This window comes from Hymenobacter sp. BT730 (genome assembly GCF_030542105.1).
GTDB lineage: Bacteria > Bacteroidota > Bacteroidia > Cytophagales > Hymenobacteraceae > Hymenobacter.
In genome coordinates this window covers 1-50,492 of sequence record NZ_JAUOFB010000011.1, presented here as the reverse complement: position 1 = coordinate 50,492, position 50,492 = coordinate 1, and the positions used below count along the sequence as shown (strand labels likewise).

Genomic DNA, 50,492 nt, shown 5'->3' with positions numbered 1-50,492 from the left:
ATACCTAATCTTATGTAAAGGGAAATTTCTGAGAAGGGAAGCTATTAATCTTTTGCCTACTCTTGCCAGAAAGTACAAACCATGTGGTACCAACTAGCCGAAGATTATAAAGCCATAGAAGCCGTGTATGGGCCAGAGATGCCGGCGTTGCAAGGTGGACTACTTCATGAAGTCAACTTTGAATTTAATGGCTATACGCAGGTGGTTATTCGCTTCAGTCCACTGAATTCCCCGTCTAAACCACCATTGAAGTGGACTGCCAACGGCTTCAATACGGTCTCCATCTCTTTACGCCGAATCAACATCAAAGCAGCAAGCTTACAAGGGGCAACATTTTGCAGGCACTGCGACATTACGCTTGTTCGAAGGGCAGAACATTTAGTGTTGAAAGTAGAGGCGCCAGAGCTGCAGCTAACGATAGAATTTGAATGGCTATTCGTGGACAAAATATCAGCTTATTAGTCCGATAAGTAAACGTTACGTTCAGCTTGGCTGTGTTAGGAGACTAGACGAGCACCTCTATGCCCGCTTCCCGATACTGGGCCAGTAAGGCCGGGGACGCGCGGGCATCGGTAATCAAGGTGTCGACCAGGGTGAGGGGCGCGAACTGGAAGTATTTTTCTTGCTCTAATTTACTCGCATCACACAGCAGGTATACGTGGCTGGCTGCTCCGGCCACTGCCAGGCTAATGGCGGCTTCCGCTTCGCTGTTCGCGCTCAACCCACGCTGCAGCGAGAGCCCGTCCACTCCTAGAAAGGCTTTGTCCACGCGGTAGCGCTTCAGCTGCTCCACCGCCACGGTGCCGTGCATCGCCTGGCGCTCGGCATCCACCTCCCCACCGGCGAGCACGACCTGCACGGCCGACCCCACCAACTCGAAGAGTACGGGCAGCGAATTTGTGACCACGCGAATCGCCAGGTGGCGGATGAGTGGGCAGAGGGGGAAAGTGGTGCTGCCGCAGTCGATGAAAATCGTATCCCCCGCCGCAATCTGCGCGGCGGCCCGCTGACAGATAGCCGCTTTCTCGGCGGCATACACCGTCGATTTGCGGGTGAAGGCCACCGGATTCCGCACCACACTCGGGAGCACAGCCCCGCCGTGGGTGCGCACGACCAACCCCTCGGCTGCCAGCTGCGCTAAATCCCGGCGAATCGTAAGGGGAGTAGTCTGTAACTGCTGGGCGGCGGGCGCCACTTCCAGGCTGCCGTGCTGGGCCAAGGCGGCCAACAAATACTGCTTGCGCAATGGAGAATTCATGGGTTTGCTGTTACTTGCTCCTATACAATCACAAAGAAACATACTCGAACACAAACGAACAATCGAATTAATATGAACGAACGCATTCGCCTGCAAAAACCTGAAGTATTGTCCGATAACTGGTACACGCTGCGCAAATTCACCTTTGCGTACCAGCGCAAAAATGGCACTTGGGAAACCCAGTCACGCGAAGCCTACGACCGGGGCAACGGGGCCACCATTTTGCTGCACCACCCGGCGGCCGACACGGTTATTCTGACCCGGCAGTTTCGGCTGCCCACCTTCGTCAATGGCCATCCGACGGGGCTGCTGATTGAAACCTGCGCCGGGCTGCTGGACGACGAGCACCCCGACGTGGCCATCCTGCGCGAGACAGAAGAGGAAACCGGTTACCGGCTGACGGCAGTGCAAAAAGTCATGGAAGCCTACATGAGTCCCGGTTCGGTGACCGAGCGCTTGTACTTCTACCTGGCCGAATACTCCCCACTCACCGAGCAACGGGGTGGGGGCGGCATCGAGGAAGAAGAAATTGAGATCCTGGAGCTGCCGCTGTCCCAGGCCCTGGCGATGGTGGCCACCGGCGAAATTCAAGATGGCAAGACTATTATGCTCTTGCAGTATTTACGCCTGCAGCAGCTGACCGCGGCCCTGGCCTGAGGAGAAAGCGATTGCGCCAAGCGTACGGGTCGCAGAACCGAGCCACTCGCCGCTATCCAAGTCCGATAAGTCGAATTATGCTAAGTGCCTTCTTGTGAACTTCTCCATTTTCGTCCGATCAGGCACCATGCGGGCCCGTTACCGTCTACAAGCCCGCTGCCATGCTGATAGGGCGCCTGCTGCAGGCCGATCCGAGCTACCCAAGCATACAAAAAGGACCGGCGTCAGACGCCGGTCCTTTTTGTATGCTTGCATTAAGAGCTTATGCCACTGCTAGGCGCATGGCCTGACCAACTGCTGAGCCGCCTATTTAACAACGTTGGCCAAGCGAGCATAGTTTAGCTCCTGAATAAGTACGCCGGCACTTGACTTCACTTTGAGTTTGGTGAGCGGCTCATGGGGGAAGTAGAGTTCGGTTAACACGGTCAGACCATTATCAGCGAACAGCTCAACGGAGGAAGCATCAAACAGCAGCGTCAGATCAGCCCCCGGTGTTACCGCCCGACGGGGCCCGGCGTGACGGCCCGGAAACTTGTCGCTGAAAGCGACCATTCCGGACTTGCTCCGGTCTATGTAGTAGGCATTGGCTTTCTGATCATAGCCGATAACCAGCTCATCGCCCCGGCTATTGGACAGGATAAGGGAAAAGTCCTTCAGCAGCTTGGTGCTGAGCTTGAGCTGGAACTTGTCGCCTAGGTTAGGCAGCTTGCTGCTCAGGTCAAGCTCCTTCAGCACGGCCAGCTTTTGCAGCTTCACACTGCCGGTCTGCAGTGCCTGGCTTACTTCCTTCACGGGCTGCGAGGTAAGCCACAGATCCGCGCCCACTTGGCGCAGAGCCAGCTCCCGGGGTACCGTCATGGCATTGCGCCAGGGAGAGGTAGGGACCTGGTTGGCGTATTCCCAATTGCTCATCCAACCTTGGAAAATGCGCCGCGCGCCGGTGTTATTATAGGTGACACCCGCATAATCATCCTTGCCATAATCCACCCACTTAGTTTGGGTGTCAGCGGGCGTAAAAGTCTTGCCATCAAACTGCCCGATAAAGTACTGGGTGGCCGAGCCGCTGTTGGGGCCGCCGGGATTTATGCTCACCAGCAGCACCCAGTGGGTTTTACCTTCCAGGGTGAGGGGAAACAGATCGGGGCATTCCCATACCCCGCCGTGGGCACCCAGCTTTTCGCCAAACTCACTTTCCTTAGTCCACTCTTTCAGGTTGGGAGAGGAGAAAAAGGTGATGCGGTCCTTGGTGGCCAGGGTCATCACCCACTTTTTGCTGGGGGCATGCCAGCTTACTTTTGGGTCGCGGAAGTCCGGAATGCCGGGGTTGTTTAGCACCGGGTTGCCCTCGTACTTGGTCCAGGTCTTGCCCTCATCCAGGCTGTAAGCCAGGCTCTGGTACTGGTGCTTGTTGGTTTTCTTCTTTTCCTCCTCGGCGTTGTGGTGCGTGAAGATGGCCACCAGGGGCACCTGCCCGTTTTTGCCGAAGCCGGAGGTGTTGTTTTCATCCACCACCGCGCTGCCGGAGAAAATCCAGCCCAACTTATCCGGGAACAGGGCAATGGGCTGCTCCTGCCAGTGCACCAGGTCGGGGCTGGTGGCGTGGCCCCAGTGCATGGGGCCCCACTCCATACCGTCGGGGTAGTGCTGGAAGAACAGGTGATAGGTGCCCTTGTAGTACACCATCCCATTGGGGTCGTTCATCCACATTCTGGCCGGGCTGAAGTGGTAGGCCGGGCGGAACTGGGGCGTGGCCGGGGGTATGGCCGGCTTGGCAGCCGGCGTCTGGGCCTGGCTTATCTGAACCGTTAAAGCCAGGGACAGGGCTAACAGGAGGCAGTTTTTCATGGGATACTGGAAAGGAAGTACAAAGAGGATAAGGAGCAGGCCAGGGAGCTTTAAAGTGCGGCGCGCTCCTGCAGCAAATTGCGCACATCAGCCGCACTAATGACCGGCGTGGCCCCCAGGTGGGTAGCCACCAGCGCGCCGGTAGCGCAGGCAAACCGCAGGTTCTCGCCCGGCTCCTGCCCGGCCAGCCAGCCTTTCAGCAGGGCCGCCAGAAAGGCGTCGCCGCTGCCAATGGTGTCTTTTACCTCGACGGCAACGCCCGGGGCGCGATATAACTGTTCGTTGGTCCAGAGCAGGGCCCCGTCGGCGCCGCAGGTAACGCACACGCCTTGCAGGTCGAAGCGGGCGGCCAGCCACTGCATGGCGGCGGCGGGGTCGGTTTCCTCCCCAAACCAGCTCATGATTTCCGCCAGCTCGTGGTGGTTCATCTTCACCAGGTCGGCTTTGCCCAGCAGGTATTTCACTACTTCCCTGGTATAGTGAGGCGGGCGCATGTTCACGTCAAAGACCCGGAACCTTGCGTGCTCCAGCAGGCGGTAGAGGGTTTCGCGGGTGGCCAGGCTGCGGGCCGCCAGGCTGCCGTACACAAACATATCGGCCTGTGCTACCAGCTCGTCCAGGGCCGGGTCGTGCTGAATGTAGTCCCAGGCCACGGGGTGCACAATTTTATACGTTACCTCGTTGGCATCATCCACATTCGCCTTTACCACCCCGGTAAGGTGCGTTTTGCCCAGCTGCACATAATCGGGCCGAATGCCTTTGGAGGTCACAAATTCCACCAGCTCGGTGCCCAGCTCGTCGTCGCCCACCCGGGTGATGAGCTGCGCGGGCACGCCCAGCTGATTCAGGTGCACGGCCACGTTGAAGGGCGCGCCGCCGGGCTGCTTTCCCGTGGGCAGCACGTCCCAGAGGATTTCGCCGAAACAAACTATTTTCTTCTCATTAGGCATAACCTGTGGCTGTCAGTTGATGAAAAAAGGGCGTCATCCCGAGCGGGGGTTTAGCACCTTAGGGGCTGATGCAGTAATCTGTTTTCCGTCCCGGTAAGGTTTATCAACTACTCTCGCTACGACGCTTAGTGGGAAGTTTAGTGGATGACCAGCGTTTTTTCCAGCTGCTCCAGGGAGGTGCCTTTCGTTTCCGGCATGAAGCGCCATACAAAAATGAGCTGAAGCACCATCATCAGGCAGAAAAACAGGAAGGTATGCCCGCCGCCCAGCTTCTCGGCAAAATAGGGAAAGGTGAAGGCAATGATAGAGGCCATAACCCAGTGGGTGGAAGAGCCCAGGGCCTGACCTTTGGCCCGCACGGTATTGGGGAAGATTTCGGAGATGAATACCCAGATAACTGCTCCCTGCGAGAAGGCGAAGAAGGCTATGTACACAAAGAGCAGTACCGGCACCATCATGCCCCCAAACTGCTGCAGGTAGAAGGCGCGGGACACCAGCCCCAGCGTGGCAATCAGCCCAAACGAGCCAATGAGCATGAGCTTGCGGCGCCCGAACCGGTCAATGAAGTTCATAGCCAGCAGCGTAAACAGGAAGTTGATCAGGCCGATACCGGCCGAGGAAAGCAGCGCAGAGCCTTTACCTAGACCCGTCATCTCAAAAATGCGCGGGGCGTAGTAGATAATGGCGTTGATACCGGATACTTGGTTGAAGACAGCGAACAGCACCGCCAGCATCACTGGGGTGCGGTATTGGCGGGCAAAGAGCGACTCGCCCCCGCCGGCTTCATCCAGGGCGTTGGCCGTCAGAATACTGTTTACATCCTGGTCGGCCGTGGTCGGATCTATACGGTTCAGAATGGCCCGCGCTTCTTCCACACGCCCGCGGCCCAGCAGCCAGCGGGGGCTTTCCGGTACCCGAAACAGCAGCAGGAAGAACGCCAGCGCCGGCAGGGCCTGCACGCCCAGCATCCAGCGCCAGTCATTTTCGCCGACGCCAGTCAGCAGGTAGTTGGAGAGGTAGGCTATCAGAATGCCAAAGACAATGTTGAACTGGAACATGGCCACCATGCGGCCCCGGCGGGCGGCCGGCGACACCTCCGAGATGTACAGGGGAGCCGTAACGGAGGATGCACCTACGCCCAGGCCACCCAGGAAACGGAACACCAAGAAGGCCACCCAGCTGGAGGTAAGGGCGGCGCCTAAAGCCGATACTAGATAAAGGACGGCAATGATGATGAGGGTTTTGCGGCGCCCCAGCTTATCGGAAGGCAGGCCGCCGAACACCGCCCCGAATACGGTGCCCACCAGGGCAATGGCAATGGTAAAGCCGTGCTCCACCGTGCTCAGGCCCCAGAGCTGCTGAATGGCCTTCTCCGCCCCGGAAATCACGGCTGTATCAAAGCCGAACAAAAAGCCCCCCAGGGCAACCACCAGGGACCAGAAAAAGACGTTGCTGTTTTTCACCGCGGTATTTCGATGCGGAAGGTGGGCTGCTGGCTTCAGCAACCTACTTCCCTGTTGATATTAAAATTGCTTATCCAGCGCAACTCGTTGCACCATAGGTTTTTGTTGAGCCGGCACAGGCGGCTGCGGCGGCTTCGCCCCCGGTCATTTGGTCGGGCCAGTTACCCACCATAACCGGCCGATTTTTGCTCGGGGCGAAAAGTGCCCTTACCCACTTATCGCCGCCGCGCCCACCTGCCCCAGCTCGTTAACAAAAGGACGTTTTACCAGCCCGGATTCTGCTTGTACAGGCCCTTGCTGAAGTTGATCTGATTCAGGGGAATGGGCAGGTACTCGTCGCGGCCCTTCGTGAACTTGGCGTCCTGCAGGTACTGGCGGCGGGTTTTCTCCACCGTGAAGTAGTTGTTCAGGTACTCGGCGGCAATGCCCCAGCGCACCAGGTCAAAAAAGCGGTAGCCTTCCATGGCAAATTCCAGGCGGCGCTCAAAGCGCAGGGCTTCGCGGGCGTATTCCTGCGTCCATTTATCGGCCTGATACAGGCCAATCTTGTAGTTGGATGTGGCCTGTCCGTCTTTCTGCTTGAGCATGGCCGTGCTGTTCTGCGCCCGCTCCCGGATCTGGTTGATCAAAGGCAGCGCCTCGGCGGGGCGGTTGAGCTCAATCAGGGCTTCGGCCTTCCAGAGCAGCACATCGGCGTAGCGGATCAGCGCCCAGTTCTTGGAAGTGCTCATGAAGGGCGGATTCTTCTGAAAGCTGGGGTCGGAGGGAAGCACTGTTTCCTTCATCGACATGAAGTAGCCGTACACCTGCGGCACGCGCACCCAGGAGTTGCGGAACACAAAGTTGGGGTCGTACTTGTAGGGGTGGCTGTTGATGGCCACGGTGTGGTCCAGGCGGGGATCCACGGTGTTCTTTTTGAAGTCAGCGGAGTCCGTCAGGTTACCGCTGGTGTTGAACGTGGCGAACATGGGCAGGCCCTGCGCATCGGTCTTAAAGGCGTTTACCAGGTTCTGGCTGGGCTGGTGGAAGCTGCAGCAGCCGTAGTCCGGGTTCATGGGGTAGTTCAGCTCGTTGCCGCGCTGGGTGCGCCCTTTGGGCGTGCCATCGTTGCGGGAGAACTGAATGGCAAACACCGATTCGGACCCATTATCGCCGGAAGACAGGAAGTTGGTGGCAAAATCCGGGTGCAGCGAGTACTTGCCCGAGCTGATTACCTCATCCGTCAGCCGAACCACTTCCTGCAGCTTGGCCTGGTCAGTGCCCGTTACGGTATGGCTCTCGTTCTGGGTGTAAGCGGCATACAGCAGGGTTTTCGCCAGATAGGCCTGCGCGGCCGATTTGGTTACGCGGCCGATTTCGGGCTGGGAGGCCGGCACGTTGGCTTCGGCAAAGCGGAAGTCTTCGGCAATCTTGTCCCAGAGCTGTTCCTTGGTCAGGTCTACGTTTGAGACTTTGCCATAATCCGAAGTGGGTATGGTTTCGTCGATGTAGGGCACTCGCCCGAAAAGCTCTTTCAGCAGAAAATAGAAGTGTCCCCGCAAAAAGCGCATTTCGCCCTGGCGCACGGCCTTGTTGGGCATCTCCGCTTCGCTTACCGCATTCAGGCGGCGCAGGGCGTCGTTGGTGCGCGAAATGCCGATGTAGAGCAGGAACCACACCTCATCGGTGTTGCCGATGTCGGGGCGGTTGAAGGTGAAGGTTTCGTAGAAATGGAAGGCATCCACGTCGCCGGTGCCGCCCCCGCCTTTGTAGGCGTCGCCGCCCCGGATGTTGCCGTAGGGCCACATAGAGGTGTAGGGTGCCCGGTATACGTCGTTGCCGAGCTGGGAATAGGCTGCAATAACCTGTTTCTCAATGTTGGCGGGCGTATTCAGGTCCTCGTCGGCCAGGGTCCCTTTGGGCGACACGTCCAGGAAGTTCTTATCAGAGCAGCTGAAGGAAACGGCCAGCAGGGAAACCACCAGCGCACAGGTTTTTATCGATTTCATGATGAAAAGGCAGTAGCGGTTAGAGGGAAATGTTCAGGCCCGTGGTGAAAATGACCGGAATGGGGTACTGGTAGTTGGTCACTTCCGGGTCGGGCGTGGAGAGTTCCTTGCTCTTGATGGTGAAGAAGTTCTGGCCCTGCACATACACGCGGGCACCCTGCAGCTTTACTCTGCTTACCAGGCTCTCCGGCAGGCTGTAGCCCAGCTGAATGTTGCGCAGCTTTAGGTAAGAAGCGTTTTCTATGAAGTAGGTAGAAGCACGTCCCTCGTTGTTGGTGTTAATCAACGAGGAAGCCGGAATAGAGGAGCCCGTGTTGGTCGGCGACCAGGCATCCAGGGTGCGCTGCCCCCAGTTTTCCCCGGACACAAAGGAGAAGTCGGTGCGGAATTTCACGTTGTTGTAAGCCTCCAGCCCCTGCACGCCCTGCAGAAACAGCTGCAGATCAAAGCCCTTGTAGCTGCTGCCCAGGTTCAGGCCGTAGATAAAGTCCGGGGTGGCTTCCGTAATCCAGGTCTGGTCGAAGTTGTCAATCTTACCATCGTTGTTCAGGTCCTCGTAGCGGATGCGGCCCGGGGCGGCACCCGTCTGGGTAGCGTGGTTGTTTACTTCCTCTTCACTCTGGAACAGGCCGTTGGCCACGTAGCCGTACACCGCATTAACCGAGTGGCCCAGGCGGGTGACGTCCTGCCCGTTGCCGCCGTAAGCGTTGATTACCTCCGCTGGCAGGAAAGTGAGTTTGTTGCGGTAGGAGGACAGGTTGCCGGTTACGCTGTAAGTCAGGCCGCTGCTAAGCTGGTTCTGGTAGCCCAGCAGGAACTCCCAGCCCTTGTTCTCAATGGAGGCGCCGTTCACGAACTTGTCGCCACCTTCACCTACCGAGCCTAGGTAGGGCAGGTTCACCAGAATGTCCTTGCTGTTCTTGACAAAGTAGTCCACTGAGCCCGTCAGCTTGTTATCCAGCAAGCCGAAGTCGATGCCGTAGTTGGTCTGGGTGGTGGTTTCCCACTTCAGCTGGTCGTTGGGCTGCTGCACGCGGCGGTAGCCGGAGGGCAGGTTGCTGTTGGTGCCGTAGATATCATAGGCCGTGCCCCGGTCGTACTCAAAGTTGGGGTCCTGAATGCCAAGGATGGACTGATACAGGCCGCGGGAAGCAAAGTCGGCAATGTCCTGGTTACCCGTCTGGCCCCAGCCCACGCGCAGCTTCAGATCCGACACCATGGGGGCCGTGTTTTTCACGAAGGCTTCCTCGCTCAGGCGCCAGCCCGCCGATACGGCCGGGAATACCCCAAAGCGGTTGTCCTTACCAAAGCGGGAAGACCCATCCCGGCGCAGCGTACCCGACAGCAGGTAGCGGTCCAGAAAGGAGTAGTTCACCTTCCCAAACAGGGAGGCCAGGCGGTAGGCCGTGCCGGAGCCGCCGTTGTTCTGGTTGGCCGCGCCGGCGTCCAGGAAAACGTAGTCCGGGTCCTCGCTGGCAAAGTTGGTGCGGGAGGCAAAGAAGCTTTCAGAGTTATAGCTGATCCGTTCATGGCCGGCCAACAGGTCCAGCTGGTGCTTGTCGCCCAGGTTTAGGTTGTAATTCAGGGTATTCTGCAGCACCCAGTTGCCGTAAAACCGCTCGTTCTGCGTTACCCGGTTATTGGCCTCGGAAAGATAACCAGCGCGGTAGGTTTTGTAGATGTCCCGAAACTTGTACAGGGTATAGTCGATGCCGAAGCTGCTGCGCAGGTGCAGGCCTTTCAGCACCTCCAGGTCGGCAAACATATTGCCAAAGGCCCGGCCAGTGTTGGAGCGATTCTGCTTGCTGTCCGTCAGCACGCGCACGGGGTTGTCACGGTCGGCAATGCCCGATACGGGGCCGCCCCAGCCTACACCGTCCACGGTGCGCACCGGCACAATGGCCAGCAGCTGACTGCTCCGGTCGCGCACGTAATCAATGCCCACCTCCGACTGCCGGGTTTTGGCCAGCGTCAGGTTTTCCCCGATTTTAAGCTTGTTGTTCAGGAAGCTATAGTCGGAGTTTAGGCGGGCCGTCATGCGGTCCAGGCCGGTGTATTTCAGCGTGCCTTTGTTGTCGTAGTAGTTTAGGGAAAGCAGCATGCCGCCCCGCTCGCCACCGTTGGTTACGTTCAGGTTATAGCTCTGAATGATGGCGTTTTGCTGCGTCTCATCAAACCAGTTGGTATCGGCAGTGCGCATGGTTTTGTCGGCGTCCAGGAACTCCGGCACCGTCACCCCGTCCAGCACCGGGCGCCCGTTGGCATCCGTGCTGGACTGGAAGGTGTAGAAGGGGCTGTTGGGGGTGATACCGTCATTCACCGATGCCTGCCAGTATACCCGGCCGTAGTCCTGGGTGTTCAGCATATCAATATGCTTGCCCGGCTTCTGCATAGTGAGGAAGGTGGAGAAATCTACCCGGCTGACGCCCTTCTTCGCTTTCTTGGTGGTGATGATAATGACCCCGTTGCCGGCGCGTGAGCCGTAGATGCTGGCCGCCGAAGCATCCTTCAGCACCTGTATCGACTCGATATCATTCTGGTTGATCTGTCCGATGCCTTCCTTGGTCGGAATACCATCAATCACATACAGCGGATCATTATTGCCGAGCGTGCCGAAGCCGCGGATGCGTACCTGGGCATTGCCGTTAGGTGAGCCGTCGGTGGTGATGTTCACGCCGGGCACCCGGCCCTGCAGGTTGCGCACGGGGTTGGAAGACGGCAGGTCTCTTACCTCATCAATCTTAACCACGGCCACCGCCCCAGTCAGGTCCGCCTTTTTCTGCACCTGGTAGCCGGTTACCACCACCTCGTTCAGGGCCGTGACGTTGGGCGTCAGAGAGAGGGTGACGGAAGTTTTACCCGCCACGGCTACTTCCTGGGTTTTGTAGCCTATAAATGAGAAGACGAGAGTGCCATTTTCCGGCGCGTTAATAGTGAACTCGCCATCGGGGCCGGTAGAAGTACCAACGGTGGTTCCTTTCACTACTACCGTTACCCCGGGGAGGCCGGCTCCTTTTTCATCCGTGACGCGGCCGCTCACTGGGGTGTCTGCCTGCCGGGCATCGGCCGTGCTCAGCCGTTTGGTTTCTGCTTGCACAGCCCCCGGGAAAGCCAGCGGCGCTGTAGTCAGTAGCGACAGGAACAATGCCTGCCGTACTAAGGGTCGAGTTTCTTTCATGGGAAGTTGGGGAGGGGAGTTGGGAAAAAATGGGTAGCCGGAAAAAGCAGCTTAAGCGTGGGGAAGGATTAGCCGAAAACAACATTGCCGTGCCCACCCATAGACACCAGAAGTACTGGTGGCATTAGGGCCGGCACGGCAATGGACAAGGAGGAGGGGGAAGTTTTCACGACTGATCTTTTGCTCAAAGCTCAGTCAAAAGCTTACCTATGGCTTGCTCTATTCACTCAAACTCTTCCAAATTTTAGACTTCTCTTCATATATAGTTAGTGTATTGATAATCAACTGATTAACTAATTGTTGCAACTTTCATTCAGTGCCGGACTTCTATTTTTGATACCCGATTTTCACTTTTTGAATCACAAGCTGGGGGTTGTGTGCAGTGCCCGGAACTCGGATGGGGATACATGGTAGCGGGCCTTGAAGCTGGTGGAGAAATAGGAGGGGGATGAGAAGCCCAGCTGATAGGCCACTTCGGCAATAGTCAGCTCATCGGTCAGCAGGAGCTGGCGGGCTTTGGTCAGCCGTACCCCCTGGATAAACTCAGTGACGCCGGTGCCCAGCACGGCCTTTACTTTACGGTAGAGCTGCACCCGGGAGATACCCATACTGCGGGCCACATCCTCCACGCTCAGGTCGGAGCGGGTGAGGTTGGCCTCCACAATGGCGGTGAGGTCGGCCAGGAATTTCTGGTCGACGCGCTGCGGGGCTACGGTGGCCGTATCCACAGAAAGCTCCCGCCGGAAATGCTCGCGGAGCTTGTCGCGGTTGCTAAGCAGCGTGCGCACACTCTCCAGCAGGAAAGCCGGGTTGAAGGGTTTGGTCAGATAGAGGTCGGCGCCGGCCTGCACACCTTCTACCTGCTGCTCGGGGGCATTGCGGGCCGTAAGCAGAATAACCGGAATGTGGGAGGTTCGCCAGTCGCCCTTCAGCTGGGCCACTACTTCCAGTCCGCTGATTTCCGGGAGCATCACATCACAGATAATCAGGTCGGGAATAGCTTCGGCCGCCAGCCGCAGCCCGGTGGCCCCATCGGAGGCCGAGCTTACCTGGAAGTGAGGCTGCAGCTTATGGACCAGGAAAGTATTGACATCAGGATTGTCCTCAATTACCAGGATGAGGGCCTCCCGGTTGGCACCGGCAGCTAGGATATCGGTTGGGCTTTCCTCGGGGCCGGGCACGCCGCTTTCTTCAATGGTCAGGGCCGGCATAGGCAGGGCCGCCGTTTCCGTTGACTTCAGCTCTGCCGGCAGATCCAGGGGCAGCGTTACCACAAAGGAGCTGCCCTGCCCTGGCTGGCTGGTAAAGGAAAGCTGCCCCAGGTGCAAACGGGTAAGGCCCAGGGCCAGGGCCAGGCCCATGCCGGACCCTTTGGCGGCCGACTGCTGCCCCTGGTAAAACCACTCGAAAATGTGGGCTTTGTCCTGCTCGGAGATGCCCCGGCCGGTGTCCTCCACGCTGACCCGCACGGTGCGCTCGGCCGGCAGCGGCTGAATGCTGACGGTAATCTGCCCCCGCTCGGGAGTGAATTTCAGGGCGTTGGAAAGGAGGTTAAAGAAAACCTTATCCAGAATATTCACGTCGAACCAGAGCTGCACCACGGGCTCCGCGGGCAGAAAGCGCAGGGTGATGCCGCGCTGCCGGGCCGGGCGCTCAAATACATCCATGATTTCCCGGACAAAGGCCACCAGGTTGCCTTCGGTAGCCCGCACGGGCATCTTGCCGACGTCAATGCGGCGGAAATCCATGAGCTGGTTGACCAGTTGCAGCAGGCGCTGGGCATTGCGGCGCACCAAGCCCAGGTCGTGGCGGTGCGTGGGGGGCAGGTCGGGGCTGCTGGTGAGCATTTCCTCCACCGGACCCAAAATGAGGGTAAGGGGCGTACGCAGCTCATGGGAGAAGTTGGTGAAGAAGCGAAGCTTGGCTTCCGTCTCCACGCGGGCCCGCTCGGCAAAGTCCTGAATCTGGTTGCGCTGGGAAAGAATCTCCTGGTTCTGCAGCTCCAGCTGCTGGTTGATGCGGCGGTTGGCCCGGTACGCGCGGAAGGCAATCAGCCCCAGCACCGCGGCGCCCAGCAAGGCGGCCGCCAGCGTGTAGAGCACGGTTTGCTGGCTAGAATACGTGGCCCGCTGCCGGCGCAGCAGCTCCTGCTGCTGCTGAATGTCGAGCTGCTGGCTGGCCAGCTTCTCGGTCTGCATTTTCATGGTGTGCACGTTGGTCGAGTCGATGACCATCGTGCCCAGAATGTTTTCCTTTTCGTAGGGCAGCCCGTGCAGAATGCGCATAGCCGTGCGGATGGCCTCCTCCCCGCCGGGCGGATACAGTAGGGTGGCGGTCAGCACCCCATCCTGCACAAACTGAATACCGCCTTGGTTGCCCGGGAGCCCATCTACCCCTATTACCCGGATCCGGCGGTCCAGCCCCAGGCTTTTACACACCTGGTAGGCGCCCAGGGCCATTCGGTCGTTGTGAGCAAAGATCAGGTCGATATCGGGATGCTGGCGCAGTACCTGGGGCAGGCGCTGCATAACGGAGGGGCGCTTCCAGTCGCCGTGCACCTGGGCCTGAAGCTGTACGCCGGGGAAATGGGCCAGGGCCTGCACAAACCCGGCGTGCCGGTCTACGGCCGGGGAGGCGCCCGGGGCTCCTAATACTTCCAGCACTTGGCCCCGGCCCCGAAGCAGGCTGCCCACATAGCTGCCGGCAGCCCGCCCCACTTCCAGGTTATTGCCCCCCACGTAAGCGGTATAAAGCTTGGAAGTAGTGCGCCGATCCAGAATTACCACCGGAATCCCCCGATTGAACACCTCCTCCACAATTGGGGTAATGGGCTCGGCTTCGTTAGCCGACACAATGAGCAGGTCAATGCCCTCCCGCAGAAATTCCTGAATCTGCTGCTGCTGAAGGCGGCTGTTATCGTGGGCGTCCTTCATGCGGAAGCTCACCCCCGGATGAAAGGTGAGCTCCTTTTTCATGCCCGCCAGCATGGCCTGTCGCCAGGCGTCGCCGGTCGTGCACTGGGAAAACCCTATCCGATACTGGGCCTTCGGATTCTGCGTAGTACAATCAGTTAGAAAACCGGCCAGCCCTAACAAAAGCAGCCAAAGGCCCTTGGCAGGAAGCTGCTTCAGCAGTGAACGATTTATTGGTAGTACCAAGGCACTGAGCATGGAAATGAAGTCTGATTCGAGGGGAAGTTACCAAAACTACTGCTCCTTAATTCAGTCTGTCCAACTGGCCTAAAATCGTTGTTGTTGCTCAGCCTTTACTAGATGAACAGACTGAAGCCTGGGTCCTTCCTTGGATAGTTTGTTAGCTAAACTTTTATGACTAGCACACCCTGGGGCATGGCAGATTGGTATGTTCGCAAGCATTCTTGCCTACCCAGTCTCAAGATAGTGGCTTATAACGTTTATTAAACGGACGTTCAACGGGTGTTATGCCTAGGCCTAACGACTTCTAGCGTCTCATAGCCGCTCGGTCAACAAGGATAACAGCCTTGTGCCTTCCATGCATTGGTAGAAGAGGAACACATCTCCGCCGTTGGTTCAGCGAAACGTCTTGTTGTATTCGCCCTGCCTTTTCCCACCACCATGCAATTTTTCCGGCACTCACCCGAAACCATAGAGCCGACCGTGGTTTTGCATCTCACTTTTGGGGCCTTCTTCCACTTTACCCCAGCACCCATGACTTCGATGGCAAAACTTACCCGCGACGTAAAATTCCTGAAAGCTTACGCCTTGGCCGCCACCCTGCTGCCAGCTGCCCTGTTGCTGGCCTCGGCCGCCCGCCCGGACAAGCCCGTGCGCTTCGGTGAAATTACGATAGAGCGCCTGAACCTAGTGGAGCGCGACGGCACGGTGAAGATGGTTATGAGCAATCAGGAGCGGTTTCCGCAGGGCGTGACCATCGACGGCAAGCATATCGACTATAAGCGTCCTCATCCCGGGATGCTGTTCTACAACACCAAGGGCGAGGAATGCGGCGGCCTGATTTTCGGCGGGCAGAAGGGCCCGGATGGAAAGGTGTCCGCTGGCGGCCACTTCTCGCTTGACCGCTTTGGCCAGGATCAGGTCATTGCCCTTAATTACCAGGAGCAGGGCGGCTTCTACAAGGCGGGCCTCACCTTCAACGATGCGCCCGAGGAGTCGACGACGGCCCTGGCGGAAAAATACAAAGCCGCCACGCCCGAGGAAAAGCAACAGGCCCAGAAAGCCGGTAAGCTGGGCTTGCAGACCCGCCTGTTTGTGGGCACCACCGCCGGCCGCTCCTCGGCCCTAATCATGGCTGACCAGCAAGGCGCCACGCGCATGATGCTGGTGGCCAACACGGAACAATCGACCCTGGACTTCCAGGACAGCCAGGGCCGCACCCGCCTGACCATCGGGGTGGACAAAAACAACCAGCCAGTGCTGCGCTTCCTGGATGAAAACGGGCAGGAGGTGGCCGCCAAGCAACCGGGACGGGTAACGAAGTAGGCGTGTGGCTGGCGACACGGCATTCCGTATCTTTCGCTCCGATGCGTAGAAACCTCTGGTTTTACCTGCTCGCGCTGGGCCTAGCGCTCCTCCTCACGCTCTCAGGTAGCCTGCGCGGGGCGTCCACCGCCGACCACTTCATCTGGCATCCCGATGCGCCCGTGTGGCTCTTGCTGCAGATCATGGCCATCACAGCCCTGCTGGACTGGCTGCGGCGGCGGCGTCCGCCCCTGGAAGCGGTGGGAATTGGTTACTTTCTGCAGCTACTCTTGCTGGGAAGCGTTCTGTGGCTGGCGAGTACCGAGCTGCTGGAATTTGTCATTCGCCTACTACCGGGCACCCGACCCCACGACTGGGGCTGGTACGCCTTGCTGCGCAGCGTGCTGCTGGGTTTGATGGATTTTCTGCTCATTGGGGGCCTCTACCTGGGGTTTGTGTACCAACACCACTTGGCCGCCGCGCGCACGGCGGTGGCCCAGGCTGAGCAGGCCGCTAGCCGCGCCCGGCTCCTGGCTCTGCAGCAGCACGTCGACCCGCACTTTCTGTTTAATAACCTCAACATTCTGGCCGCCCTGATTGAGCCGGGCAACCATCCCGCCCAAAACTACCTCACCCACTTAGCCAGTCTTTACCGATACTTGGTGCGCACCCGGAAGCACGAGGCCGTGCCCGTGGGCGAGGAGTTAGCTTTTGCGCGTGACTACCAGTTTCTGCTGACCTGCCGTTTCGGCAAGGCGTATGAGTTTACGGAGGAGATGCAGGTCGGTGCCGAGGAACTAGCCACGCGCCTGGTACCGCCCGGGGTGCTACAGGAGCTCCTCACCAATGCCGTCAAGCACAACCTGGCCAGCCGGGCCCATCCACTGCGCGTGCGGGTGCTCGTAACCCCCACCGCCCTGACCGTGCACAATGATCGCCGTCCCCGCCCTACGCCTGCTGCCGGGGAAGGTAGCGGCCTGACAGCTTTACGGAGCCGGCTGGCACTGCTGGCCGATGTGCCCGTGCACATTGACGATACCCCCGCGTATTTTGCCGTCACCTTGCCCCTTACTCCCGTCCTTGCCCCACCCACCGATGCGTCTGCTCCTGCTGGAAGATGAAGAACCGGCGCTCGATCTGCTGCGCCGCTTCGCCCTGACGTATTACCCGGCCGCGACCATCGTAGGGGAATTCCAACAGGTCGCCGAAGCGGCCCACTTTCTGAGCACCCATCCTGCCCCGGATCTGATCCTGACGGACATCGAGCTGCTCGACGGCAACGTGTTTCGCCTGTTTCAACAGGTCGCTGTAAGCAGCCCCATCATTTTTGTGACGGCCTACGATCAGTACCTGGTGCAGGCGTTTGAGCAAAACGGCATCGGCTACGTGCTCAAACCGGTGCAGTACGCGCCCTTTGCAGCTGCCTTGCAGAAGTACGACCGGCTCCGGCAGGCGCTGCAGGGGGCTGCCTGGCAGCAGTTGGCGGCCGCCCTGCCCAGCACGCCGCGCTACAAGCAACGGCTGCTGAGCAAGTCGCGCCAGGGTTTGTATCTGGTCGATGTAGCGGAAGTTGCCTCCATTCAGCTGCGCCACGGGGTAGCGCATGCCCTTGACCGCACGGGCCGGGCCTACCCGCTGTCCGAAACCCTCGCCCAGTTAGAAGCCTGTTTGGATCCTCACGCCTTTTTCCGCCTCAACCGGGGGGAGATCATTGCGCTAACCGCTATTGAACGGCTGGAACCGTACTTTAATGACGCGCTAGCCGTCTACCTGCGTGGGCTGCCCGATGCGCCCTTAGTTAGCAGCAGCCACCGTACCCCCGCGTTACGCAAGTGGCTGACCGGGTAACCGAACGACGATTATAGCGTCTGGCTTGTTTTTCTGTAGCCGTCTGAAGGCAGGTTGCGCGACGGTAAAAGACAGCCGCAACAAGAGGGAGAAAGGGACACCAGCGGGGCGCCGTGTCCCATGTGCCGAAAGACGTTCAACAGGTGTTCTTAAGCCGCTTGGCTAGCGTGTCACATTTCTTAAACGCTCCTTCTAGAGCGGTGACAACCGAGTAGATAGATTCCGAGACCCTTTCCTGGTCAGCCCGTACGGGAGTAGCAAGCCGGTTGGTAAGCCGTACCGCTACTGGGAGGCACCACGGCGATCAGACGACGGAAACAGTCTGACGCTGCCCACCTGAGCAAGTCGTTATTTCTGGTACTTCTCCATCGCCTGATCGATGGCTTGGGCGAGCCGAGCGGGATCCCTCCACTCGGCCAGCTCCTGGGCCAGGGTCTGCACCTGCTGCTGGTAGGTGGCTGCTTCCAGCGTTTTCACCCAGAGCTGTTCCTGCACCTGTTGGAGCTTCGCGCGTAAGGCGGCTTCGCGCTCCTCATATTCTTCTATGAGGTGTTCGGCTTGGATGGCCAAGGGCTGCTCGCCGCGTGCCAGCAGTAAGTGCTTCGCATACTGTGCCACGCTCACGGTGGCTAAATAGGCTTCGGCGTCCAGCAGTTCATATTCGGCCTCCGTTAATTTAAGATTAAGCTGTTTAGGGCGGTTGGCGTAGGGCATAGACCAGACGAATAGGGGAGCAAAAGGGGGGGGTATTCCTGGGCCGTAGTGGGAGTACCCCCGGTATGCGGAGCGCACTGGAGGGGGTACCCCCGAGGCGAACCGGAGCGGAAAAACGAAAAATAGGCATTTTTTCGGCCACATGGACGGGGTACCCCCAGGGGGTACCCCCTGGGGGTACCCCCGCTGCAAAGACGTTTACAAGCGTGGTTTAGGGGAATAAAAACCCTAACGAGACCTCTAGTAGGTGCTTTTTAACCGTTTTCAGGGTTTGTTTGCTTGTCGTCTTCCCGCACGGTAGCTTTCTATGGGTACTTATACCTATTCAATGGTCAGCCGCCCCGTGGCCGTGGTGGTCGCCGTTTTCAGACGCAGCAGATAGATGCCCGTAGCCAGGTGCTGTACCGGTAAACGGGTTTCGGTTTGTCCGGCCGGGAGCGTTCCGGCCCATAAGCAACGCCCCAGGGCATCCTGCAACTGGAGTTGGGCCGGCAACTGCCCTCCCCCCGCCCAGCGTAGATTGACCGCGGTGCCGCCGGCGGGATTGGGGTAAATCTGCAGCGGTTGGGCCAGGTGGGGCGCATGGGATGCGGTCACGCTGCTGACAGTCGCTTTGGCCACAAAGTGTTCCTCTGAAATGCTATTCTGCGGCGAGGAGACCGACCCCAGCGCGGTATTGCCCTGCAAGGCGCCCGTGAAATAGAAATGGTCGGTTCGGTCCAGTGCCAATCCCAGCGCGGCCTCGGTACCGGTCGCCATGCCGGCCTGCAGGGCCCAGCGTTTCTCCCCCGCTCCCGTAAACGAGAACAGGGCGATATCCGCATCCGTGTTGCTGGAAGAAGTCAGCGTGAGGCCGCCTATGCTCAGGCTGCCGGCGACGATACCCGCCACGTAGACATGGCCGGCCACATCGGTCGCGAGAGTAGTCAGAGCACTATTGGGCGTGCCCGTCGTTCCATAGTTCCAGCCGATAACCCCGGCCGGGGTATACTGCGCCACAAACCATTGCCGAGCGGCGCCGGCCGGTGGGTAGGAGACGCCCACCAGGTAGGCGCCGCCCGCCTCATGGGCGGTCAGGCCCCAGACGGTTTCATCGCCTGCGGGGCCTGCTACGGGCTGGCGCAGCGCCCACTCGGGCACACCAGCCGCGGTGTAGCGAGCCACAAAAACGTCTTCATCACTGGTACTCCCCGTAAGGGTGATGGCGCCAAACGTGGCCTTATCTTGAAATTGACTCGCCACATAAATATGGCCCGCGCCATCCAGGGCCACGGCCCCCTCGTCGTTGGCAAGCCCTTCCAGTTGCTGGGCCCAGCGCGGGGTTCCTTCCGGGTCGTATTGGACCAGAAAGCTGCTGCTCGTCGGGCTGTTCAACGTCGTGCTTCCGAAAACTGCGGCCCCTCGAAAGTCGCCCAGGGCGACGAGCTCTCCGGCTGGGGTGCAGTCGAGCCCTCTGATGAAGTAGCCCGCGGTGCGTACCCAAACGACGGCACCCTGCGGATCATACTTGATGAGAAACCCATCCCCACCCGTGAGGACGGTGGAGCCGATGATTAGCGTGCCCTGGACGTAGTAGCCACCTACGTAGCAATTGCCACCGGCATCCACGGCCAGGCCCGTGAGGATGGTTTCCTGCAACGAACTGTTCAGGTGTTGCACCCAGGCCACGGAGCCCGTGGGTGTGTATTTCACCAAGAAGCTGTCATAGGCTTTCGGCGAGTCGAGGGTGGTATTACCGAGGGCCACCGACCCATAAAAGTGACCAGAGCTAAAGACGTTGCCTTGTTGATCGACGGCCAGGAAGCGTCCGCGGCTATGGTCCTCCGGGTCGGTGGCGCTGCTGGTCGCCCGCGTCGCCCACTGCCAGGCGGCCGTAGCAGATTGGGCCGTGGCTGGCAGTGGCAGCTGCCCCCATAAGCCCAGCAGGAGTAGTAACCCCAGCCGGATCGGCCATACGCCCTTCCTATCAGTTTTCATGGGATACAGGTATATAAGAGCGCGCGGCGCCTCCAAGGTGGGGGCCCGGACGCAGGGATAAAAGAAAGCCTACGGTAGAGGGAGTATATTTTGATGTAAACTAATATTAATTTGCATTAATGCAATACAGGCCTTGATTTCCCCTTGGAGCAGGAAAGCCGCTTACAAGTGGAGCGAAAGGAATACCATGAAGGCTACACCACGAGGTGTGGCTCTGGGGAGAAAGCTCGCCTTAAATCTTGTCCGGCTGCAGACTAAGCCAAATAAAATAGGTCCCGATAAAGTTTGCCGATCGGAACCTTATATGCCCCGCAATTGAGCAGAGAAGCTTATGTAATCAAAAAATTGTAAATAATCTTATTTATAATTATATATAAACACTATTTTAGAACATACACTCAATTCCTATTCCCTATCTGCTCGGCAGGCTCACACCCCGCTGGCGCATTAGTTCCATTAGTCATGGAACTAGTCTATATGCTATGGAGGCCCAAGATTTAGAACATCAGTTTCATCAGAATGAGAGGCTGGAGATGTTCAGTGACGGTGTTTTTGCGATTGCTCTGACGCTATTAGTCATCGAACTTAAATTCGAACCGGATGCCATTGATAAACTGCACCATGCAAGCAATCCGGTTAAGTGGATCAGTAGAGATATCGTGTTAGATTCCGAGTTAGCGCATCAACTACTCCATATTAGTAGCAAATTCTTGAGTGTAATGCTAGGGTTCCTCTTTATCAGCAGCTTATGGTTTAATCATAATCAGATTTTTAAACTCCTCCGTAGAAAGGACAACTCTATTATATGGTTAAACAATATCCTATTATTAAGTGTAGCGCTTACCCCATTTCCGATCTCACTTATCGGATTATTTCCGACCAGCTCGATAGGTATCACGCTTTTTGGTATACTGGCTATTATAAACCCGTTCCTGTTTTATCTGATTTTCAAAAGGGCAGACACGCAGGGCTATATTCATGAGTATATTGACAGAGACGTTCTTCTTGGTCTAAGTCGAGTAACGCTCTTGCTAGGCCCTCTGTCGGCTGTCCCCATTTTGATTGCTTTTAAATGGCCTCCAGTGGGATTAGCCTATTATGTCATTGTCTCCATCATCGGGGTTGTAGTCGGCTCTCGAGTCAAGATGCTTCGGCATGGGAATAGGCGGCGCCCACAAACCGCAAGCATACCCTGGGTGACTATAAGCCCACACCATATCCAATAGCTGCCATCCCTTTTCACTTAGTGTCATTATCTAAAAAGGGATAAGCAAGAGCAGGAGAATAGGAAAACCCAAAAGGCCAAGGAACAGGCACCCCTGTCTTCATCCGGTCAGGAGGGGATTAGTAGTTGCCTTTCCGGCAACACGATGCCGAACACCACCTGTGCGTTTGCCATATTCCCTACACCGGGGAGGTTACGACAGTGAAAATGCGGGAAGGTTTCAGCTGCGTTCGGGTAAGTTTCAAGTTAAGGACGAACGTGCTTGAGTCGAGTTATTTAGCTACATATTGTCCACTTGCCAACTGCTTAATTGTCCTGTATGCCACGCAGGAGTTCTACCAAATCCATCGGCAAGAAACCAGGCAGATCGTCTAGTACTTTAGCCAGGATTTCTCTCTTCAGCTCCGGGGGGCTTTTAAACTTGTTCAACTGAGGAAATTTGCACTTGATTCGCTGCTCTAAATCATGCCCCCGGACATGGAAATATGAAATAGGCACTTGTACAGTGCGGCCGTTGATGTAGCAGCTAGGTACACATACCTCCTCTTTCGCAGAAGGCAAATCCAAGTGCTTCAAGACAGTATTAACGATAAGCTGAAGTTGTTCATCAGCTAAACCACGCATATCAACGTAAGTCTGATCAGCTTGCAGACCTAAGATTCCACGATCTATTAACTTCTCGCGAACGAGCAACGCGGCCAATAGAGTTGGATCGAATAGAAAGTTTTCGATACTGTGCCTGGCATTCTCGCCGAGTACGTGCACCTGGTTAGTACTAACATGGTGGCCGTCCCAATCTACAATGCCAAATACGGAACGGTTACCGGCTTCGGCTAAACTGTTTACTAGCTTTTTTACGCGGGCACAACCGCCGTCCTTATCGTGGCCACTGGCGATGAAGGAAAGGGATACATCCGGTAGTAGATAGGGTTGTGCTAGTGCGGCAATACTTTCGAAAAAGCCTACATCGTGTTGGCTTTCCACAAATACTTGGCGACGGTTTGCTCGGTTAATACTCAATATCGGTACGCCCACCGTGAGCACTCGAATAGCCTCGTCTCGTGTCGCTTTACGAAGTTGAATTGGATCCGAAGACATAATGTGAATCGATTCTTCGGGCGCCAGCGCAATAGTGGAAGGGGAATGCGTTGTCATGATGACCTGCAAGCCGTACTCTTGTACCATCACGTTGTCAATGATGCGCAACATGGCAACAGTCATTGATGGATGTAAGGGTGCATCAATTTCGTCCAGCAAAAACAGATCGGGCATATCTGTGGGCTGTCGGGGGTCCTGAGCCAGATAGAGAAACTGTGCTAAGGCAATTAAGACCCGCTCGCCCGAAGACAACGATGAAAACCCAACGTCTGCTCCTGAAACGGTATGCTTCAGCTGTAATTCCAGTGATCGATGAGCATCCGGACTAGGTATGGCAAAGCGAAAGGTCATATTCGCTTCAGCTAGCACCTGATTCATTATTTCCCAAGGCGGAAGCCCGTAATTATTCAAAAACTCTTCATCGGTAAGGAAGGATTCGGCATCCCCACGCCGAAAACGAATCTCATTCAAATCGTTTCTTTCCTTTTCTCGAACATACGCTGCAAAAAGCTGCGTGAGGGCCCCATTAAAAGGATCAATTGGCCGAGTAACTAACGGATGACAATTAGTGCAATCTGTTTCCGATAGATCGAAGAGAGTCTTTCCGCTTTTCTTGACAATATGCAGGAAGCTAATACACTGCTCCCCATTTAGCACAATAGGGCTTTTCCTTTGATAGGAAACGATAGGGTTGGAATCTACAGAAAAATCGTTCTGGATAATCCCATCTGTTATCTTTTGGGTCCAAAAATCATGGTGTTTACGAAATTCAGTTGCTAAATCAGCTTGTATGTCGCGCGGTAGGGCAGCGTACAGAGGGCCATTGTCCACGCTTTGAAGCAAATGGTCTTTTGTAATAGCGAATTCGCCAATATCATATTTTTGCTTTAATGGCCACAAAAGATTGTGAAGCAGGACTTTCGACAATACTGCATACGTTTCGGCGTGGTGTGCAATAGATTGGCTTCGAGGGACTACTCCTGTATCGCTCGAGGGAACCATATTGTTCCAATCATAATAGCGCATTCTTTGGGTGGGAATGCCCTCAATCACTAGCGCCCCTTCTTTGATCGCTTTGAGCAAATGCGTTTTGCCCGTGCCATTGAGTCCGGTAAGGAGAGTTAATGCCGGCAAGTGTTCAATTGGCAAGCGGTCTATCGATTTGTATTCCCCCTTAAAATCTAGCTTCATTATTCTATTTGGATTCTGTATAGCATTCCGATTACCCAGTAAAGTACGCATACTGTTGTTTAAACGTACATTTTAAGCAGATGCCTCAACAAATGTACGTTTGGGTGATGTTAAAAAGCACACGAACGCGTTGCTGATCTGCTTATCACCTGGTTCTTTTTGAACAATGCTACAATGGCTCATCTTTAGCCCTATGAGATGTCTTTTAGGGTGGGCCGTTCTCATTTAGCATTCGGGGAAGTTGCAAGGCTAACCGCCGATTTAGAGGCTAGGTAAAATGAAACGAGCGAATCAGATGGTCCACTTAAGTTGACTGTAACGCTTGGTAATACTGCTACCGAAGTGCTAATCAATAGAAAGATCATGGGAACATGGACCCCGACGTCATTACATTTTTTTCAACACGGCCGGATCGATGTAGAAGCCCGCACTGCTTAGCTCATTGGCGAGACGCCGCTTCCAACCGCCGGCTTTGTCATAGGTTTCATAGACGACGCCGTGGAAGTCACTGGGCTGCTCGAGGCCCGAGCCGGCGACAAGCACAAAGACGTTTTTGCGGCCGAGCAGGGCCACGAAGTAGCCGAGCTCGAGCACCACGTTTTGGCGAGCGCGAGGCGAGAGCTTAGGCGCAGTTTTGCCGACGCGCAGGCCTCCCATATCATCAGGGCTGAAGAGGACGACGGCGTAGCCGCAGGCGCGGGCCTCGCGGTCGAACTTCTCGATGATGGTCTGGCCCTCGTTAATTTCTTCGTGCAGAACGATGCCGTCGATGCCGAAGCGGTTGAGGGTGGCTTGGGCGTCTTTGCGCATAGCATCGTCGCGACCGTGGACAATGAAGACTTTGCGGCTTTCGTCGTCGACGGTTTTGAGGATGCGCAGAAGGCTGGTGCGGGCAGTGCGCAGGGTGGCCATGTCAACCAAGGAGTGGTTGAAGACGTTGCCGGTGACTTTCAGCTTCTCGGCCAACTCCACCAGCTTCTTTTGGTGGCTACCGCCCCGCACCAGCTTGGCCTTGCCCACCAGCCCAACGGCGGTAGTGGCTGCAGCGGCCAGTGCATTTTGAAGGGCTTCGTCCTGCCCGTATTGACGACCATACCGGTCTTTGGCATCGGGCAGCACAATGGCTTCTATTTTTTCGCGCAGGAGCTGGAGTTTTTTGCGATCCATCAGATAGATAAGAGGTGTTCCTGCCTTGTTGACAGCAAGCAAAGCTACTGAAACGGTTTGCAGGTTTTTGGTAAATAATGCCAACTACCTGCCAAAGCGTTGGCAACTAAAGCTACCTTCGTCCTTCTACCTCCGGACTCACTTTTTTCGAAAAGCAGGGCTCTCTCTACAGGCTTTTTTGCATCGTGCACTACACCGACTTTGAAACGCGCTGGCTGAAATCAGGCGGCGCGGAGCGGGCCAACTATGGCCTGTTTCTGACTGACTTATGCGACTTGCTGGGCGTGGCCCGGCCCGATGCGACCACCGACGACCCCGCGCAGGATGCTTACGTGCTGGAACGGGCGGTGACGTTTGGCAACAGTGGCGGCAAGGCAAGCACCGGGCGGATAGATTTGTACAAGCGCGGGTGCTTTGTGCTGGAAACCAAGCAGGGCACCGACACGCCCGACCAGCAGGCCAAAGCGGCCAAGGCCGAGCTGGGGCTGGCTGCGGACAAGCGGCGCAAGGGCCACGCGGTGAGGGGCACGGCCAAGTGGGGCCAGATGATGGAAGCAGCGCGCCAGCAGGCGCTGGGCTACGTGCGGGCGCTGCCGGGCGGTGAGCCCCGGCCGCCGTTTGTGGTGGTGGTGGACGTGGGCTACTGCATTGACCTGTACAGCAACTTCGCAGGGGTGGGCGACAACTACGTGCCCTTCCCGGACTCGCAGACCTACCGGCTCCGAATGCCGGACCTGGCCGATGAGAAGGTTCGGGCGCGGCTGACGCAGGTGTTTACGGACCCGCAGGCGCTGGACCCGAGCCGGCGGGCGGCGCAGGTGACGCGGCAGTTGGCCGGACAGCTGGCGGCGCTATCGGCGCAGCTGGAGCGGGCGGGGCATTCGTCGAACGTGGTGGCGCAGTTTCTGATGCGCTGCCTGTTCACGATGTTTGCCGAGGACGTGGCGCTGATTCCGAAGGACTCGTTTACGGGGCTGCTGGCGGCGTATGCGGCCACGGAGGACTTGCGGGCGCTGCTGCCCGATGCGCTGCAAAGCCTGTGGCATACGATGGACAAGGGCGGCTTTGCGCCGGACCTGCGCGCCAAGCTGCGGCGCTTTAACGGACAGCTGTTTCATGACGCGTCGGCGCTGCTGCTGAATGCCGACCAGCTGACGTTGCTGCGTGAGGCGGCGAAGGCGGACTGGGCGGAGGTGGAGCCGGCCATCTTCGGGACGCTGCTGGAGCGGGCGCTGGACCCCAAGGAGCGGCACAGCCTAGGGGCGCACTACACGCCGCGCCGCTACGTGGAGCGGCTGGTGGTGCCGGCCGTGGTGGCGCCGTTGCGCCGGGAGTGGGCGGCGGCGCAGGCAGCCAGCGCCCGGCGCCTAGAGGAAAACAAGCCCAAGGAGGCGCGGGCCGAACTGGTGACGTTTCTGCGGCGGCTGACGTCGGTGCGGGTGCTGGACCCGGCGTGCGGCTCGGGCAATTTTCTGTACGTGACGCTGGAGCACCTCAAGCGGCTGGAAGGCGAAGTGCTGACGGCCATCAACAGCTACGGGCAAACGGGCCTGCTGGACCTGGCTGGGGGCACGACGGTGAGCCCGCGCCAGCTGCTGGGCCTGGAGCTGAACCCGCGGGCGGCGGCCATTGCTGACGTGGTACTGAAAATCGGGTATCTGCAATGGCACCTGCGCACCAACGGCGCCAGTGAGCTGCGCGAGCCGCTGCTGGACGAGTACCGCAACGTGGAAAACCGTGACGCCGTGCTGGCCACCGATGCGGAGGGCAACTACAGGGCGACGGAGTGGCCGGTGGCGGATTTTATTGTGGGCAACCCGCCGTTTGTGGGCGACAAAGCCATGCGCCGTGCCCTGGGTGAGCCGTACGTAAATGCCCTACGGAAAACCTATGCGGGCAAGGTGCCGGAATCGGCGGACTTGGTGGTGTACTGGTGGTACAAGGCGGCCGAGCTGCTGGCCTTGGGGCAGGTGGAACGGTTTGGCTTCATCACAACGAATTCCATCACCCAAACCTTCAACCGGCGGGTGGTGCAGGGCTTTTTGGGGGACGCGGCCCGGCCGGTGGCCCTCTGCTTTGCCATACCGGACCATCCGTGGGTCGATGCCGCAGACGGCGCGGCGGTCAGGGTGGCTTTCACGGTAGCTGAACGCGGCACGGCGCCCGGAATCTTATTTCGAGTGACCCGGGAAACTGTAGCAGACGACGATGCCCAGGAAGTGGAAATGGCAGAACTGGTGGGTGTCATTAACTCTGATTTAACCGTTGGAGCTGATGTATCGGGTGTCAAGGCGCTACAAGCCAACAGTGAGATGAGCGGCTTAGGGGTTTTGCTCATCGGTGCTGGATTCATTGTAACGCCTGAGGAGGCCGCTCAGCTAGGGTTGAATACCTTGCCCAATTTAGAACAGCATATCAGGCCTTATTGCAATGGAAAGGACTTAATGGGTAGACCTCGAGGTGTGATGGTAATTGACTTGTTCGGACTTACTAAAGATGAAGTTCTAGACCGTTATCCCGCCGTTTATCAAAGAGTACTTGAAACTGTTAAGCCGGAGCGGGACACGAATAACCGAGCAACGCGTCGGGATAATTGGTGGTTGTTTGGCGAAACAAACCCCCGCTTGCGAAAGATGATAAAGGGGCTTCCGCGCTTCATCTCAACGCCTGAAACAGCTAGGCACCGCATCTTTCAATTTATCGATGGAGGCGTCTTGCCAGATAATAAAGTTGTTTCTGTCGCCACAGATGATGCCTACTTTCTTGGCATTTTATCAAGCAGAATACATGTGACTTGGGCCATGGCTGCTGGTGGAAGATTAGGTGTTGGTAACGACTCAGTGTACAACAAGACCAGATGCTTCGAACCATTCCCCTTCCCTGCAGCCGCCGAAGCCCAACAGGCTAAAATCCGGAAGCTGGCCGAACAGCTCGACGCCCACCGTAAGCGCCAGCAAGTGCAACACCCCATGCTCACCCTCACCGACCTCTACAACGTGGTGGAGAAGCTGCGCGAGGGGCAGCCGCTGACGGCCAAGGAACAAGTGACCCACGAAAACGGGCTGGCCGCGGTGGTGCTGGAACTACACAAACAACTCGACGCGGCCGTGGCGGCGGCCTATGGCTGGTCGCCCGACCTGACGGACGCGGAATTACTGACGCGGCTGGTGCAATTGAATCAGCAGCGGGCGGCAGAAGAAGCGACGGGGACGGTGCGCTACCTGCGGCCGGCGTACCAAGCGCCGGCGGGTGCGGGCAGTGAGCAGCTGTCGATGCGCGAGGAGCTGGCGACGGAAGCGGTGAGCAGTGAGGTAGCGGTAGCCCGGCGCGAGTGGCCGGCGGGCTTGGCGCAGCAAATGCGGGCCGTGCGCGAGGTGGTGGAAGGAAGCTCGGGCGGGGCGCTGACAGCGGCGGGCGTGGCGGGCTTCTTTGCAAGCAAGGTGCGAGCCGGGCAGGTGCAGCCGCTGCTGGAGTCGCTGGCGGAGCTGGCGCTGGTGCGTGTGGATGCAGAAGGTGCTTATCTAGCTGGATAAGCTATTTATTAAGAATGCATCAGTAAAATCAAAAAGTACACGCAATCAACTCTTTGCTTGAAACTATGCCAATTATTCACCCCGAAGTCGGAATTGCACCAGACCCAAATGCGGTGTTGTGGCGCTACATGGAGCTTGACAGGTTTCATTCCATGCTTGAGCGAAAAGCATTGTTTTTCTGCCGAGCGGATAAATTCGCAGACCCATTTGAAGGCTCGCTTCCGCGTGTAGAATTTGAACACCGCCCGAAAGTTCACCGGGCAATGTCGGCATTTTATGGCCACACTACTACGGATGAACAAATAGCTGAAAGTATTGCGGGGCTAACGCATGAGCATTTGGAATTCAGGCGTAGGCACGTCGTGAATTGTTGGCACATCAACTCAAACGAGTCAGATGCTATGTGGCGTCTATATCTAAAAACGAACGAAGGGGTGGCTATTCAGACTACGGTTAAGCGCTTAATGGATGCGTTAGCGGGCAATGCTACAGAAGTTGATATTAGCAAAGTGCGATACATTGACTACGACAAAGACTGTTTTCACCATCCACGAGATTATGACCACCGGAATTATAACTTGTTCATGCCATTGGTGCATAAGCGCAATGAATTTGTGCACGAAAGGGAATTGCGGCTCATCCATGAAGTGAACGATGCGCGTTTGAACAAGGATTACTGGACTACTCAGGAATTCGAGCGGGGAATGTTTATCGAAATAGACCTTAGTATTTTAATAGACAAAGTCATCTTGCCGCCTACAAGTGACGAAGCTGTAAGAATGAAGGCCGAAAAAATTGCGACCGGTCTAGGTTATAACCTGAGCTTTGAAAAGTCGACACTTGCGAAGCCAGCGCTCTTTTAACCTGTTTTTTGCCGAAGCTGGATTAAACGCCTGTATGGCGGCAAGCGTGGCGAGCTTTTTTGCGGGCAAGTTGCGGACCGGGCAGGTGCAGCCATTGCTGGAGTTGCTGGCGGAGCTGGCGTTAGTGAGGGTAGATGCAGATGCGCAAGCTTATAGTGCCTGAGTGAATGGCCAAGTAGCATGAGCGCTAAGCCACCGGCCCATTTAGGAAGCTAATGCCACACACTTTTCTTTATCCTTACTTCTACTATTATATATGAGTGCACTTCCCGAAATGAAAGCGACATCGATTCCTTTTACCGTTTACGATGTTCTCGGCTACCTATTGCCAGGATTATTTTTCCTGACCTTGCTAGTGTTCGAGTACGACATGGGGCGGGCGCTTACCTACTACCTGAGTCATAAGCTTTCTTTCACGGGTATCGAGGGGGAAGCCGTTCGTTATAAACTGCCCTATATCATGAAGTTTTTGTCTTGGCAGCAAACACCCACCGACTTCAAATTTGTGCCATTTGTACTGCTAATCGTGCTAGCCTATCTGATAGGACACATCATCTCAGCAGTATCAAGTACGGTTATTGAAAAGCTTTTTTTGTCGTCCAGTCTGCAATATCCGGATAGCAACCTATTTTATGAATTGGTAGAAAAGCGGGATACGCCGCTGCGAATAGAAACGTGGCGTCTGCTGCGGCAAGAAACCAGGTGGTGGATGTTCCCTAAGCGCTTGTTCGTAAGCTTGGTGAGCTGGGTAAAGCATGCCTGGCAAAGCTTTTGGCGGTTTTTCTTCCCACGATATTGCCACCCGCTGGATACTGAGTTTACTACTGCATTCAAGCAAAAAATCGATGCGCGGTTTGGATGCCAAGTAGAGTTAAGAAGTTACTACTGGCTCTGCTATGCTGATATCATTCGACATCTTCCAACCTCTTATCAGCGAAACCAGCATTTTGTGTCTTTATATGGCTTCTCGCGTAACACCGCCACCGCGTTCTGGTTGTACGTGGCTTTTCGTTTTGCCTCCCGCTTAGTGTATGGACATTTCGGCATTACTTACATGTTGTCGCCGGCCAATCAGTTTATTTTGGGGACGTATATGGTAATTGGCGGCATACTTTTCTTATCGTACCTGAAAATCTTTCGGCGGCAAACTATGGAAATGTTCTACGCCTTTTTTGCCCTCCATAGCGACGCAATCGTTCCAGTAGCTAGGCCGGCACGAGTTGAGGAAGAGTAGAAGCCAGCTGTTTCGAACTTGCATAAATAAATAAATAAAGCCTTAAGCGAAGGACTTTGTGTGGGCACAATTAGCAGCGGCGACCACGGAACAAAAGAGAAACATTTTTCGAATGGAGTGGGCTTCTCCTATGGTGTAATCCAGTGGTATCATCTGCCTTATGAAGCATCCTGCCGAAGGAACTTTCTCCCACGCCCGGCAGTAGCTGAAGAACAACCCATATCTTTATATTATGAAACTCCGCGAACGTTATCCCCAGCTACAGAACCCGGCCGTCGTCAAGGCGATGGTGGTCCGCTCGGTGTATGCCTCCATGGCCCTGGAGGACCAGACGGTTTCCCTGGAACGGCTACAGGCGCTCTACGAGCAGACGGGCCCTAAGCCAGCGGCCGCAGCTGGGCGCTAATCAATTCCTGTAAGGGACCTAACTCATAGCGATCCGCTTGCCGAATGGCCTGCAGGTACTGCGTGCGCCCTTCTCCTGCCTCGCGTTGGTAGAGCACCACCTCCTGATACCCGTAATGATACGCCAGCAGGTTGGTAAACAAGCGGGCGGTGCGCCCATTCCCATTCGTGAAGGGATGAATGGCGACCAGGCGGTGGTGGGCATAAGCTAGTAAGCCGGCGACCTGCTCGCGGGTGGGCTCAGTCGGTAATAGGCCTTGCCGGTGGCGCAGCTCATCGATCAACTCATACAGCAGCTGGGGCACCCGCTGGGCGGGTGGCGGCAGGTAAGCCCCTACGTTGGGCACGTGCTGACGCCACTGCCCGGCCCAGTCGTAGAGATGGGCAAACGCCCGCCGATGCAAATCCTGCAGCAAGGCCACGGATAAGTCTACCGGATAGTCCAGCTCCTCGAGTAGATAACGCTCGACGGTAGCCACGCCCAGGGCTTCCTGCTCATTCAACTCCTGCTTGCTGGTCAGGCCGAGAAGGTTATCCTCGGGCGCGTCGGTATAGTCTCCCATGGTAGTAAAGATAAAGACTCCAGTCGGCTGCCTATGCCGCCACGCGCTGGAGTAAGCGCTGCACGGACATGGGAAAAAAGGCCTGGCCCCGACGGGTACGGTAGCCCGCCTCGTTCAACTCCCGGGCAATCTGCTGCAGCGTGTGCCCCTGCCCGGCCAGCAACCCCGCTAGGCGCGCAGCCTGCCGGTTGGCCTGGTGCTCGCGCGCATTGTCCTGCCGCACCTGCCGGCTTTTCACAATCGCCTCCATCGTCAGATTGGCCGGCGTGCCCAACGTGGCGCCCCGGGCCTTCTTGGCCGCCAGCGCTTCCTTCGTGCGCTTGGAGATGGTTTCCCGCTCGTGCTGGGCGATGACGGCAAACAAGCCGACCGTTAAGGTATTGGCATCGGGCATGTCGCAGCACACGAAGCTGACCCCGCTATCGCGCAAAGCGAAGATAAAGCCGGCATTGCGGGAGAGGCGGTCGAGCTTGGCGATGAGCAGGGTGGCCCCCAGCCGCCGGGCCGCTTCGATGGCGGCGGCTAGTTGAGGCCGCTGGTTGCGCTTGCCACTCTCCACTTCCACGAATTCCGGCAGCAGCTGCCCCGGCAGCGGGGCAAAGGCATGCACGGCCGCGCGCTGCGCTTCCAGGCCCAGACCGGACTGGCCTTGCTTTTGGGTGGAGACCCGGTAGTAGGGCACGTAGCGGGGAGCGGCGAGTGGAGCAGGCAACATAAAGCACCGAAGAGGAGGAATTTGGTGCAAGATAAGGGCTTATAACATTTATTAAACGTCCGTTTAATAAACGTTATAAAGCGCAGAATTGCGCCGGTTACTCCTCTTCGATTTCCCTAACGGTGTCCTGCCACGGGTAGCCCGTATTAAAAAACGCTTCTACTGCTCATATGTGCTGCCCTATCGGGGCGGCACATATGAGCAGTAGAAGCGATGTGGAGGAACCTCGCGTGCTTACAGGGGCGCGTACACGTACACCCAGTATTCGTGATTGGTCTGGGGCTTGGGAATGCGCAGGGTCAGGCGGGTTTCCGTCAGCTCGGCCACACGAAACGTGGTCTTATAGCTCGGGTAGGTTTCGGTCTGGGTCAGGATGGTATCCTGCTGAGAGAGCGTCCAGGTTCCCTTCCGAATCGCGTCGTACTCGGGTTCGCAGTTCTGCTCCCCCGCCGCCCGCTGGAACGAGCCATCGGTGCCGTAGGTGTAAATGTCGTCCTTGGCACAGGGGTTGATGTTCATCCATTGGTCCACGAGGTGCCCATCGGTTTCCTGATCGTAATACCCGGACCACCGCCAGGGATGGGCCGTGAGCTTCTGGGCCGCCGTTTGGGGCTTGGCTTCGTCTTTATGGCAGGAAGTCAGTGAAAGAACACCAAGGGCCGTCAGGCTCAGGAGAGGTAAAAAAAAGCGCATACTAAACAGAAATAGAGCGTGTGGGCAGAGGAGAAAATGGTTAATATACTTGCAGGTGCTGGCTGGTGTGATAGCCTTGCGGCCCTTCCAGCAGCAAGAGATACAAGCCGGCGCGCTGCACCCCCAGGTTTACCGGAATCCTGGCGTCCACAGCCTTCGGCAGAGACTGCGTGAGCACTACCCGGCCGGTCGCGTCCCGCAGGGACAGCTGCAAACCGGTGGTGGGGGCGCCCGGCGGAAGCTGCAGGTGTAGAGAGGAGCGAGCCGGGTTTGGATATACCTGCAAGCTCACCCCCGCCCCACGGGCCGGAATGGGTGGAGTAGGCGTTACCACCTGCGGCAGGGAAGCTAAAAAACCGGGGAAGGTGTTGATGGGACTGGAAATGGTGTATGGGCCAAAATGCGCCGAGTTTTGCACCGATCCCCCCACATACACCTGTCCGCCATAAACCGCGAGGGAACTGACGGCGTCCATGGACGGTCCCCCAGCTTGCTGTACCCACGAAAAGTGGCTGTCCTCCCCTTCATCCCGGACCTTGGCCACATACAAGTCTGAATACCGCTCACTGGTAAGAGTAGTCTGGCCAAACTGGGCCGTAACACCAGCGTCTAGCTGCTGGTGCATGCCGAAGCTTCCGGCCAGAAACACACTCGTATCGTTCAGGGCAAGGGCGCTGACCTGATCATCACCGGGGCCTCCGGCTGCTTGCGCCCAAACCGCGCGGAGCTGGGTTCCTTCCGCTTTCCATTTCTGTACGAACGCATCATACCCGCCCGCAGAGGTGAGATACGTAGCGCCAAAGAAGCCATTTTCGTTGAACTTACCCCCCACGTAGAGGTTGGTGCCTTGGATGGCCAGGGCAGAGGAGTACCCGGGAAGGAGCGTTGCCCACGTAAAGGCTGCTTGGGGGCCCTGATCGGTCAACTTGGCTAAGTAAGTATTCTCAAAGAGGTAACCGGACAGGGAGGTGGCGCCGAAGGGTAACTGCTCCCTGCCATAGGCTCCTGTCAGATAGATAGCCTGCTCCTGTACGGCCAGGGCGCGCACGCCTTCAAAGTTGGTACTACCGGCTTGCTGCACCCACACAAACTGCCCACTGCGGCCGGTATCCTCCAGTTTGGCGACGAATAGGTCGGAACTACCGGCACTGGTCAGGGTAAAAGCGCCAAAGGGAACGGTATAGTGGAAGGATCCCCCCACAAACAGGGTGCTTCCCTGGACTGCTATGGCACTGGCCAAGTCATGGCCTCCTCCCCCGGCCTGCAGGGCCCACTCAAAATGGGCCGAGTTGCCGGAATCCGTAATCCTGGCCACATACAGGTCGGACGACTCCTCCGTCCAACTTTGGTTTTGCAGCACGACGCTCCCAAAGGAGACTTGCTTACCGGAAAACGACCCGGCCAGGTAGACGTTGTGGCCACCAAGGGCGAGGGAAACCGATCGTATTTCCCCTTGTGCGTTACCGGCCTGCAGCACCCACACAAACTGGCCCGTAGTCGGGTTGACTTTGGTCACAAATACCCCGCCATTCCGCCCCTCTAAGGGCGTCGTACCAATGGAAACTTGACCCCAAAAAGTACCTGCCAGGAACACGTTCCCCGCCGCATCCGTGGCGGTCGAACTGAGTAACACACCTCCCGTTGTTTGCGTGGTGGCGAGCACCTGCTGCCACGCAGGGGCTGTCTGGGCGTGGGCGAAATAAAGGGGCAACGCGGCTAGCCAGCCAAGCAAGAGCCACCTATAGCTACTGGATACACGGTAGAATAATCGCATCTAGAATAAAAAGGGGGTAAGGACTCGGAAGATACGCAAGGGGCTAAGTTTTATCCTAATCTCCCCTTTTTGTACAAGGACCGATGCATGTGCTACGGGAAACCTTACAAGGCCTGCAGGATCCAGACATACTTAGAACCCGCCTGGGCGGTGGGCATCTCCAGCGAGAGGGTGGTTTTATCCAGGCTAATAATGTCCCACACGGCCGTCTCGACCTCCCGGTCACTCTTGATCCGCAGCTGGGCCGTATTCTGGGAGAGGTTCTCCGTCAGCTGCCATTGGCCTCCATAGTAGTCCGGATCATTCTCGGCACAGCGGGTGGGGCCTTCTTGGTGCAGGTAGGTACCGGCGGCCTGAAAGACCCAGTCATTATCCCGCTTGCAGGGCTGGTAGTTGGCGTAGAAGTCGTGGCCCTTCTGCCCGTTGGTTTGCACATAGAGTTCGCGCACCTGCCAGTGGGCGCGCTGCAGCAACTCTTTACGAGAGAGCCCCTCCTCTTCTTCTTTTTTACAGGCGGTCAGGGATAAGCAGCCAACGGTGGCCAGCAGGCTCAGGCGTAGGAAGGAAAGCATCGTCAAATGGAAATGGGAAGTAAGAGGAGGAAGAAGGACGGCGACAAGCTTAGATGGCTTTGAACTTGCGGACGAACTTGGCATCCGGGTTTGCCGAGGGTTTCTCAATCGTCATGGTCGAGGAAGTAATCTCCACCAGCGTCCAGGTTTCGCTCTCCGCCCACCCTACTTCCCGGATGGTGAACTTGGTCTCGTTCTCCGTCAGCTGCCAGGTACCAGCCGTGACCTGGGGGTAGGATGGATCACATTTAATGGCGCCTTCATCCCGGGTGTACTTGCCCGTTGTGTAGACCTTGAAATCATCACTGTAGCAGGTGCCCACGCCGAGTAGGTCGTAGTTGTCTTGCCCTTTCCGCTCCGTATAGAAAGCCGTGGTGAGCCACTTGGGGCCCATGAGTAATTCAGCCCGAGTGGGCTCTTCTTTCTTGCAGGCGGAAAGAGATAAAATAGACACGGTCGCCAGCAGGCTCCAGCGGAGAAAAGGAGTCATAGAAGTCGGGAAATTGAGAAGGAGAAAGGGAATGACCGTTGGCCTTAGCGGCACTTAGATAGCACGTAACTGCAGCACATAGAAGCCTCCCTCGATGACGGTGGGGCGCTCGAGATTGATTTCGCGGTCACTCATGGAGACAATGGTCCACACCTGGTTGTCTTTCCAACCGGCTTCCTGCAACGTGAGCTTTGTGTCCTGCTCGGACAAGTGCCAGGTGCCCGTCACATCCTGCTCCGTGTCACAGGTGGTGGGACCCGTTTTATGGACATAGGTACCCTCCACCGCGAATTTCTGGGCATCGTCTTTCTGACACTCTTTCCAGCTAGCGAAGAGCTCGACATTACTGGATTGGCCCGCATTCTTCACATAATAGTTCGTCGTCTGCCAGTGGTAGGCAACGAGTTGCTCCTGACGAGAGGGGGTGGGTTCTGACTCCTTTTGGCAGGAGGTTAAGGAGAAGGCACTAACGGCGGCCAGCAGGCCGAGACGAATAAAAGCGAGCATACTAAAAACAGGAGGTAAAAGCAGGGCCTCCCGCCGGAGCCGAAACGGGGCAGGATGGGGCCTTAGAAAATCAACCGACAGCAGGATAACGACATAGAGGATAGCACCCACCAATAGAAAGGGAAAGGTACGGCAAGTCACTGGGTTCTCTCCTATCGGACGCAAAAAAGTCCTACTGAAAAGCGTTAAGAAAAAGTCCCTTGGCTTACCTTCTCAGGAGTATGGATAAGGCGGGACTTATTGGTCGTAGAATAGCGCTGCTGCTTTGGTGTAATAAGCTCGCTTCTACCCGCATCTAAAAAGGCCTCATACGTCCGCTTTATCAGATGCTATGCCCAAGCGCCTACATCAAGCGCCTAAATCAGGAAAGGACGGGAGTCAACATGCTGGCTAAATGGCTAGCTTGCACCCGGTTTCTACGCTTTCTATTTTCTATCGCCCGGGTGCGGGCCGCTCTCCTTTACGTGAAGTACTATCTCCTCCTGCTCACGGCTCTTTTCGGCCTGAGTAACTGCCAGAAAGACCCTGCCCCACCCTTGCTCGCCTTACCCGGTAGCTACTATAGTGCGAACGAAATCGTGGCCCAGCCTATCCGCATGTATACCCAGCAGGGGGAGGTGCGCAACGACGCCCTGATCGACGACTTTATTCGCCGCGAGTACCAGCCAGCAGGTTTCCCGCGTACCAATCTATCGATTGGTGATAGCCTGCTGCTGCTCACCATTCCCGAGAAAGGGCCGGTCACCCTGGTTTCGAAGACCTTCTACAAAACCTATTTTGCCCAAGCGCAGGTCAGCGGTCAAACCCACGACTCCTTTGCCTTAACGCGCTTGGACTCCATCACTCAAAGAGTCCCCCTGGCTACTCCGACGCGCTGTGCTGTGCTCATGGACCAGATGGAACAGGCACCACCCAGCAGGCGTTGTTTTCCGATTTCCAGCACGACGGGGTATGCCCAATTCTGCTGGCTCAAGCAAGCGTATGCCATCGGCATCCGGGACGGGCAGCTGTTCCTGCCCGTGTTCAACTACCTGGTGAAGTCGGACTTCTCCGCGGGGCGCTGTATGTTCGGCCGCAGCGGCCAGTGGAATTTGTTCAATTCCGCCATTCGGAGCCAACTGCTAGCCGGGGACACGCTCGTGGTGCAAATGAATGAAGTGGCCCTGCTGAAAAAATAGCGCTCTGGTCAGCGAGCTAAAGGGGACGCTACCGCCAGATCCCCTCCATTGCTACCTCACGGCTTCACTCCGTTCTTTCTAAGCATCCCTTCAAGCGAATGGCAACCGGTAGGCGCATCCTCGATTATTTTTTTTACCGATTGGCGACCTGGCTGGATAAGGGAGAGGAAGGGGGCTCCCGCGCCGGCATTCTCCTTAGCTTTCTGTGGGTGCTGATCCTGATGGTGCCGATTTCTTACCTGCTCTCCTATCTCCATAGAAAGCACCTTTTGACCGTCCATCCGGCTATGTTGATTCTGGTAGCCATGCCTCTTTACCTGCTCATCGTGTATTGGATGTATCGACGCTATGCCAACCGCTATCTCATACTCCAGCGAAGATGGGCTAAAGAAGCCCCCCTTCAGAAGACCGTTGGCGGCGTGCTCGTCATTGGTCTCTGCTTTTTCCTTGTCCTGCTCTCGTGTAAGCTTCTGGGAAGCGTAGATTTTAGTGCCCGCTAAGTCATTTCTCCCAGTCAGGGCAAGGTTAGCCGTGATGAACTGGGTGGAGGCGTTTGTGCTTAGTAAGTGCCATTATGGTCAGCTGCTGAGAAACATAAGATTTACTTATACGACTTGCCTAGGCATCTTGCGTGATAACCCATTCTGCTTGCTTACTTTCTCTATACGCCATCGCGCCAAGGGGCAAGTGGGCTATCTGAGTTACTGATGGATCTAACGCGATGATTTCACCTAATCCTAAGAGGAGGTAGTCTTGATCGGAAAGGTTTTCTTCCGAGCCGGAAAATTGCCAATACCCATCCTCAAAGTGGTAGACGTAGAGAATCGCGGAATGGTGGCGCACCACATGCGTGGTCGTAAAAACAGCAGTATCAAGTGCGTCTGGGAAGTGTTGCATCTGGGCTCAGGTATAGGCTGCAAAGTAGGACTATAGCATCTAAACTTGAGTGGGAATGCGAATTGGCTCTCTTACTTTCCTCCCTTAACGTAAGGTTAGGTATCAGACCCATCTGGGAAATGTGGTGGTTTTGGCCTCATCTGCCCCTTCCCTGGATTTGTGGTACTTTGACAGGAAATGCGTTTGAGTTGAGACTATCTGTTGCTAGAAGCTTAATGCTCTTTAGCTCCCGTTAGGGGTGCCGCAAGTGCTTCTAGCCAATCGTAGACCTGCGCCAAACCAAGCGTTCCACCTCCAGTCAAATCACGAATCGTCTTCACCCCTCCCTCATATGTCACCGACAAGGTTACACGAGGCCGATGGTTTTCATTGCCCGTGCCGTATCGGGGCAAACAGGATGCAAACCGCACGTAATTCAGCAGCTCGGCCACTTCCGCCTGTTGGTCCGGGCGTAGCTGCTGCTGCCGGTACTTTGTGGACGCGGTGGTGTCGCCCGTGGCGGCCCTACGGTAGGAGTATCGTGCTAGGCCCGTCGAATCAATGGTCACCTGGATGTCATGCTGCCCCTTGTAATTCAGGCGGGAAGTGTAGGTGATGCGCTGAATGCGGTGAGCCGTTGGACGGCGCTCGTAGGGAATAAATCCGCCGCCTTTATACGTGAGCAGCAAGGTTCGGCGGCCCCTCAACTCGCCCGATGCTCCCCGACGGCGGGCGAAAGACGTGTAGTGAAGCAGTGGTTTCCCGTGTTTCTGCACTACCCGGGCCATCGGCTGGTGCTCGTCGAGGGCACTGTAAAAATTACGCACGACGTGCAGCCGGTTGTTGCCCGAGTCCAGCACACAAAAGATAAAGGGAATGTCCCGGCACCGGCCCACCACTAACAAATCCGGCCAACCGTTGCCGTCCAAATCAGCCCGGTACCACGTCTTTCCCTGCCACCGGAAGGCCGTGCGGGCGTAGGGTTGGAATACGGAGCGAGCGGAGTCCCCGAGCACAAGGTCTTCAAATTCCCACCCGAATGGTCGGACCAAGGCCAGCACCTGCGTATCGGTGGCCAAAGCGGCAATTCGACTCTGGACTAGACTCGGCTGGCTCCAAGCATTAAAAGAAGCCAAAAATGCCCCTAGGAGCATGCATAAACGCGAGGAATTCATGCGACAAAGTACGTCTTCCTTCCTAGTTGTTCAGGGAAATGATGGCTAAAGCAAGTTATATAATCGGCCTTTACATGCCTATCCTACTTTCACGGCTATGTTGCTGCCCGGTCTGGCGCACGCGTTGCTGGGTTACTTGGCGCTGCGCCTCCTGCTCCAGTGATGAGGATTCAACCTAAGTCAACGGTCCTAATGTCGTCCTTGTCACATTTTACAAACGGTCGTTGAAGAGTTGTGACAAGTACCTCCCGCTAGTGCCCTATTGCCTCCCCAGATAAGGACAGATATGTCAACGGTATCAAGCCTTGTAATGAATGCTACGGGAGCAACATAGACTTTCTTTCAAGGCTTCTAGCTTCGGATAGGACAGGCTTGGCGATGCTCTACTGCTGACCTGCTACTCCGGCTCGCTCTGGTGGTACTTGCCCAGCACATACGGCGTGGCCACGGAGAGCAGGCTGATGGCTTGCAGGGTGGCCATCCGCTGGGGAAAGGAGCCCGTGTACAAAACCAGGGCCCAGGAAACACTGGTCGGCGCGCTATACCGGGCCTGCAGCAGCACGAGCACGTGGCCCAGCACGGCCAGCAGCAGCGACCAGGCCAGAACCCGGCCCAACGTCTTCGGATTGCCCCGCAGGCGGTGGAGCATCGTCAAGCCCAGGACAAAGCCGGCATTGAGCACCCCGTGGACAAGGACCAGGTGCAGCAGAAAAGGAAGAGGGGCCATGGCAAGAGGGAAGCAGGAAAGCCGGCGCCAAGTTCTCCTTTACGGCGGGAAATCCAACCGCTCTTCTCCCCTGCTTGCGTCGGCCCACGCCGAACTGCAGCCAGACGGCCTGTTGCGACAAGCTCGATTCGACCAGGCGCATGGCCTCTTGGCGAACAGAAATTGCATAAGGGTCATTCTTGCCCCCTGCGCGGGGCTTGCTCTGCTACAGATATACATCAACCGGGTAATGTATATCTGTAGCCGGACGAGACAGTACCTTTGGTGTGGAAAACTAGATCAAAATACAAATACAGGTGTAAATACTAACCTAAAAGAAGGTGAAATTTCACACCTAAAATTTCACCTTCTTTTAGGTTAGTATTTACATATTAACTACTTATTAGGCAGATAGTAAGAATACTATAATTCCCTTATTCCTTGCCATTAAAAACGAAACTTACATCAGAAGTAGTAAGCCTTAGACTATTGATGAGAGATGCTTTTAACAGCATTATTGTCGACCGTACTACAGATGTAAAGTGCTCGACAAAGGAGATATCGCTGATAGTTCATGACCTGACTGCTGATCAGATCCTAACAGGCCAATCAAGGTCTATTGTTAGTTCGTCTGAAATCCCTATTTTTAACCAATCCACTAGATTACAGGTGTCGTTATACACCTTAATCCCCTTGTGCTTCAGCACTAAAATTAAGTTGCATTTTTGCACCTAAAACCACACCTTATAAATCGGATTAAATTCATGATATTCACTGTCGGAGGCATCAAAGGAGGCACAGGTAAAACTACCATATCCACAAATTTAGCTGTATGGCTATCCCGGCAAGGCTCCGATGTATTACTGGTTGATGCCGATGAACAAGAGTCAGCTTCTGACTTCACTTCGTGGCGTGATGAGACACGCCAAGGCCAGTTAGGATATACTTTAGTTCAGCTTACTGGTGGAGCAGTGCGCCGGCAAATAGAGCAACTGCGACCAAAGTATGAACACATTGTTATTGATACTGGTGGACGTGATACGGCGAGCCAGCGTGCAGCACTATTCGTGGCTGACATTTATCTGTTGCCTTTCGCACCAAGGAGCTACGAAATTTGGACTTTATCCAAGGTTCTAGCCTTGTTGGGTGAAGTACAACCTGGTAGAGCCAATCCGCTACAGATTTACTCCTTTCTCAATAAGGCCGACACAAGAGGAGTTGACAATAGCGAAGCGACTGAGGTGCTACGCGAGAATCCAGAGCTGAATTATGTAGATTTTCCATTAGTCAGCCGCAAGGTATTTGCTACCGCTGCCAGCAAAGGATTATCGGTTTTTGAGACTACGCCCCACGATGAAAAAGCGATAACTGAATTAGAAGCCCTCTTCCGGCATGTAACTCACCTAACCAAATAGAATTAATGGCTGTTTCCCCACCACCCAGGAAGAACGCTGCTATATCACCCTCTCAGGCTACAACTAAGGTTGATGAGAAGAAAATAGAAGCTATCATTAATCGAGGTAGTTCGTCGGTAGGAGTGACCCCACCAACAACTACTCAACTAAAGAACTTTAACATCAAAGTTCCTGCTGAAACTCTGACTAGTATTGATGAGGTTCGGGCAAAACGCCCTCGCAAGCCGACCAGTCCAAAACTTGGCATATCTACCCAAGACTGGCTTTTAGAAGCCATTTACGAAAAGCTGGAAAGAGAACAAAAAAAGTATAAATTGGGTGTATAACTTCACCCTAAAATAGGTGTGATTTAGCACCCAAAATAGGGTATAAAAAAACACCTATTTTAGGGTGAAGTTATACTTAAATAATGGAGCCAGGGTGTTTACGCTCTACAATATTCCTGTTTTCACTAAAAACGTGTTAAGCTCCTAGTTCCCTCAATTGGCTTTCAAGCTTTGTTATTCCATCTTGGATGAGCGCTAGCACACCGGGTCGGGATTCATCGGTATATATAACAGCCGTTTTCGCAAACTGTAAGCTGCCATACGCATCTTCAAGCTCGCTTAACAATTTTTTGCGCTTAGATGCTAGAGCTGGGCTAATCTTAACTTTAGAAGTAGCAGCAACCTGCTTGGCCTTACGATATGCTTGCAGCATATATCCTTCTGTAAGCGCCTTGAACACGGCTCCGCCCTCATTCTTAACTTTTCCGGCTTTCACTTGGGCTTGCACTGTAGCGAGCACAAAGCTCACGTATCCCTCGTCATATTCCCCAGAACTCAAACGGTCCTGAATTTGGGATAGACTACCAGGCGATACACCAGCTGCTAACACTGCTGCTTCCCATTCACTAATTGTTCCTGTTGATAACTCGGCCCGTGTAGGTAGTGACGTAGCGGAATTGACTGGTTTAAAAACAAATTCAATGTGAGTTACAAGCCGACCTTTACTAATGGTAGAATAGGTGAAAGGCAAGTCTGTTTCAGCCAGTTCCTCTTTAGCACGTTCCAGCACGCGTGCACGAAAGTTGTTGAACCTGTCATAACCTTCAGAAAGCCCCAAAATTGCCTTTAACTCATCAAGAGGTATGGTACGTTTCCCAAAGGCAGCATATTCACGCAATAGCCAATATATCCGGTAAGAGGTAGCACTTTTAAGCTTCATTAACTCAGTAATCTGAGCCTTTGTGAAGTTGTCGTGTAATTCAAGCAGATAATCGTGAAGTTCGTCGTTAAAACGCAGCACAATTTGTCCTTCGCCCTCCACATAGTCAGCGCGAGCTAGTAAGGGTATAGCAGAATACGTACGATGTTTCATACGCTTACCACCAGTACCCAACGTTTCAATGGTGATGAGGCGACTAGCAAACTTTTCTAATACTTTGCGAACGTGGCCGTAGTTCTGGCTGGAGCCGTGATCAAGTACGTCACGCACGCTCAGTTCGCATTTTCCAAAGGAATCGTCGTTTCGTTTTATGCAGGCTAGCATCGCCAAGAATAGACGTGCTTCGGTAGTATTAAGATCAAATCTTGCATTGACCAATGCATTATGCTGCACGACCAAGGGGTGAGTAACCGGAGTAGTCGAAGAAGGCATCGTAAGTTTAGCAGCCATATGTGAAACTAAATATACAGGAAAACATTTCTATCGACTACAAATAAAATTATTTATAGTCGATAGACACCAAAACTGTAGTCATTGATACTAGCTTTTGCACCAATTTTGTAGTCAATAGACACCAAAAACGTAGTCGATAAACACCAATTTTGTAGTCGATAGACACCAATTTTGTAGTCGGTTACACTTACAACTATTTGGTTATTAGAATTTTGTGAGCAGTGTAAACTACTATAAACCTTTATAAACAGGTTAAACTGCAAGTTTTTTTTGTTGTTTTGAAATTTAAGGCTCAAACAGCACCGGAACAGGAGGACCAAAGCCACTCAGTAGTAAATGGGGGCGGAGCAGGTCTTGATAGGAATTGATTAAAGGTTTTCGCGGTTGAAACGCTGGAAATGGCCTTTTTCTCAATCCTATCGACTACAAAATTGGTGTCTATCGACTACGAAATTGGTGTCTATCGACTACGTTCTTGGTTTTCAGCAGCGCCATATATGGCGCTGGTCGACTACAAAATTGGTGTCCAGCAGCGCCATATATGGCGCTGGTCGACTACAAAATTGGTGTCCGGTGAAATAGCTAGCCGCTCAGTAACTATCCCCACGGAAGCCTTTGTAAATTCGGCTAATAAAGAGGTATATAAAAGTATAAAAATCTATAAAAATCTATATCTTTTGTACCTTTATATACCTGTTTATCAGTGTGATAGATATCGCTAAAGATGAGCTTATCAGACAGTGGCTACTCCGGTATTTCAGCGGTTCTAAGACTCCGCCGGGCAGTCCCGATTTTCGGCGCATCAGGAAGCTGGAGATCCCGGTAGAGGAATGGAAGCAGCGCTCGCGCTGGACTGTTTCAACCAGTCATTCATGCACCGTTGCCTGAACAAGACCGAGCAGGCCGCTAACGCGAAGAGAGGTGGTTACCCCTGAGCCCCGTCAAGGTCCGCACGCCGTCCACCACCCCGGCCACGGGCTGGAGTTTCCAGCGGTGCTCTACTTTGTGCATGACCCAGATTCGCTAGTCATCGCTGGCCCAGAACTCATCGGTATGGTACATCATGCCGAGGTAATATCCTCAGTAGTGGGCGTCGATGGCCCGGTACTCTTGGATTCGGTAGCCTTCCGGGAGGTGTGCTTAGCTTTTGTAAGGCCCCATGGGCCGGGGAGTGCCCACAGCGTGCGCCGTAACGTGACGGGCGAAGATGCCTTAGGCATTACTCAACCGGAATTACTCCAGCAAATTCTATCGGAACCACGACTAGTGGACGAGCTGTTCAAATTTATGTACAAGCTGAAAACAGAGAAGGTGAAAGCGGATAGAAATCCGGGGGGCTTATTTCTTAAAATGCAAGGGTTGCGCTAACCCCTTCGCCCGCTGGAAGGGTGTGCTCCCAAGGGCAACACATAGGTAGGAGGGAGGGGACGGGCATCACTTCCGGTAAGAGGGGATATCCCCTCGCCAAGCGAGTGCCTGAGAAGACGAGTAGCGCTACACGCCACGAGGAAACGAGGCCTGCTTTTGAAGGGGGAGTCTAGTCGAGCGTATGCGGCAGAGCGAGCGCTTACCACGCGGCTGGAGTACTTCAAGTAGTACTTGAAGTACGTTACCGTAAACGCCGCACAGATGACGGAACGAGTACTTGTGAACAAGGCATAAGCACTGCTACCCTAGCGACAAGTAATTCCTATCCGCTCTACTACATGAAGCAGGCCCGGAAAAATACCATTTTTCGGAAAATCGATAACTGGGCGCTTTCCTGCCGGCACTTCGCAGCCGTTTTGACAGGGATTTTTGCGAAAAAATGCGGTGTTTCGAGCACAACTTGCGGTCGCTGCTCCGCGTCGGTAATGGCGACATACCACAGGAGGCGTGGCGACACGGGAACACGTGCTTGCCGCACGGAGAAATGACTTGTCCGCGTGCCGGCTAAAACCGCGATTGCCGCTAATGGGCTGCGAGAGAGGATATGTTTCGCGGCTTTGCAGCAGCCAGCCCAGATATCTGCACTCCTACTGTGTAGAAGGCCCCTATTTTCACCGGCAATCCACGTCCGTGCACTGGCTTTTTGCATGCTGGCGGCACCGGCCGCGCACCACCTCTTCCCGACGCCCCGAAAAAGCAAGAATCAGAACCCAAATGCACGCAGGATTCCGGGGAGCTGAGCATCGAATGGTCCTATTTCGACCGGATTTCATACGATGGCACTCCTGTAGGAGGGCCCCGAGGGGAAAGAACCCGCTCGTTTTCCAGTATTTCCAAGGGTTTCCAGTGTTTACAAGGGTTTGAAACCCTTGTAAACACTGGAAACCCTTGGAAATACTGGAAAACCCTTGGAAATACTGGAAACCCTTGGAAATACTGGTGCAGTAAGGGCCGATAGCGCGCGCGATGAGCCCGATTCGTCTACATGGTGCGGCTGGTGAAGCGAAATGAGCGGTAAAATGCAACTTTCACCGCTAGCCGCAGACGGGCATGCCAATAGGCGGCTATCCATGGGTCATTTCTCCGGTAATATCAGGCAAAAAAGGCCGTGCCAGTACCAGGAGGAACGGCAAATTTTCCGCTAGGCAACGAGGAGCAGAAAAATGGCCGATGGCCACACCAGCGGGCGTCCTGCGCCACGCGGGCAGCAACGTAGGTGCGGGCGGGTAAAAAGGGCGTTTGCAGCGAATGGGCTGCGAACAGGGCGCCTTTTCATGCCTTCCCCGTACCACCACGCTAGCCCCTTATCATTCGATGTATCCTGCCCGCGTGTTGACATAAAAACCCTATGCAGGCACCCATGGAGTTGTGGCCAATCGCGCTGTTCGTACCATAGTCCCGATAGCAACCCCGAAAAAAGGATCGTTTGCGATGGAAAGTAGCTGGTATCTGGGCGGCATAGGGCAGAGAATTATTCTATTTCAAGCCGCCTGATGAGCGCTTTCACCCGGTGATGCTCTGTTCCTGGATGCAATATCTGCTTTGTTCAGTACTTCCAAGGAGATACAGTACTTACAAGGATTTGAAACCCTTGTAAGTACTGTATCTCCTTGGAAGTACTGGAAGTACGGAACTCCTGGGAAGTACTTACAAGTACTTAAGTACTTGGAAGTACCACAAGTACCGGAAGTCCTTTCAAGTACTTCCGCACGGAGTAAGCGAAAGGGTCAGCTCGAATCGATTTGGCCTTAAAATGCCATTTCCTCTCTATCTAGTAAGGCTCTCCTGCAAGGGAAGCATTCGGCGGCCTCTTTTTCCCCGTATTTCCACGGAAAAAAGGCGGGGATTCGGCCGGCAAGGCGGTGCCCTTTTCAGCGGGTGCCCGAGCGGCGTTCTAAAGCAGGGTGACCACCATCGCATGCCGGTGTGGGGGATAGGGTACTCGTCGACGCTCGAAGCCGCGAAATAGGGCGTTTGCAGCTGATGGGCCGTGACGAAGGCTATTTCTTTACTTCCCCGTGGCTCCTCTGCCGGCGGCCCCGGCAGAGGACCGTTATTCCCTGTCTTTTCACCGGCAACCGGAACGGGTACCTGCGGGATTTTTGGGTGAAATGATCCGCCTGTACGCAGACGCTTCCTGAAGCGAGAGAAAAATCCAGAAAACGGACGAAAATACCGGCTTTGGGGGCGGATTGTGTGCTTCGAATCGTCCTAATAGGGGCATTCCGGCTCGCCTAATGGGTCCATTTCCCCGATGCGGCTCCGGGGGAGCCTTCCTTTTAAGGGTTTCTAAGGGCTTGCGAGCGAATAGAATGGCTTACGAGCGAATCGGATGGCTTGCGAGCGAATCGTAATGGCTTGCGAGCGAATCGCGGCTGGACGGAATACCCCTGCCTCCCTGGCAAGCCGTGCCGGGTGGCCCGATGCGTTTTAGCGTACCAGCAGCAGCTCTTCCAGGCGGGTGGTATACTGCGGGCTCCGCCACTGCGCTTGCCCTTCCCAGGGCGCCCTCACCTGGCCCGGCAGCCGGGTCGTGGCCGCCAGCTGCACGGTGCCTTTCCCAAAGCGCCGGTTCAGCGCATCGAGCTCGGTGAGCAGGCGCTGACGCTGGGCCGACATCCCTGGGGCTTCAAAGAGGGTCAGCTGCGTTTGCCCGGCCGGCTCCAGGCCATCGAGCACGATGCCGGCTTTGGTGTAGCGCTGTCCCGGCTGCCACAACCGTTTTAAGGCTGTTTTAGCATAGCGTACGAGCTCGACGGTGTCGCAGGTAGCCACGGGTAGGGTGAGCACCGTGGAAGCCGAATACGGGGGCAATTCCAGGCCAAATCGGCTTTTGCTCAGAAACACCGTCAGCAGGTGCGCCGCATCGCCCTGCCGCCGCAGCTTCTCGGCCGCCCGGCTGGCAAAGGCCGAGACGGCCCCCAGCACATCGGGAAAGGCGCTCAGCGGCTGGCCAAAGGTGCGCGAGCAGCACAGGCTCCGCCGGGCCAGGCTGCCGTCCTCACTGGGCAGCAGCCCCTGGCAGGGCTCCCCGCGTAGCTCCCGCACCAAACGCTGACCCACCACGCCCCCTAAGTGCTGCCGGGCAAACCCATCGCTGCAGCCGGCCAGCTGCGCGGCGGTCAGAATGCCGCGACTCATGAGCTTCTGGGCATACTGCCGTCCGATGCCCCAGACATCTTCCACGGCCACCTGCTCCAGGGCCCACTGCCGCCTGGCTGCACTGTCCAGGTAGCAGACGCCCTGCAGCTCGGGCCGTTTCTTGGCCAGGCGATTGGCCAGCTTAGCCAGCGTTTTGGTGGGGGCCACGCCCACACAGACGGGAATGCCGGTACGAGCCTTCACATTGGCCCGGAGCGTGCGGGCCAGCTCCGCCAGGCTCGGGGTCACGTAGCGCTCCAGGCCGGAGAGATCCAGGAAGGCCTCGTCGATGGAATACACTTCCACGGCCGGCACCACTTGGCTTAGGTACCACATCACCCGCCGGGACATATCCCCATACAGGGCATAGTTGCTGGAGAGCACGTTGACCCCATGCTGCTGCAGTAAGGGCTTGACCTGGAAGTAGGGATCCCCCATCTGCAAGCCCAGGGCTTTGGCCTCGGCACTACGGGAAATAAGACACCCATCGTTGTTGCTGAGCACCACCACCGGCTTTCCTTCCAGCCGGGGTTGAAAGACCCGCTCGCAGGAGACATAGAAGTTGTTGCAATCCACTAAGCCAAACATCTACCTCGGCTTAATCGCGGGTGCGCAGCAACGCGCTCAGCTTGCCCGGTACCAGCTCGTGCAGCACGTGGGTGACCACGCCCCAGATGCGCACGGCATCGGGCTCGGCAATAGGGTAGGGGGCATAGGCTGGGTTCTCCGGGCGCAGCCACCACTGGCCCTGCTCCAGCACCAGGCGCTTGACCGTGCACTCGCCTTCCACCACGGCCACCACGATGTGGTTGTGATCCGCTTCCAGCTGCTTGTCCACGGCCAGCAAATCCCCCTCGTGGATCTCGGCCCCCTGCATGCTGTCCCCGCTCACGCGCACCAGGTAGGTGGCGTCGGGGTGGCGCAAGAGCAGGCGGTTGAGATCAAAGAGCTCCTCGGCGTAGTCGGCGGCGGGGGAGGGGAAGCCCGCCGGCACCCGGCAGCTGAAGAGGGGCAACAGGAAGGGGACCTGGGCGTCAAAAACGGGGATTAATTGGACGTTGCGCATCCGATAGACAAGTAGGTGTCCACAAGTATACGCGTTACTAATAAATTTAGTAATAAAAAGCGGAAAAAATCCGCCGCACCTCCCCGTATAAGCTAGCCTAGTGGACCGGTACGTCGACTGGGACCGGCTGGATGGACAGAATCTGCAGCCCCAGCAACCGGGGACTTCGGAAGCGCGCATACAAGTCGGCAAAGACTTCGTTGGGTTCTTCGGAATCCGTTTGAAGCGAATAATCGGTCCGGATAGTCCCCGCGATGATCCCGTTATCCATCCGGGCCAGGACCACCTGGCAAGCCACACAATAGCAAGGTTCCTTCTTCATAGCAGCAGGGCGTAGGAGGGCGAAGTGACGACAAGCACAAAGCTAATATAATTAGCATAATATGCTACTATATAGCGCCGAACTATTTCCTGGTTTTTGCTGCCCGTTCCCCTCAGATTCACCCGTTTATCGATAGGGCGTTATCGATTGTTCGCCTCCGGGGTGGCACCGACCGAGGAGACAGCGCGGCCCCGCCAGAAAGAGAGGGGCCTGGACCTACTGGGAACAGAGCTCGACATGAATTGCCTCCCCCAAGGATTACCCTCTAAGATATATCCACCTGCTGTCTGTCTTGTCACCTTTGACAACCACCGTTTGTAAAATGTGACAAGCTGCAGTAGGACCGCTACCTCTTTCTTATCGGACCTTATATCTGCGAGCGACCTTCCCGCCAGCCGTTAAACACCGATTATCAGAGCTAGTGAAGCAAGGCAGGTAGTAGGGGTGCTGAGCGCGAATCCTTACCGTTTGTTGCTTCTCTTCACAGGAACAAAGAATAACCTGGGGCAGGTGGGTTGATAATACACTACTTCATCCCCATGCCCCCCAGATATGGATTCAATATCGCGCATTACTTCGCCATCATTTTTGTCATAGTAGCTCAGATTCAGGCAGTTGAACAGCTGATCTTTGATAGGGAGCTCCAGGCGCAAATCATAGGTGCGGGCAGTACGAACGTACTCTGCTACATCCTCGAGCCGGTGCTCCCATTTGCCCACGCGCACAGTCCAATAAGTATCATCAGACACAAAGGTAGTTCCTGCAGTCAACGGCCTTTCGCTGTTTTCATAGGTCTGGGTTCGGTATGTCTGGGTAGTGAATTGATAAGTCGAATCCGGCAAAGGCTTTCCATCCTTTACAACTTGAATGCTGCGCAGGACAATCCGCTTAGGCCATCCAATGGTCTTACTGGAAGAGTTGAAGGCCGGTAGTAGCAGAAAACCGATGAGTAGCAGCCATTTCATAAGGAACAAAACAAACAGCCCGAAGAGCGAACCAACCATCCCCTCGAAAGAAGGGAATGTGCTAATTTACTTTAACATCTGACCCGGCTTATAATTTCCACGATTCCGAGGAGTGTCTGATACCTAATCTTATGTAAAGGGAAATTTCTGAGAAGGGAAGCTATTAATCTTTTGCCTACTCTTGCCAGAAAGTACA

At 55.8% G+C, this 50,492-nt stretch carries 41 protein-coding genes; 15 read left to right on the top strand and 26 right to left on the bottom strand.

What is annotated here, in order from left to right:
- Positions 1-81: 81 nt before the first annotated feature.
- Complete coding sequence (locus Q4G72_RS17515; RefSeq protein ID WP_303312729.1) at positions 82-462, top strand: Imm50 family immunity protein; 381 nt, start codon at positions 82-84, stop codon at positions 460-462.
- A 43-nt stretch (positions 463-505) separates the two neighbouring features.
- On the opposite strand, the gene Q4G72_RS17510 is transcribed toward Q4G72_RS17515, so the two are convergent.
- Entirely contained in the window at positions 506-1,312 is an 807-nt protein-coding gene (locus Q4G72_RS17510) for a DeoR/GlpR family DNA-binding transcription regulator (RefSeq protein WP_368409016.1), read from the bottom strand.
- A gap of 18 nt (positions 1,313-1,330) precedes the next feature.
- On the opposite strand from Q4G72_RS17510, the gene nudK reads away from it, so the two are divergent.
- Positions 1,331-1,915: a GDP-mannose pyrophosphatase NudK gene (gene nudK / locus Q4G72_RS17505; protein WP_303312728.1), complete on the top strand. Its 585-nt coding sequence runs from the start codon at positions 1,331-1,333 to the stop codon at positions 1,913-1,915.
- A gap of 306 nt (positions 1,916-2,221) precedes the next feature.
- Here nudK and Q4G72_RS17500 read toward each other — a convergent pair whose 3' ends face one another.
- The 6 genes from Q4G72_RS17500 to Q4G72_RS17475 form a co-directional block, all read right to left on the bottom strand.
- A complete protein-coding gene (locus tag Q4G72_RS17500; protein WP_303312727.1) occupies positions 2,222-3,760 on the bottom strand; it encodes a glycoside hydrolase family 32 protein in 1,539 nt (512 codons plus the stop codon).
- A gap of 50 nt (positions 3,761-3,810) precedes the next feature.
- Complete coding sequence (locus Q4G72_RS17495; RefSeq protein WP_303312726.1) at positions 3,811-4,710, bottom strand: carbohydrate kinase family protein; 900 nt, start codon at positions 4,708-4,710, stop codon at positions 3,811-3,813.
- Between the two features lie 137 nt (positions 4,711-4,847).
- On the bottom strand, positions 4,848-6,173 hold the full coding sequence (locus Q4G72_RS17490) for a sugar porter family MFS transporter (RefSeq protein ID WP_303312725.1): 1,326 nt from the start codon (positions 6,171-6,173) through the stop codon (positions 4,848-4,850).
- 263 nt (positions 6,174-6,436) lie between these two features.
- Positions 6,437-8,161, bottom strand: a complete 1,725-nt coding sequence (locus tag Q4G72_RS17485; protein WP_303312724.1) for a RagB/SusD family nutrient uptake outer membrane protein — start codon at positions 8,159-8,161, stop codon at positions 6,437-6,439.
- Positions 8,162-8,180: 19 nt separating this feature from the next.
- Entirely contained in the window at positions 8,181-11,339 is a 3,159-nt protein-coding gene (locus Q4G72_RS17480) for a SusC/RagA family TonB-linked outer membrane protein (protein ID WP_303312723.1), read from the bottom strand.
- Positions 11,340-11,698: 359 nt separating this feature from the next.
- A complete protein-coding gene (locus Q4G72_RS17475) occupies positions 11,699-14,509 on the bottom strand; it encodes a substrate-binding domain-containing protein (protein WP_303312722.1) in 2,811 nt (936 codons plus the stop codon).
- 423 nt (positions 14,510-14,932) lie between these two features.
- Between Q4G72_RS17475 and Q4G72_RS17470 the strand changes: the two genes are divergently transcribed.
- From Q4G72_RS17470 to Q4G72_RS17460, 3 genes are read left to right on the top strand one after another with little or no spacing between them, the layout of a single operon-like run.
- Positions 14,933-15,817, top strand: coding sequence for a hypothetical protein (locus Q4G72_RS17470; RefSeq protein ID WP_303312721.1), 885 nt, complete (start codon positions 14,933-14,935; stop codon positions 15,815-15,817).
- A gap of 41 nt (positions 15,818-15,858) precedes the next feature.
- A complete protein-coding gene (locus tag Q4G72_RS17465) occupies positions 15,859-16,917 on the top strand; it encodes a sensor histidine kinase (RefSeq protein WP_303312720.1) in 1,059 nt (352 codons plus the stop codon).
- Positions 16,892-17,644, top strand: a complete 753-nt coding sequence (locus Q4G72_RS17460) for a LytR/AlgR family response regulator transcription factor (protein WP_303312719.1) — start codon at positions 16,892-16,894, stop codon at positions 17,642-17,644. Before Q4G72_RS17465 ends, Q4G72_RS17460 begins: the two co-directional genes overlap by 26 nt.
- A 348-nt stretch (positions 17,645-17,992) precedes the next feature.
- On the opposite strand, the gene Q4G72_RS17455 is transcribed toward Q4G72_RS17460, so the two are convergent.
- Both Q4G72_RS17455 and Q4G72_RS17450 read right to left on the bottom strand, forming a co-directional pair.
- Positions 17,993-18,358 (bottom strand): hypothetical protein, encoded by a 366-nt coding sequence (locus tag Q4G72_RS17455; RefSeq protein WP_303312718.1) that lies wholly within the window; start codon positions 18,356-18,358, stop codon positions 17,993-17,995.
- Between the two features lie 321 nt (positions 18,359-18,679).
- Entirely contained in the window at positions 18,680-20,335 is a 1,656-nt protein-coding gene (locus Q4G72_RS17450; RefSeq protein WP_303312717.1) for a T9SS type A sorting domain-containing protein, read from the bottom strand.
- Positions 20,336-20,817: 482 nt separating this feature from the next.
- Here Q4G72_RS17450 and Q4G72_RS17445 point away from each other — a divergent pair, with 482 nt between their 5' ends.
- The gene (locus Q4G72_RS17445) at positions 20,818-21,561 is read left to right on the top strand and encodes a TMEM175 family protein (RefSeq protein WP_303312716.1); all 744 of its coding nucleotides are present in this window, start codon (positions 20,818-20,820) and stop codon (positions 21,559-21,561) included.
- 305 nt (positions 21,562-21,866) lie between these two features.
- Here Q4G72_RS17445 and Q4G72_RS17440 read toward each other — a convergent pair whose 3' ends face one another.
- On the bottom strand, positions 21,867-23,900 hold the full coding sequence (locus Q4G72_RS17440; protein WP_303312715.1) for an AAA family ATPase: 2,034 nt from the start codon (positions 23,898-23,900) through the stop codon (positions 21,867-21,869).
- 336 nt (positions 23,901-24,236) lie between these two features.
- Positions 24,237-25,100: a TIR domain-containing protein gene (locus Q4G72_RS17435; protein ID WP_303312714.1), complete on the bottom strand. Its 864-nt coding sequence runs from the start codon at positions 25,098-25,100 to the stop codon at positions 24,237-24,239.
- Between the two features lie 101 nt (positions 25,101-25,201).
- Between Q4G72_RS17435 and Q4G72_RS17430 the strand changes: the two genes are divergently transcribed.
- The 4 genes from Q4G72_RS17430 (at position 25,202) to Q4G72_RS17415 (ending at position 31,052) form a co-directional block, all read left to right on the top strand.
- Positions 25,202-28,549, top strand: a complete 3,348-nt coding sequence (locus Q4G72_RS17430; RefSeq protein WP_303312713.1) for a class I SAM-dependent DNA methyltransferase — start codon at positions 25,202-25,204, stop codon at positions 28,547-28,549.
- 65 nt (positions 28,550-28,614) lie between these two features.
- A complete protein-coding gene (locus tag Q4G72_RS17425) occupies positions 28,615-29,412 on the top strand; it encodes a DUF2971 domain-containing protein (protein ID WP_303312712.1) in 798 nt (265 codons plus the stop codon).
- A 256-nt stretch (positions 29,413-29,668) separates the two neighbouring features.
- Positions 29,669-30,646 (top strand): hypothetical protein, encoded by a 978-nt coding sequence (locus Q4G72_RS17420; RefSeq protein ID WP_303312711.1) that lies wholly within the window; start codon positions 29,669-29,671, stop codon positions 30,644-30,646.
- Between the two features lie 232 nt (positions 30,647-30,878).
- Positions 30,879-31,052, top strand: a complete 174-nt coding sequence (locus tag Q4G72_RS17415) for a hypothetical protein (RefSeq protein WP_303312710.1) — start codon at positions 30,879-30,881, stop codon at positions 31,050-31,052.
- Here the strand turns inward: Q4G72_RS17415 and Q4G72_RS17410 are convergent.
- From Q4G72_RS17410 to Q4G72_RS17380, 7 genes are all read right to left on the bottom strand, one after another.
- On the bottom strand, positions 31,024-31,614 hold the full coding sequence (locus Q4G72_RS17410; RefSeq protein WP_303312709.1) for a Fic/DOC family protein: 591 nt from the start codon (positions 31,612-31,614) through the stop codon (positions 31,024-31,026). The genes Q4G72_RS17415 and Q4G72_RS17410 overlap by 29 nt on opposite strands.
- Positions 31,615-31,645: 31 nt before the next feature.
- Positions 31,646-32,329, bottom strand: a complete 684-nt coding sequence (locus Q4G72_RS17405; RefSeq protein WP_303312708.1) for a recombinase family protein — start codon at positions 32,327-32,329, stop codon at positions 31,646-31,648.
- A gap of 234 nt (positions 32,330-32,563) precedes the next feature.
- Positions 32,564-33,022, bottom strand: a complete 459-nt coding sequence (locus Q4G72_RS17400; RefSeq protein WP_303312707.1) for a lipocalin family protein — start codon at positions 33,020-33,022, stop codon at positions 32,564-32,566.
- Between the two features lie 40 nt (positions 33,023-33,062).
- Positions 33,063-34,655 (bottom strand): T9SS type A sorting domain-containing protein, encoded by a 1,593-nt coding sequence (locus Q4G72_RS17395; RefSeq protein WP_303312706.1) that lies wholly within the window; start codon positions 34,653-34,655, stop codon positions 33,063-33,065.
- A 245-nt stretch (positions 34,656-34,900) separates the two neighbouring features.
- On the bottom strand, positions 34,901-35,368 hold the full coding sequence (locus Q4G72_RS17390) for a hypothetical protein (RefSeq protein WP_303312705.1): 468 nt from the start codon (positions 35,366-35,368) through the stop codon (positions 34,901-34,903).
- A 49-nt stretch (positions 35,369-35,417) separates the two neighbouring features.
- On the bottom strand, positions 35,418-35,858 hold the full coding sequence (locus Q4G72_RS17385) for a hypothetical protein (protein WP_303312704.1): 441 nt from the start codon (positions 35,856-35,858) through the stop codon (positions 35,418-35,420).
- Between the two features lie 54 nt (positions 35,859-35,912).
- Positions 35,913-36,506, bottom strand: coding sequence for a lipocalin-like domain-containing protein (locus tag Q4G72_RS17380; RefSeq protein WP_303312703.1), 594 nt, complete (start codon positions 36,504-36,506; stop codon positions 35,913-35,915).
- A 323-nt stretch (positions 36,507-36,829) separates the two neighbouring features.
- Here Q4G72_RS17380 and Q4G72_RS17375 point away from each other — a divergent pair, with 323 nt between their 5' ends.
- Both Q4G72_RS17375 and Q4G72_RS17370 read left to right on the top strand, forming a co-directional pair.
- Complete coding sequence (locus Q4G72_RS17375; protein WP_303312702.1) at positions 36,830-37,543, top strand: hypothetical protein; 714 nt, start codon at positions 36,830-36,832, stop codon at positions 37,541-37,543.
- Positions 37,544-37,641: 98 nt separating this feature from the next.
- Positions 37,642-38,043, top strand: coding sequence for a hypothetical protein (locus Q4G72_RS17370; RefSeq protein ID WP_303312701.1), 402 nt, complete (start codon positions 37,642-37,644; stop codon positions 38,041-38,043).
- 118 nt (positions 38,044-38,161) lie between these two features.
- Here the strand turns inward: Q4G72_RS17370 and Q4G72_RS17365 are convergent, their stop codons facing one another.
- From Q4G72_RS17365 to Q4G72_RS17355, 3 genes are all read right to left on the bottom strand, one after another.
- Complete coding sequence (locus tag Q4G72_RS17365; RefSeq protein WP_303312700.1) at positions 38,162-38,440, bottom strand: hypothetical protein; 279 nt, start codon at positions 38,438-38,440, stop codon at positions 38,162-38,164.
- A 212-nt stretch (positions 38,441-38,652) separates the two neighbouring features.
- Complete coding sequence (locus Q4G72_RS17360; RefSeq protein ID WP_303312699.1) at positions 38,653-39,498, bottom strand: hypothetical protein; 846 nt, start codon at positions 39,496-39,498, stop codon at positions 38,653-38,655.
- A gap of 493 nt (positions 39,499-39,991) precedes the next feature.
- Positions 39,992-40,321, bottom strand: a complete 330-nt coding sequence (locus Q4G72_RS17355; protein ID WP_303312698.1) for a hypothetical protein — start codon at positions 40,319-40,321, stop codon at positions 39,992-39,994.
- Between the two features lie 743 nt (positions 40,322-41,064).
- Between Q4G72_RS17355 and Q4G72_RS17350 the strand changes: the two genes are divergently transcribed.
- Both Q4G72_RS17350 and Q4G72_RS17345 read left to right on the top strand, forming a co-directional pair.
- Positions 41,065-41,715 (top strand): AAA family ATPase, encoded by a 651-nt coding sequence (locus Q4G72_RS17350; RefSeq protein ID WP_303312697.1) that lies wholly within the window; start codon positions 41,065-41,067, stop codon positions 41,713-41,715.
- A gap of 5 nt (positions 41,716-41,720) precedes the next feature.
- Complete coding sequence (locus Q4G72_RS17345) at positions 41,721-42,041, top strand: hypothetical protein (RefSeq protein WP_303312696.1); 321 nt, start codon at positions 41,721-41,723, stop codon at positions 42,039-42,041.
- A 136-nt stretch (positions 42,042-42,177) separates the two neighbouring features.
- Here the strand turns inward: Q4G72_RS17345 and Q4G72_RS17340 are convergent, their stop codons facing one another.
- Positions 42,178-43,371, bottom strand: coding sequence for a replication initiation protein (locus tag Q4G72_RS17340; RefSeq protein ID WP_303312695.1), 1,194 nt, complete (start codon positions 43,369-43,371; stop codon positions 42,178-42,180).
- A gap of 924 nt (positions 43,372-44,295) precedes the next feature.
- Here Q4G72_RS17340 and Q4G72_RS17335 point away from each other — a divergent pair.
- The gene (locus Q4G72_RS17335) at positions 44,296-44,742 is read left to right on the top strand and encodes a hypothetical protein (protein WP_303312694.1); all 447 of its coding nucleotides are present in this window, start codon (positions 44,296-44,298) and stop codon (positions 44,740-44,742) included.
- Positions 44,743-47,232: 2,490 nt separating this feature from the next.
- Here Q4G72_RS17335 and Q4G72_RS17330 read toward each other — a convergent pair.
- The 4 genes from Q4G72_RS17330 to Q4G72_RS17315 all read right to left on the bottom strand — a co-directional run bounded on the left by Q4G72_RS17330 (position 47,233) and on the right by Q4G72_RS17315 (position 50,080).
- Entirely contained in the window at positions 47,233-48,531 is a 1,299-nt protein-coding gene (locus Q4G72_RS17330; protein ID WP_303312693.1) for a Y-family DNA polymerase, read from the bottom strand.
- A 10-nt stretch (positions 48,532-48,541) separates the two neighbouring features.
- The gene (locus Q4G72_RS17325; RefSeq protein ID WP_303312692.1) at positions 48,542-49,009 is read right to left on the bottom strand and encodes a LexA family protein; all 468 of its coding nucleotides are present in this window, start codon (positions 49,007-49,009) and stop codon (positions 48,542-48,544) included.
- 97 nt (positions 49,010-49,106) lie between these two features.
- A complete protein-coding gene (locus Q4G72_RS17320; RefSeq protein WP_303312691.1) occupies positions 49,107-49,331 on the bottom strand; it encodes a hypothetical protein in 225 nt (74 codons plus the stop codon).
- A gap of 461 nt (positions 49,332-49,792) precedes the next feature.
- The gene (locus tag Q4G72_RS17315; RefSeq protein WP_303312690.1) at positions 49,793-50,080 is read right to left on the bottom strand and encodes a hypothetical protein; all 288 of its coding nucleotides are present in this window, start codon (positions 50,078-50,080) and stop codon (positions 49,793-49,795) included.
- Positions 50,081-50,492 lie beyond the last annotated feature (412 nt).

Coding starts and splice junctions, on each gene's coding strand:
- Q4G72_RS17480 (WP_303312723.1), bottom strand. CDS start 11,339: ATGAAAGAAACTCGACCCTTAGTACGGCAGGCATTGTTCCTGTCGCTA.
- Q4G72_RS17455 (WP_303312718.1), bottom strand. CDS start 18,358: ATGCCCTACGCCAACCGCCCTAAACAGCTTAATCTTAAATTAACGGAG.
- Q4G72_RS17365 (WP_303312700.1), bottom strand. CDS start 38,440: ATGCAACACTTCCCAGACGCACTTGATACTGCTGTTTTTACGACCACG.
- Q4G72_RS17470 (WP_303312721.1), top strand. CDS start 14,933: ATGCAATTTTTCCGGCACTCACCCGAAACCATAGAGCCGACCGTGGTT.
- Q4G72_RS17405 (WP_303312708.1), bottom strand. CDS start 32,329: ATGTTGCCTGCTCCACTCGCCGCTCCCCGCTACGTGCCCTACTACCGG.
- Q4G72_RS17355 (WP_303312698.1), bottom strand. CDS start 40,321: ATGGCCCCTCTTCCTTTTCTGCTGCACCTGGTCCTTGTCCACGGGGTG.
- Q4G72_RS17325 (WP_303312692.1), bottom strand. CDS start 49,009: ATGCGCAACGTCCAATTAATCCCCGTTTTTGACGCCCAGGTCCCCTTC.
- Q4G72_RS17350 (WP_303312697.1), top strand. CDS start 41,065: ATGATATTCACTGTCGGAGGCATCAAAGGAGGCACAGGTAAAACTACC.
- Q4G72_RS17415 (WP_303312710.1), top strand. CDS start 30,879: ATGAAACTCCGCGAACGTTATCCCCAGCTACAGAACCCGGCCGTCGTC.
- Q4G72_RS17515 (WP_303312729.1), top strand. CDS start 82: ATGTGGTACCAACTAGCCGAAGATTATAAAGCCATAGAAGCCGTGTAT.
- Q4G72_RS17485 (WP_303312724.1), bottom strand. CDS start 8,161: ATGAAATCGATAAAAACCTGTGCGCTGGTGGTTTCCCTGCTGGCCGTT.
- Q4G72_RS17385 (WP_303312704.1), bottom strand. CDS start 35,858: ATGACTCCTTTTCTCCGCTGGAGCCTGCTGGCGACCGTGTCTATTTTA.
- Q4G72_RS17475 (WP_303312722.1), bottom strand. CDS start 14,509: ATGCTCAGTGCCTTGGTACTACCAATAAATCGTTCACTGCTGAAGCAG.
- Q4G72_RS17370 (WP_303312701.1), top strand. CDS start 37,642: ATGGCAACCGGTAGGCGCATCCTCGATTATTTTTTTTACCGATTGGCG.
- Q4G72_RS17465 (WP_303312720.1), top strand. CDS start 15,859: ATGCGTAGAAACCTCTGGTTTTACCTGCTCGCGCTGGGCCTAGCGCTC.
- Q4G72_RS17320 (WP_303312691.1), bottom strand. CDS start 49,331: ATGAAGAAGGAACCTTGCTATTGTGTGGCTTGCCAGGTGGTCCTGGCC.
- Q4G72_RS17400 (WP_303312707.1), bottom strand. CDS start 33,022: ATGCGCTTTTTTTTACCTCTCCTGAGCCTGACGGCCCTTGGTGTTCTT.
- Q4G72_RS17340 (WP_303312695.1), bottom strand. CDS start 43,371: ATGGCTGCTAAACTTACGATGCCTTCTTCGACTACTCCGGTTACTCAC.
- Q4G72_RS17440 (WP_303312715.1), bottom strand. CDS start 23,900: ATGCGTACTTTACTGGGTAATCGGAATGCTATACAGAATCCAAATAGA.
- Q4G72_RS17495 (WP_303312726.1), bottom strand. CDS start 4,710: ATGCCTAATGAGAAGAAAATAGTTTGTTTCGGCGAAATCCTCTGGGAC.
- nudK (WP_303312728.1), top strand. CDS start 1,331: ATGAACGAACGCATTCGCCTGCAAAAACCTGAAGTATTGTCCGATAAC.
- Q4G72_RS17425 (WP_303312712.1), top strand. CDS start 28,615: ATGCCAATTATTCACCCCGAAGTCGGAATTGCACCAGACCCAAATGCG.
- Q4G72_RS17450 (WP_303312717.1), bottom strand. CDS start 20,335: ATGAAAACTGATAGGAAGGGCGTATGGCCGATCCGGCTGGGGTTACTA.
- Q4G72_RS17390 (WP_303312705.1), bottom strand. CDS start 35,368: ATGCTTTCCTTCCTACGCCTGAGCCTGCTGGCCACCGTTGGCTGCTTA.
- Q4G72_RS17410 (WP_303312709.1), bottom strand. CDS start 31,614: ATGGGAGACTATACCGACGCGCCCGAGGATAACCTTCTCGGCCTGACC.
- Q4G72_RS17460 (WP_303312719.1), top strand. CDS start 16,892: ATGCGTCTGCTCCTGCTGGAAGATGAAGAACCGGCGCTCGATCTGCTG.
- Q4G72_RS17445 (WP_303312716.1), top strand. CDS start 20,818: ATGGAGGCCCAAGATTTAGAACATCAGTTTCATCAGAATGAGAGGCTG.
- Q4G72_RS17345 (WP_303312696.1), top strand. CDS start 41,721: ATGGCTGTTTCCCCACCACCCAGGAAGAACGCTGCTATATCACCCTCT.
- Q4G72_RS17330 (WP_303312693.1), bottom strand. CDS start 48,531: ATGTTTGGCTTAGTGGATTGCAACAACTTCTATGTCTCCTGCGAGCGG.
- Q4G72_RS17420 (WP_303312711.1), top strand. CDS start 29,669: ATGAGTGCACTTCCCGAAATGAAAGCGACATCGATTCCTTTTACCGTT.
- Q4G72_RS17500 (WP_303312727.1), bottom strand. CDS start 3,760: ATGAAAAACTGCCTCCTGTTAGCCCTGTCCCTGGCTTTAACGGTTCAG.